The sequence below is a fragment of the Bogoriella caseilytica genome, assembly GCF_003752405.1.
Classification (GTDB): Bacteria; Actinomycetota; Actinomycetes; order Actinomycetales; family Actinomycetaceae; genus Allobogoriella; species Allobogoriella caseilytica.
The window spans coordinates 626,382-683,877 of the sequence record NZ_RKHK01000001.1 but is presented as its reverse complement, the minus strand read 5'-3'; the positions used below and the strand labels follow the sequence as shown (position 1 = coordinate 683,877).

At 69.8% G+C, this 57,496-nt stretch carries 50 protein-coding genes and 2 tRNA genes (2 of these 52 only partly in view); 36 read left to right on the top strand and 16 right to left on the bottom strand.

The annotated features are described in order from the left end of the window. Both EDD31_RS03115 and EDD31_RS03110 read left to right on the top strand, forming a co-directional pair. Positions 1-299 carry the final stretch of an MFS transporter gene (locus EDD31_RS03115; protein WP_170163167.1) on the top strand. Its footprint begins 964 nt before the window's first position, so only the last 299 of its 1,263 coding nucleotides appear in the window; its start codon lies off the left edge, out of view; the stop codon is at positions 297-299. Between the two features lie 39 nt (positions 300-338). After that, complete coding sequence (locus EDD31_RS03110; protein ID WP_123302868.1) at positions 339-947, top strand: helix-turn-helix domain-containing protein; 609 nt, start codon at positions 339-341, stop codon at positions 945-947. Between the two features lie 141 nt (positions 948-1,088). Here EDD31_RS03110 and EDD31_RS03105 read toward each other — a convergent pair whose 3' ends face one another. Next, complete coding sequence (locus EDD31_RS03105; RefSeq protein WP_170163166.1) at positions 1,089-1,931, bottom strand: SDR family NAD(P)-dependent oxidoreductase; 843 nt, start codon at positions 1,929-1,931, stop codon at positions 1,089-1,091. Between the two features lie 58 nt (positions 1,932-1,989). Continuing rightward, entirely contained in the window at positions 1,990-3,672 is a 1,683-nt protein-coding gene (locus tag EDD31_RS03100) for a dolichyl-phosphate-mannose--protein mannosyltransferase (RefSeq protein WP_211336039.1), read from the bottom strand. A 28-nt stretch (positions 3,673-3,700) separates the two neighbouring features. Here EDD31_RS03100 and rsmI point away from each other — a divergent pair, with 28 nt between their 5' ends. From rsmI to EDD31_RS03070, 6 genes are all read left to right on the top strand, one after another. Beyond that, the gene (rsmI, locus tag EDD31_RS03095) at positions 3,701-4,543 is read left to right on the top strand and encodes a 16S rRNA (cytidine(1402)-2'-O)-methyltransferase (protein WP_123302865.1); all 843 of its coding nucleotides are present in this window, start codon (positions 3,701-3,703) and stop codon (positions 4,541-4,543) included. A 139-nt stretch (positions 4,544-4,682) separates the two neighbouring features. Continuing rightward, complete coding sequence (locus EDD31_RS03090; RefSeq protein ID WP_123302864.1) at positions 4,683-5,753, top strand: FecCD family ABC transporter permease; 1,071 nt, start codon at positions 4,683-4,685, stop codon at positions 5,751-5,753. Then, positions 5,750-6,571, top strand: a complete 822-nt coding sequence (locus EDD31_RS03085) for an ABC transporter ATP-binding protein (RefSeq protein ID WP_123302863.1) — start codon at positions 5,750-5,752, stop codon at positions 6,569-6,571. The genes EDD31_RS03090 and EDD31_RS03085 overlap by 4 nt, the downstream gene beginning before the upstream one ends. 30 nt (positions 6,572-6,601) lie before the next feature. Next, the gene (locus EDD31_RS03080) at positions 6,602-7,663 is read left to right on the top strand and encodes an ABC transporter substrate-binding protein (RefSeq protein WP_123302862.1); all 1,062 of its coding nucleotides are present in this window, start codon (positions 6,602-6,604) and stop codon (positions 7,661-7,663) included. 37 nt (positions 7,664-7,700) lie between these two features. After that, positions 7,701-9,365: an ATP-binding cassette domain-containing protein gene (locus tag EDD31_RS03075; protein ID WP_148058851.1), complete on the top strand. Its 1,665-nt coding sequence runs from the start codon at positions 7,701-7,703 to the stop codon at positions 9,363-9,365. Further along, positions 9,362-11,248 (top strand): amino acid ABC transporter ATP-binding/permease protein, encoded by a 1,887-nt coding sequence (locus EDD31_RS03070; RefSeq protein WP_148058850.1) that lies wholly within the window; start codon positions 9,362-9,364, stop codon positions 11,246-11,248. The genes EDD31_RS03075 and EDD31_RS03070 overlap by 4 nt, the downstream gene beginning before the upstream one ends. Positions 11,249-11,261: 13 nt before the next feature. Here the strand turns inward: EDD31_RS03070 and EDD31_RS03065 are convergent, their stop codons facing one another. The 3 genes from EDD31_RS03065 to EDD31_RS03055 all read right to left on the bottom strand — a co-directional run bounded on the left by EDD31_RS03065 (position 11,262) and on the right by EDD31_RS03055 (position 13,404). Next, a complete protein-coding gene (locus EDD31_RS03065) occupies positions 11,262-11,645 on the bottom strand; it encodes a VOC family protein (protein WP_123305054.1) in 384 nt (127 codons plus the stop codon). A gap of 146 nt (positions 11,646-11,791) precedes the next feature. Then, positions 11,792-12,442: an isochorismatase family protein gene (locus tag EDD31_RS03060; RefSeq protein WP_123302859.1), complete on the bottom strand. Its 651-nt coding sequence runs from the start codon at positions 12,440-12,442 to the stop codon at positions 11,792-11,794. Positions 12,443-12,594: 152 nt separating this feature from the next. Continuing rightward, complete coding sequence (locus EDD31_RS03055; RefSeq protein WP_123302858.1) at positions 12,595-13,404, bottom strand: deoxyribonuclease IV; 810 nt, start codon at positions 13,402-13,404, stop codon at positions 12,595-12,597. Positions 13,405-13,443: 39 nt separating this feature from the next. Between EDD31_RS03055 and metG the strand changes: the two genes are divergently transcribed. The 5 genes from metG to EDD31_RS15050 all read left to right on the top strand — a co-directional run bounded on the left by metG (position 13,444) and on the right by EDD31_RS15050 (position 20,096). Continuing rightward, entirely contained in the window at positions 13,444-15,333 is a 1,890-nt protein-coding gene (gene metG / locus EDD31_RS03050) for a methionine--tRNA ligase (protein ID WP_123302857.1), read from the top strand. Next, entirely contained in the window at positions 15,334-16,311 is a 978-nt protein-coding gene (locus EDD31_RS03045; RefSeq protein WP_123302856.1) for a TatD family hydrolase, read from the top strand. Positions 16,312-16,410: 99 nt separating this feature from the next. Then, positions 16,411-17,367 (top strand): L-lactate dehydrogenase, encoded by a 957-nt coding sequence (locus EDD31_RS03040; protein ID WP_123302855.1) that lies wholly within the window; start codon positions 16,411-16,413, stop codon positions 17,365-17,367. Between the two features lie 130 nt (positions 17,368-17,497). Next, on the top strand, positions 17,498-18,730 hold the full coding sequence (locus EDD31_RS03035) for a resuscitation-promoting factor (RefSeq protein ID WP_123302854.1): 1,233 nt from the start codon (positions 17,498-17,500) through the stop codon (positions 18,728-18,730). Positions 18,731-18,851: 121 nt separating this feature from the next. Next, a complete protein-coding gene (locus tag EDD31_RS15050) occupies positions 18,852-20,096 on the top strand; it encodes a resuscitation-promoting factor (RefSeq protein WP_281270416.1) in 1,245 nt (414 codons plus the stop codon). Positions 20,097-20,198: 102 nt separating this feature from the next. Here the strand turns inward: EDD31_RS15050 and EDD31_RS03025 are convergent, their stop codons facing one another. The 5 genes from EDD31_RS03025 to EDD31_RS03005 all read right to left on the bottom strand — a co-directional run bounded on the left by EDD31_RS03025 (position 20,199) and on the right by EDD31_RS03005 (position 26,822). Continuing rightward, positions 20,199-22,010 (bottom strand): ABC-F family ATP-binding cassette domain-containing protein, encoded by a 1,812-nt coding sequence (locus EDD31_RS03025; RefSeq protein ID WP_123302853.1) that lies wholly within the window; start codon positions 22,008-22,010, stop codon positions 20,199-20,201. A 99-nt stretch (positions 22,011-22,109) separates the two neighbouring features. Then, positions 22,110-23,660 carry an alpha-L-fucosidase gene (locus tag EDD31_RS03020; RefSeq protein ID WP_123302852.1) on the bottom strand — a complete coding sequence of 517 codons (1,551 nt, stop codon included), beginning with the start codon at positions 23,658-23,660 and terminating at the stop codon, positions 22,110-22,112. A 45-nt stretch (positions 23,661-23,705) separates the two neighbouring features. After that, positions 23,706-24,629, bottom strand: a complete 924-nt coding sequence (locus EDD31_RS03015; RefSeq protein ID WP_245990810.1) for a carbohydrate ABC transporter permease — start codon at positions 24,627-24,629, stop codon at positions 23,706-23,708. Continuing rightward, positions 24,619-25,554: a carbohydrate ABC transporter permease gene (locus EDD31_RS03010; RefSeq protein ID WP_123302850.1), complete on the bottom strand. Its 936-nt coding sequence runs from the start codon at positions 25,552-25,554 to the stop codon at positions 24,619-24,621. The genes EDD31_RS03015 and EDD31_RS03010 overlap by 11 nt, the downstream gene beginning before the upstream one ends. Continuing rightward, the gene (locus EDD31_RS03005; protein WP_123302849.1) at positions 25,551-26,822 is read right to left on the bottom strand and encodes an ABC transporter substrate-binding protein; all 1,272 of its coding nucleotides are present in this window, start codon (positions 26,820-26,822) and stop codon (positions 25,551-25,553) included. The genes EDD31_RS03010 and EDD31_RS03005 overlap by 4 nt, the downstream gene beginning before the upstream one ends. Positions 26,823-26,928: 106 nt before the next feature. Here EDD31_RS03005 and EDD31_RS03000 point away from each other — a divergent pair, with 106 nt between their 5' ends. Next, on the top strand, positions 26,929-27,981 hold the full coding sequence (locus EDD31_RS03000; RefSeq protein ID WP_123302848.1) for a LacI family DNA-binding transcriptional regulator: 1,053 nt from the start codon (positions 26,929-26,931) through the stop codon (positions 27,979-27,981). Between the two features lies 1 nt (position 27,982). Here EDD31_RS03000 and EDD31_RS02995 read toward each other — a convergent pair whose 3' ends face one another. Together EDD31_RS02995 and EDD31_RS02990 are read right to left on the bottom strand one after the other, a co-directional pair. Continuing rightward, on the bottom strand, positions 27,983-28,390 hold the full coding sequence (locus EDD31_RS02995) for an RbsD/FucU family protein (RefSeq protein ID WP_123302847.1): 408 nt from the start codon (positions 28,388-28,390) through the stop codon (positions 27,983-27,985). Continuing rightward, entirely contained in the window at positions 28,384-29,469 is a 1,086-nt protein-coding gene (locus EDD31_RS02990; RefSeq protein ID WP_123302846.1) for an aldo/keto reductase, read from the bottom strand. Before EDD31_RS02990 ends, EDD31_RS02995 begins: the two co-directional genes overlap by 7 nt. Positions 29,470-29,588: 119 nt before the next feature. On the opposite strand from EDD31_RS02990, the gene EDD31_RS02985 reads away from it, so the two are divergent. From EDD31_RS02985 to EDD31_RS02960, 6 genes are all read left to right on the top strand, one after another. After that, positions 29,589-30,992 (top strand): glycoside hydrolase family 5 protein, encoded by a 1,404-nt coding sequence (locus EDD31_RS02985; RefSeq protein WP_123302845.1) that lies wholly within the window; start codon positions 29,589-29,591, stop codon positions 30,990-30,992. 101 nt (positions 30,993-31,093) lie between these two features. Further along, positions 31,094-32,083 (top strand): LacI family DNA-binding transcriptional regulator, encoded by a 990-nt coding sequence (locus EDD31_RS02980; protein ID WP_123302844.1) that lies wholly within the window; start codon positions 31,094-31,096, stop codon positions 32,081-32,083. 80 nt (positions 32,084-32,163) lie between these two features. Then, positions 32,164-33,762 carry a xylulokinase gene (locus tag EDD31_RS02975; RefSeq protein WP_123302843.1) on the top strand — a complete coding sequence of 533 codons (1,599 nt, stop codon included), beginning with the start codon at positions 32,164-32,166 and terminating at the stop codon, positions 33,760-33,762. Between the two features lie 23 nt (positions 33,763-33,785). Beyond that, positions 33,786-34,559, top strand: coding sequence for an L-ribulose-5-phosphate 4-epimerase (locus EDD31_RS02970; protein WP_123302842.1), 774 nt, complete (start codon positions 33,786-33,788; stop codon positions 34,557-34,559). Between the two features lie 2 nt (positions 34,560-34,561). Beyond that, positions 34,562-36,070 carry an L-arabinose isomerase gene (gene araA / locus EDD31_RS02965; RefSeq protein WP_123305050.1) on the top strand — a complete coding sequence of 503 codons (1,509 nt, stop codon included), beginning with the start codon at positions 34,562-34,564 and terminating at the stop codon, positions 36,068-36,070. Between the two features lie 42 nt (positions 36,071-36,112). After that, positions 36,113-37,657, top strand: a complete 1,545-nt coding sequence (locus tag EDD31_RS02960) for a TIGR01777 family oxidoreductase (RefSeq protein ID WP_123302841.1) — start codon at positions 36,113-36,115, stop codon at positions 37,655-37,657. Here the strand turns inward: EDD31_RS02960 and EDD31_RS02955 are convergent. Next, positions 37,654-39,156 carry a DHA2 family efflux MFS transporter permease subunit gene (locus EDD31_RS02955; protein ID WP_245990805.1) on the bottom strand — a complete coding sequence of 501 codons (1,503 nt, stop codon included), beginning with the start codon at positions 39,154-39,156 and terminating at the stop codon, positions 37,654-37,656. The genes EDD31_RS02960 and EDD31_RS02955 overlap by 4 nt on opposite strands. 138 nt (positions 39,157-39,294) lie before the next feature. Here EDD31_RS02955 and rsmA point away from each other — a divergent pair, with 138 nt between their 5' ends. After that, the gene (rsmA, locus tag EDD31_RS02950; protein WP_123302839.1) at positions 39,295-40,212 is read left to right on the top strand and encodes a 16S rRNA (adenine(1518)-N(6)/adenine(1519)-N(6))-dimethyltransferase RsmA; all 918 of its coding nucleotides are present in this window, start codon (positions 39,295-39,297) and stop codon (positions 40,210-40,212) included. Beyond that, positions 40,209-41,153 (top strand): 4-(cytidine 5'-diphospho)-2-C-methyl-D-erythritol kinase, encoded by a 945-nt coding sequence (locus EDD31_RS02945; protein WP_123302838.1) that lies wholly within the window; start codon positions 40,209-40,211, stop codon positions 41,151-41,153. Before rsmA ends, EDD31_RS02945 begins: the two co-directional genes overlap by 4 nt. A gap of 115 nt (positions 41,154-41,268) precedes the next feature. Here EDD31_RS02945 and EDD31_RS02940 read toward each other — a convergent pair whose 3' ends face one another. After that, the gene (locus EDD31_RS02940) at positions 41,269-41,760 is read right to left on the bottom strand and encodes a MarR family winged helix-turn-helix transcriptional regulator (protein ID WP_123302837.1); all 492 of its coding nucleotides are present in this window, start codon (positions 41,758-41,760) and stop codon (positions 41,269-41,271) included. 130 nt (positions 41,761-41,890) lie between these two features. Here EDD31_RS02940 and EDD31_RS02935 point away from each other — a divergent pair, with 130 nt between their 5' ends. The 13 genes from EDD31_RS02935 (at position 41,891) to EDD31_RS02875 (ending at position 54,628) form a co-directional block, all read left to right on the top strand. Further along, on the top strand, positions 41,891-42,490 hold the full coding sequence (locus EDD31_RS02935; RefSeq protein WP_123302836.1) for a TetR/AcrR family transcriptional regulator: 600 nt from the start codon (positions 41,891-41,893) through the stop codon (positions 42,488-42,490). A 20-nt stretch (positions 42,491-42,510) separates the two neighbouring features. Next, positions 42,511-42,585 (top strand) — tRNA-Gln (locus tag EDD31_RS02930). 103 nt (positions 42,586-42,688) lie between these two features. After that, positions 42,689-44,182 carry a bifunctional UDP-N-acetylglucosamine diphosphorylase/glucosamine-1-phosphate N-acetyltransferase GlmU gene (gene glmU / locus EDD31_RS02925; RefSeq protein WP_281270415.1) on the top strand — a complete coding sequence of 498 codons (1,494 nt, stop codon included), beginning with the start codon at positions 42,689-42,691 and terminating at the stop codon, positions 44,180-44,182. Next, the gene (locus tag EDD31_RS02920; RefSeq protein WP_123302835.1) at positions 44,179-45,156 is read left to right on the top strand and encodes a ribose-phosphate diphosphokinase; all 978 of its coding nucleotides are present in this window, start codon (positions 44,179-44,181) and stop codon (positions 45,154-45,156) included. Before glmU ends, EDD31_RS02920 begins: the two co-directional genes overlap by 4 nt. A gap of 258 nt (positions 45,157-45,414) precedes the next feature. Beyond that, entirely contained in the window at positions 45,415-46,035 is a 621-nt protein-coding gene (locus tag EDD31_RS02915; protein ID WP_123302834.1) for a 50S ribosomal protein L25/general stress protein Ctc, read from the top strand. Beyond that, positions 46,032-46,634, top strand: coding sequence for an aminoacyl-tRNA hydrolase (pth, locus tag EDD31_RS02910; RefSeq protein WP_123302833.1), 603 nt, complete (start codon positions 46,032-46,034; stop codon positions 46,632-46,634). The genes EDD31_RS02915 and pth overlap by 4 nt, the downstream gene beginning before the upstream one ends. A gap of 19 nt (positions 46,635-46,653) precedes the next feature. Further along, a complete protein-coding gene (gene mfd, locus EDD31_RS02905) occupies positions 46,654-50,280 on the top strand; it encodes a transcription-repair coupling factor (protein WP_123302832.1) in 3,627 nt (1,208 codons plus the stop codon). A gap of 67 nt (positions 50,281-50,347) precedes the next feature. Continuing rightward, complete coding sequence (locus tag EDD31_RS02900; protein WP_123302831.1) at positions 50,348-50,857, top strand: hypothetical protein; 510 nt, start codon at positions 50,348-50,350, stop codon at positions 50,855-50,857. 100 nt (positions 50,858-50,957) lie between these two features. Next, on the top strand, positions 50,958-52,232 hold the full coding sequence (gene eno, locus EDD31_RS02895) for a phosphopyruvate hydratase (RefSeq protein ID WP_123302830.1): 1,275 nt from the start codon (positions 50,958-50,960) through the stop codon (positions 52,230-52,232). 108 nt (positions 52,233-52,340) lie between these two features. After that, positions 52,341-52,961: an FtsB family cell division protein gene (locus EDD31_RS02890; RefSeq protein ID WP_170163165.1), complete on the top strand. Its 621-nt coding sequence runs from the start codon at positions 52,341-52,343 to the stop codon at positions 52,959-52,961. A gap of 1 nt (position 52,962) precedes the next feature. Next, positions 52,963-53,496 carry a DUF501 domain-containing protein gene (locus EDD31_RS02885; RefSeq protein WP_123302828.1) on the top strand — a complete coding sequence of 178 codons (534 nt, stop codon included), beginning with the start codon at positions 52,963-52,965 and terminating at the stop codon, positions 53,494-53,496. A 34-nt stretch (positions 53,497-53,530) separates the two neighbouring features. Then, positions 53,531-54,295 (top strand): LLM class F420-dependent oxidoreductase, encoded by a 765-nt coding sequence (locus EDD31_RS02880; protein WP_245990803.1) that lies wholly within the window; start codon positions 53,531-53,533, stop codon positions 54,293-54,295. Between the two features lie 9 nt (positions 54,296-54,304). Further along, positions 54,305-54,628 (top strand): hypothetical protein, encoded by a 324-nt coding sequence (locus EDD31_RS02875; RefSeq protein WP_123302826.1) that lies wholly within the window; start codon positions 54,305-54,307, stop codon positions 54,626-54,628. Positions 54,629-54,668: 40 nt separating this feature from the next. Here the strand turns inward: EDD31_RS02875 and EDD31_RS02870 are convergent. Both EDD31_RS02870 and EDD31_RS02865 read right to left on the bottom strand, forming a co-directional pair. Continuing rightward, positions 54,669-54,745 (bottom strand) — tRNA-Leu (locus EDD31_RS02870). Between the two features lie 49 nt (positions 54,746-54,794). Further along, positions 54,795-55,757 (bottom strand): Ppx/GppA phosphatase family protein, encoded by a 963-nt coding sequence (locus EDD31_RS02865; RefSeq protein WP_123302825.1) that lies wholly within the window; start codon positions 55,755-55,757, stop codon positions 54,795-54,797. A 228-nt stretch (positions 55,758-55,985) separates the two neighbouring features. On the opposite strand from EDD31_RS02865, the gene EDD31_RS02860 reads away from it, so the two are divergent. Beyond that, on the top strand, positions 55,986-57,496 hold the 5' portion of the coding sequence (locus EDD31_RS02860; RefSeq protein ID WP_123302824.1) for a DUF4040 family protein. It continues 1,375 nt past the right edge of the window; the window shows 1,511 of its 2,886 coding nt (coding positions 1-1,511); the start codon lies at positions 55,986-55,988; its stop codon lies off the right edge, out of view.

Here is a 57,496-nt window from a genome sequence, read left to right as displayed (position 1 = left end):
GTGCCGTTCCGAGCGTGAACGCTGCCGCCATCGGGTTTGTCATGGCCATCACTCCGACGCGACTGCAGGGGCGTGTGGGCTCGGCCGTGTCCATGCTGAGCCTGGCCACGACGCCGGCGGCGACTCTGCTCGCTGGGTGGGGCGTGGCCGAGTTCGGGATGCGTGCGACCGTGGGTGCGTTCGCAGCGAGCTTCGCGGTGGCGATCCTCCTGGCGATGGCCTCCCGAATCCGTTCGATACCGAAGCCTGAGGCCTGGGAACGTTACGGTGAACGTCACGCTGGCGATCTCCAGGACTGATCGCCGGACCGGATCGTCGAGGAGCGGGGGATTGCCGGGATGAACCATCGAGACGGCGCCGGCCCGGGCACGTCCGGCGGCGGAGCACACGCCCTCAGCTCCGCTGCCCTGAAGGCCCTGTCCCACCCCGTGCGACGTCGTCTCCTTGAACTGCTGGGCGCGGTGGAGGTCGCGCGCGTTTCCACACTCGCGGAACAAGTGGGGTCGGCACCGAACTCGGTGAGCTTTCACCTGCGTGCGTTGGAGAAGGCCGGTCTCGCCCGTCGCGTGCCCGGGCAGGGGGACCGGCGCGAGAGCTACTGGGAGGCCGTCCCTGGTCCGGCCTTCCTGGACCACAGCGGACCCGAGGTGGCGGGATTCCTGCACGTGCAGCACCAGGAGCAGGCCAGGCGGCTGGCTGAGGCCTTCCGCCAGGCCGAGGCTGTGCTCGAGGTTCCGCAGGATGAGCGTGCGGAGGCCCTCAAGGCCGAGTTCCTCGCCACGACCCTGACCCTCACGCACGACGAACTCACCGCACTGTTGGTCGAACTCGGCGAGGTCCTGACGCGCTTCGGGGAACAGGGCCGCAGGAAACCGGAGACAGGCCGGCGCACCTGGGACGTGAGTCTCTTCGCCGTCCGTGACTGGGATGGCACCTCGGCGCACTGAGTGTGCCGGCGGCCGCGCCCATGGCGGCAACGCCCCCGCCCACGGCGGCGACGTACGCGCCCGTAGAGGCAACGGGTTAGGAAACTGACTCTGAGCGCCAGTCTTCCTACCCGGTGAGGCTAGCGCCGCAGAACGCGCCGCCTACAACCGCCCCGTGAAGGTGTCCATCGAGGAGTAGACGCCGAGGCTGCGCGCCAGGGCGTCGAAGGCCGGGGCGGGCAAGAATGCCCGCGCGCCCCGGGCGATGTGCACCAACGATGGTGCGACCGTCTCGGCACGGCCGGCCAGCATCGCCTTCCAGCCGATCTCCACGGCTCGCTCCGGGCTCAGGTGCGGGGTGAGGCCGATGGAGGTGGTCCCGGCGAACATTCCGGTGTCCACGAAGCCAGGGTTGTAGGTCGTCACTGCGATGTGTGTGTGACCGGCCAGCATCAACTCGGTGCGCAGAGTGTCCGACCAGTGCGCCAGGGCAGCCTTCGACCCCGCGTACGCAGCGGCCCGCGGCACCGGCGTCAGCGCCGAAGCCGAAGCGACGTTCAGGATGCGCTTCTGGCGGGGTGCGTCGGCGATCATCGCGGGGAGCAGGCGCCCGCTGATCCGGATCGGTGCCACGGTGTTGACCGAGAGCGTGCGGATCGCCTCGTCGGGGTCCTGCTGCCACGCCATCGTGTTGGAGGAGACCATGCCGGCGTTGTTGATCAGGACATCCGGCGCCCGGCCGGCTTCCAGCAGATCCGCCACGAGGTCGTCAACGGCGAGGAAGTCGGCAAGGTCAGCCACTCCGATCTCCACCTCGACGGCGGGCTCGATGCTTCGCGCCTCGGCCGCGACCGACTCCAGGCTCTCGGCCTCGCGGCCCCACAGCACCAGCCGTGAGGCTCCCTCGGCTGCGGCCTGCAACGCGAACAGGCGGCCCATGCCGCGATTCGCGCCGGTGATCAGAACCTGGGCCCCCCGCACGCTTCGTGCTCGCTGTGCACTCATCCTTCGAGGGTAAAGGGCGAAGCCTCGCGCCGCCCTCCACACGGATTCAGCGTGCCCTTCAGATCCAGCTCGGCAACCACATGCGCCACTGCCAGGCCTCATACGCCATGGGTTCTCCGGTCCAGATCGGCCAGAAGAAGACGGCGGCGGCCACGCTCAGGGCCAGCACAGCCGCCAGGGGGGCATAACGCCAGCGGCCGCTTCCGCCGATCCGCGGCGACTCCCACCCCCGGGTGTGCTCCGGTGGCCCGAGCAGGCCCGTGAGCCAGCCGAGCGTGAAGGTGAGGGCCAAAACCACGTAGGGCACAAAAGCGACGGAATAGAAGTTGAAGACCGTCCGATCCGGGTAAGCGAGCCACGGCACGAACATGGCGGCATACCCGGCCACGATGGCCCAGGCCCGCCAGTCACGGCCCAGAGTGGCGAGGACCACCAGTGGCGGCAGTGCCGCGGCCGCGCACCACCACAGCACCGGGTTGCCGAGATTGACGATCGACTCCACGCACCGTTCAGCGCCACACTCCTGCGCTCTCGGGCCAAGATCGGGCCAGTAGAAGGAGACCGGCCGGTGCTGGACGAGCCACTGCAGGGGGTGGGACATGTAGGTGTGCTCGGAGTCCAGACCGGTATGGAACTCCCAGGTCGATCGGTGGTATTCCCACCAGGAGTTCACGGCGTCCGGCAGCCAGCTCCGCGGGACCTCCTCGCCGGCCTCACGCAGCTCGGCGGCCCACTGGCGGCGGCGCGCGCCCGGGCTGAGGAACCAGGAGGCCCAACCCGCCACATAGGTCAGCGCTGCGGTGGGCACCAGGGCCAGGAAGGCCGGTATCCCACCGCGCCAGACACTGGCGAGTAGCCACCTCGGCTCGCCCAGACTGCGGCGCGCTGAGGCGTCCCAGACGTAAGCCAGCACGCCGAAGACCGCTACCGCATAGATGCCCGACCACTTCACCGCGCAGGCCGCTCCGAGCGCAACTCCGGCGGCGATCAGCCACCATCTGACGCCGGCCCCTGCGGTGGGTGTCTCCCGCTGCACCTCGGCCCCCACGGCACCCTGATCCGCAGGCGCCGCTGCCTGCGCGTGGTGACGAGCCAGTGTGGCGCGGCTGGTCTCGCGATCACGCACCACGCACCACAGACCGAGCAGCACCAGCGTGGACAGGAAGACGTCCAGCAGGCCGGTGCGCGAGAGCGTGAGATGGACCCCGTCGAGTGCGAGCAGCAGCCCGGCGGTGCTCGCCAGGGCGATGGACCCGAAGAGTCGCAGCGCCAGGCGTGCGAGCAGTAGCACCGCCAGTGTGCCCGCCAACGCGGTGCTGAAGCGCCACCCCCATCCGTTGTCGTGGCCGAAGATCCGTAGGCCGACGGCGATCAGCCACTTGCCCAGGGGCGGATGCACCACATTGTCGGCTCGCTGAGTGAGGTCAGAGGTGTTCCCGGCGGAGAAGCGAGCGTCGATGTCAGCTCGGTCGTCGTCCTCTCCGCCCCAGCGCCCCTCGTAGCCCATGCTCAGCAGCGAGTAGGCCTGCTTGACGTAGTAGGTCTCGTCGAAGATCAGGCGGCCCGGATGGTCGAGCCGGACGAAGCGCAGCACACCGGCGAGCACGGCGATCGCGAGCGGGGCGATCCATCCCCACAGGCGCAGGGTTGGGCTGAGCCGCTCGCCGGCCGGGCGCAGCCCGAGCCGTGCGCGCAGCGTGTCCTCACGGGAGAGCGCCGTCTCCGGCAGGGCAGAGGTCACAGCGGCGAGCTTACGAGAGACTGAACCCATGTCCCATGACTCGCAGGGCTTGATCGTTCTGGCCGCCACGCCCATCGGTGACGTCGAGGACGCCCCGCCCCGCTTGCGTCGGTTGTTCCATGAGGCCGACGTCGTCGCCGCGGAGGACACCCGGCGGTTGCGGGCGCTCACCTCACGCATGGGGGTCGAGCTGACCGGACGCGTGCTCTCGTACCAGGAGCACAACGAGGCCCGCAGGGCCCCGGAACTGGTGGAGGAGGCCGCTGGCGGCGCCACGGTGCTGGTGGTCTCCGATGCGGGGATGCCCTCGGTCTCCGATCCGGGCTACCGGCTGGTCGCCGCCGCCGCTGAGGCCGGTGTGCAGGTGACTGTGCTGCCCGGGCCGTCGGCGGTGCTCACCGCGCTGGCGCTCTCCGGCCTGGCTACGGATCGCTTCTGCTTCGAGGGCTTCTTGCCGCGCCGGGCCGGTGAACGGGCTCGGGTACTGGCTGGGCTCGCCGAGGAGCGGCGCACCATGGTGTTCTTCGAGGCCCCGCACCGCCTGGCGGAGTCTCTCGGTGCGATGGCTGAGGCCTTCGACCCGGCCCGCCGGGCAGCGGTGTGCCGGGAGATGACCAAGACCTACGAGGAGGTCCGCAGGGAGGGCCTGGGTGAGCTGGCACGCTGGGCAGCAGAGGGTGTGCGCGGTGAGATCACCATCGTGGTCGCTGGCGCCGAGCCGGAGGCGGCGCGGGTGGAGGATCATGTGGCGGAGCTGCTGGAGCGCGTGGCGCAGGGCGAGCGCCTCAAGGATGCCGCTGCGGTCGTGGCGGCGAGCACCGGGCTGGGCAAGCGCGAGCTGTATCAGGCGGCGCTCGAGGCCAGGGAGTAGACAGAGGTCCTTCTCACGTCACACGCATTTCGCGCGGGCGGCCGGCTCAGGCAGACTGGACAAGAGCGATAATCATTCTCGCTTCAGGTTCTGATGTCGGCTGCTGACGAAGCGGCCACTGCCCGCTGGAGGACGGCGCATGCTGAAGGCCCAGGAGGTGCGGGTCTCTGCCCGGCTCCCAGGTCGGGCACGTACGGCCGTTTTTGCCGCAGCACTCGTCACCGTCGTGCTGCTGACGATCGTGATCTCCTCCTCCCTGGGGCCGGTTCGCACCCCGCCGGGAGCAGTGCTGGCTGCGGCTTTGGATCTCCTCGGCTGGCCGGTGACCTGGCCCGCTCCGCAGGCCGAGACCACGCACACCGCGCTGATCTCGACCGTGCGCCTGCCGCGTGCGCTCCTGGCGGCGCTGACCGGCGGTGCGCTGGCCTGCGCGGGCGCGGTGATGCAGGCGGTCTTCCGGAACCCCCTGGCCGAACCGGGAATCACTGGCGTCTCCTCCGGCGCCGCGGCCGCTGCGGTGCTGCTGCTGGTCACGGGAGTGGCGGCCACCTCGCCCTGGACTCTGCCGCTGGGAGCCTTCTGCGGGGCGCTCGCCGCCGTGACGCTCGTGCAGCTGATCGCCGGAGTGGCCCGGCCGGGCTCGGCGGCCACGCTGTTGCTGGTGGGAGTGGCGCTGAATGCGCTGCTCGGCGCGGTCATCGCCGCGGCCATCGCCAATGCCCCCGATTCTGCGGACGTGCAGCAGGCGATCTTCTGGCTGAACGGTGATCTGACGGCCACGATGTGGAGCGACGTGAGGCTGGCGGCGTTGCCAGTGCTGCTCGGCGTCCCGGTGCTGATGTGCTTCGCGCGCGAGCTCAATCTCATGGTGCTCTCGGAGGAGACCGCAGCAGCGACCGGGGTCTCCACTACGGCGGTGCGCCAGCTGGTGCTTGCCCTCGCAGCGCTGGTCACCGCCGCCACGGTGGCCGTGACCGGCGTGATCGCCTTCGTGGGCCTGGTGGTGCCGCACCTGGTCCGCCTGGTGCTCGGCCCCGATCACCGCCGGCTGCTGCCGGTCTCGGTCGCCGTAGGAGCGGTGTTCCTCTCCGTGGCCGATCTGGTGGCGCGCAGCCTGCTCAGCCCGGTGATCCTGCAGACCGGCGTGGTCACCGCTCTGGTGGGAGCACCGGTGCTGCTGGTCCTGGTGCTGCGGAGCGCGCCACGATGAACCCGGCGAGCCATGCGCGCACGGCAGGGGCCGCCCCGGTGCTCACTGCTGCGGGCCTCCGGGTCGCGCTCGGAGGCGTGCCGATCCTGCACGGCGTGGACCTCGAAGCCCGCGCCGGTGAAGTTCACGGTCTGATCGGGCCGAACGGTGCGGGGAAGTCGACGCTGTTGCGCGCTCTCGCGCACCTGGTGCGGCCCGGCGAGGGGGAGATCCAGCTCGATGGCGAGGTGGGCCTGAGCTCCCTTCGGGCCCGCGAGCGCGCCACTGTGGTGGGCTTCCTGCCCCAGGACACCGGCGTCGATCTGGACTTCACGGCCCGCGCGATCGTGGCCATGGGCCGGTACGCCCACCTGTCGCGGTGGAGTCAGCCCGGCGCTGCGGACGAGCAGATCGTGACGGCGTCCCTGGAGCGCGCCGGGGTGGCACACCTGGCCGAGCGCTCCGTACGAACTCTCTCGGGTGGGCAGCGCCAGCTGGTGATGCTGGCCAAGCAACTCGCCCAGGCCCCGCGTGCCTACCTGCTGGACGAGCCCGTCTCCGCCCTGGACCTCGCTCATCAGCTCGAGATCGTGGCTCTGATGTCCTCGCTCGCCGATGACGGAGCCGCCGTGGTGGCGGTGCTGCACGACATCACCCTCGCCGCGCGCGCCTGCGATCGCCTCACCGTGCTGCAGCACGGCCGGATCTATGCCACCGGCCCCCCGGACGACGTGCTCACCGTGACCATGCTCGCCGAGGTCTACGGCGTGCGCGCCCGGGTCGAGAACGGCCCGGAAGGCCTGACCGTCACTCCCCTCCAGCCCCTCCGACGCCCCTGAACGACCGACGTCTCCGACCGAAAGGCCATCATGAAGCTCAGCTCCCCTCTCCGTTCATCCTTCGGCGCAGCCGCATGCGCCGCCGCCGCGCTGGCGCTGGGAGCGTGCGGTACGACCGGCGACGCCACCGGCGAACCTCCCGCGGCGGAGGTGGATGGCGCTGAGGAGCCCGGAGAAAACGCCGCCGATCATCAGAGCGAGGGGGGAGCGGACGAGAGCGGGCAGTGGCCGCGCACCGTGACGATCTACGGCGACGAGCTCGAGCTGGAGTCCGAGCCACGGCGCATCCTGTCGATGTCGGTGGAGACCTCCGACATCGCGCTCGAGCTGGCCGGCCCCGACCGCATGGCGGCCATCGCGCCGGGTAGCGCGGAAGCGGGGCAGGGCAACGCCAGTGAGCTCGGCGCCCAGGTGGAGGAGACCCTCCCGGCCGGCGTCACTCCCGAGCCGGAGCAGCTGCTCTCCTGGAGCCCGGATCTCGTGCTGATGACCGGGCGCCACGACAACGAACTCGACGCCGCCGAGGTCTTGCGTTCGGCAGGAGTGCCTACGGTGGTCTTCGACAGTGCGGACTTCTCCGACCCCGCCGCCACTGCGGACATGGTGCGGATCTTCGGGGAACTGCTCGGGGCCGAGGAGGAGGCGCGGGACCGCGCCGAAGCCCTGGAACAACAGATCGCCGCCGTCGAGGAGAGCATCGCCGATGCCCAGCAGGGGCCCCGTGCCATGGGGTTGATGGCCCGGGGGCCCCAGCTCATGGCTGTCGGCCAGGGAATGACCTTGTCCACGCTCATCGAGCAGGCTGGAGGAGAGTCCGTGGCCGCCGAAATGTCTTGGCGTGGCGGGGTGAACCTTGATCCGGAAGTGCTCATCGCTGCGGACCCGGAGGTGATCATCATCGAGGACTTCCGCGGCGCGGGACGGGGACCGTTCGAGGAGATCCTGAACTCCGCCGCGGTCTCCGAGGTTCCGGCGATCGCCGAGGGGCGGGTCTACACCGTCTCGGATCTGCTGGTCTCCGGCTCGGCCGGCCTCGCTATCGGCGACGGGCTCGAGGAGGTTGCCCGTATTCTCCATCCAGAGCAGTTCTGAGCAGAGTCGGAGGAGCATGCGCGAGGTCCTAGGTGACATGCCCCGAAGGGCATGGCTCGGCGTCGCGCTCTCCTGGCTGCGCACCCTGTCACTGGCGGTGGTCTTCCTCGCCGTGGGCGCGGCCGTCGACGTGGTCGGTCTCGGCTACCGGCAGGGCAGTCTCGGCCTGAGCACCCCCCTGCTGGCGGCCGAGGTGGCCGCAGCGCTGGCGGTGGCATGCACCGCGTGGGCCGCGGCCGAACCGCCGCGACTGCAGGGCGCCGAGGAGCAGTCCTGGCGCGCTCGCGGGATCCGCAGCGCACTCTCCCGCGACGCGGCACCCGGCCGGGCGACCGGCGGTGAGGTCTACCAGCTCACCCGTGCCGTGGAGGCCGTGGCCGCCTACCGCGCCGAGTTCATCGGACCGTCGCTGGCCGCCTTCACGGCGCCGACCCTGGTGCTGGTGGTCGTGGCGATCGCTGTTGACCCACTGATCGCCGGCCTCCTGACGGCGCTGGTGGTGCTCGTGCCAGTGGTCTCCGGCTTCTTCATCCGGCTCTTCCGCGCACGCAATGCCCGCTACCGGCGGCTGTCCGCCCAGGCGTCGGCTCGCTTCGCCGAGATGCTGCGCACCCTCGGTTCCCTCGTGCTGATGGGCGCCAGCGACCGCGGCCGCGCCGTCGTCGCCCAGGCAGCGGCCGACCTGCGCCAGGAAGCAGTGGCCCTGCTGCGCCGCTCGCAGCTTGTCATCCTCGTCAACGATGCCCTGTTCTCCCTGGTGATGGTCACCGCCGCGGCGGTGCTCGCGCTGTGGCGCCTCGACGCCGGTGCCCTCAGTGGGGGCGCAGCCCTGTCCGTGGTGCTGCTGGCCACTTTGCTGAACGAGCCCATCGACAAGCTCGGCCGTTCCTTCTACATCGGCCTCGGTGGGCGTGCTCAGCAGTCCGGGCTGCAGCGCCTGGTGGCCGGCGCCCCCGCCCGGATACCGGTGCCGGCCCGGCCGGCAGACACCGCCGACCTCACGGTGCGTGGATTGGCCGTGACGCGCGGCGGTTCCACGGTGTTGCGCGACGTCGACCTGCACCTTCCCGCCGGGTCGGTGCTCGCCGTCGTCGGGCCCTCGGGGGCCGGGAAGTCGAGCTTCGCCGCCGCGATGGCCGGGCTGCTGCCGGCCGAGGGAGAGATCGAGCTGGACGGCGCCCCGGCCGGCCGGGCGGAGCTGCAGGCCGCCTCCGTACTGGTCGCCCAGAGCCCCTTCCTCGTCAGCGGCACCATCGCGGAGAACCTGCGGCTGGCGAAGCCTGAGGCCACCACCGACGAGCTCTGGGACGCGCTGCGCCTGGCGCGTCTCGAGGCCGAGGTCGCCGCGATGCCCAGCGGGCTGGACACCGCGGTGGGGGAGTCCGGCAGCGCGCTCTCCGGTGGGCAGGTGCGCCGCGTGGCGATCGCCCGCGCCGTACTCTCGGGTGCGCCGCTGCTGGTGCTGGACGAGCCCACGGCCGATCTGGACCGGCACACGGAGAACCTGGTCACCGAGATGCTGCAGGAGCTGGCCGGCCAGCGCACCCTCATCCTCATCGCCCACCGCCTGGCCACGACGGCCTGGGCCGATCAAGTGCTGGTCCTGGAGGAGGGCCGCGCGGTGGCACTGGGCACCCCGCAGGAGCTCACCGAGGGCGAGGGCTACTACGCCGTGGCCACCGACGGGGAGGGGGAGTGGTGATCGCTCATCTCCTGCGCCTGGCCCGCGCCGCCGCCGGCCTGCTCCTCGCCTCCACCGCAGCGCGGACCCTCTCCCTGCTGTGCGGCGCCGCCTTGCTGGCGGTGCCCGCCTGGGCGGTCGGTGCGCGCATCGACGTCGTCGCTGAGCCGGATGGCTTGCCAGGACTGGGTGGACCGGTCCCCGGGCTGGGCCTGGTGGTGGCGCTGATGGTCACGCTCGCCGCAGTGAAGGCCGTATCGCGCTACGGCGAGCAGATTCTCGGACATGTCGCGGCCTTCCGGCTGCTCGAGGCCCTGCGTGTGCGACTCTACGACCGGCTCGTGCCGCTGGCGCCGGCGATCAACGAACAGGGCTCAGGCCGCCTGCTCGCTGCCGCTACGCGCGATGTCGACCGGGTGGAGGTCTTCTTCGCGCACACCCTCGCCCCGATCGTCACCGCCGTACTGCTGCCCCTCGTGGCCGTCGGCGTGGCTGCCGTGGTGGCCGGCCCAGCGCCGGCGATCGTCCTGGCCATGGCCTACCTGCTCGGGGCCCTGCTGCTGATCGTGGTGGGCCGCAGCTCGGCGGGTGCCCGGGAGCGACGTCTGGTGGGCTTGCGCGGCCGGATGACCCAGGAGATCAGCGACAACGTCCGGGGACTGGGGGAACTGACCACCCTTGGTGCTGGTGAACAGCGTGCCGCCCGGATCGACCGTCTCGGCACCCAGATCGCCGAGGCACGCGCGGCGCAGGCCAGGCCGCTCGCGGTGCGCGCCGGGGTGCAGGCAGGATGGCAGCTCGCCGCGATCCTCCTGTTGCTCGCTGTGGGTTTGCCCTTGGTCAACGACCTCGAGATCTCCATGGCCGCACTGCTGGTGGCGGTGGCCCTTGTTCCGGGCATCGCCCCGGCGCTCGCCTCGGTGGAGGCCTTCGCCATCTCCCTGCCGGCGGCCCTGGCCAGTGCGCGCAACCTCCGCGACCTCGAGGAGCAGGAACCCGCGGTCGCTGATCCGGCAGACTCAGAACATCTCGGCGCGGTGCGCGGCGACGTGCACTTCGAACGCCTCCGCTTCCGCTATCCCGGGCCCGGTGGGACTGGCCGGGTCGGTCAGCCCGCTGGAGCCGGTGGGTCCGGTAGGCCCGCGGGAGCAGGGCCCGGCCACGGATCGGCGAGCAAGGCGGCGGGCGACGGCCAGACGGGCCGGGCGGTGCTGCGGGGTCTCGATCTCGACGTCGAGACCGGCTCCGTGGTGGCCGTGGTCGGCGCCTCAGGGTCGGGCAAGTCCACTCTCGCGCGACTGCTCGCCCGGGTCTGGGATGTCGAGGGCGGAGCGGTCTGGCTCGACGGTATCGACATCCGGCGCGTTCCGTTGGCGGAGCTGCGCCAGGCGGTGACCGTGGTGGATCAACGAGCGGTGCTGCTCGCCGGGACCCTGCGGGAGAACCTCCTCCTGGTCCGCCCGGGGGCAGAGGATTCCGAGCTGGTGGCGGCCTGCGAGACGGCCTGCCTGGATCTCGCCTCATTCCCGGAGGGCCTCGACACCGTGCTGGGTGAGGAGGGGGAGCGGCTCTCCGGCGGTCAGGCCCAGCGTCTGGCGCTCGCGCGCGGGTATCTGCGCGGTGCACCGGTGCTCGTGCTCGACGAGGTCACCTCCTACCAGGACCCGCTCACTCAGCGCGAGATGTTGCGCCGACTGGTCGAGTTCCGTGCCGGTCGAAGCGCCGATGGCGGACCGACGCCGCTGAGTGCGCCGCGCACGGTCATCCTCATCGCCCACCGCGGTGCCGTGCTGCAGTACGTCGACCGGGTGCACGTGCTCGAGGAGGGCCGAGTGGTCGAAGCCGGCGCTCCCGCGGAACTCGGGGCACGGGAAGGCGCCTTCGCGCGACTCATGGGGCGGTGAGCGAGGCGCCTGCCTAGTGGCCCTCGTGCTCCGCGATGCAGAAGAGGTTGCCCTCGGGATCGGCGAGGGTGCTCCACCGCACGCCCGGGTACTCGTCGAGGACCTCCCAGCGGAAGGTGGCGCCGAGGTCCACGGCGCGGGACGCCTCCGCCGTCCTGGAGCCGTCCGGTACGAAGAGGTCGGGGTGGGAGATCTGGCGCTCCGGGCGCGGCCCGGTCAGCGGCTGGATGAGGAGGCCCGGCTCGCCCGGGCGGTTGCCAGGCAGGAAGGCCGCGCCGTCCCCGACCTGCGCCTCGCGGTGCAGCAACGCACCCCAGAAACCGGCCAGTGCGGGCGGGTCGGCCGCCTCCATGGCGATGGTGCCGATACTGATACGCGGTGCTGCATCCTCGACCATGCCCTCACGGTAGAGCACGGCGCTGACGCCTCACTGGGCTCTGAGCCTGACCTACATCGCCGACCCTCTGTGCGGTCGGGCGACGATGTCCCGGTCGATGCTCCCACACCTGCATTGCGGCAGGGTGCCCTGTCCTGTCCCCGCCCTTACTCCGGCTCCGGCCCCAGGTCGGAGATGGCTTGCTCGACGCCGGCGGCGGTCATCTCGTCGCGGGCCTGGGCGCCGAGCTCCTGGCTGACCGGGACCGTCAGGTCGCTCAGCACCCGCGTGGGCCAGCCGAGCCGGTGCGCGTCCAGGGCGGTGTCCTTCACGCAGTGCGACTCCACGAGCCCGACCACGTCGACGGCCGTGATTCCGGCCTCGCGCAGGATCGCCTCGAGTGAGCGGCCCTGCTCATCGGTGCCCTCAAAGCCCGAGTAGGCGGCGTCGTACTGGCCCTTCTTCACCTGCGCGTCGAAGCTCAAGCCGCCCAGCGCCGGATGCAGCTCGGCTTCCTCACTGCCGGCCACGCCGTGCGGGGGCCAGGAGTCGACGAAGTCCGGCTCCTCGGAGAAGTGCGCCCCCGGGTCGATATGCCAGTCCTGGGTGGTGACCACCAGGTCATAGAGCTCACGTCGCTCCGCCACATAACGCCCGACGCGCACGGCGACGTCGTTCGCGCCGGGCGAGGGGAGAGCGCCTCCCTCACAGAAGGTGGGCTGGACGTCGACGACGATCAGGGCGCGGCCGGTGCGGGGCGGCTCTGCGCCGGGCTGCTCGTCCGGGCCGGGCTGGCCGATGGTGTCCGTGGTGCTCATCAGAACCTCCTGAAGTGGTCGATGCTCCGCACATTCTCCCGCACGATCTGGCCCCGGCGCCCGTCGCGCCACCTAACCGCGAGCGCGCCAGTCACTGGCGCCTAGAAACCGCCGTGGAGCCCACGCGGGTAACTGGCGCGCTCGGCGAACCCTCAGCCGGCCAGCGCGCGCCGGACCCACTCGACGTCGGCTGCCTGGTCCTCGGCCTCGCCCGGGGTCTCCACCACCACGGGAGCTGCGGCTTCGCGGATCACGGTCGCCAGGTCCTCCGGGTCGATGGTGCCGGCGCCGAGGTTGGCGTGCCGGTCCGCACCGGAGTCGAAGGTGTCCCGTGAGTCATTGGCGTGCACGAGATCGATCCGGCCGGTGATGGCGCGGATGCGATCGGCGAGCCCGGGCAGTTCCTCGCCGCCGGCGAAGGCGTGGCAGGTGTCCAGGCAGAACCCGACCTCGCTGCCGCCGTCGGCGGACCGGACCGCCTCCCAGAGCCGCTCGATCTTCTCCACCCCGCGGGCCATGGCCTGGCTACCGCCGGCGGTGTTCTCGATGAGGATCGGCACCTCGCCCTCGAGCTGGTCCACGGCCTTGCGCCAGTTGTCGAAGCCGGCCTCGATCGGATCATCCTTGGGCACGTGCCCGCCGTGCACGATCACCCCGGCCGCGCCGATCTCGGCGGCGATGTCCACCTGCTGCTGCAGCATGCGCCGGCTGGGTACCCGCACGCGGTTGTTCGTGGTCGCCACATTGATCAGGTACGGGGCATGGATGTAGAGCCGCACCCCCGCTTCCTCGGCGGCAGCCTTGAGCGCCGCCGCGCCGCCCGGAGTGGTGACCTGCGGCTTCTTCCAGCTCTTGGGATCACCCACGAAGATCTGGGCGGCGTCAGCGCCGCGCTGGAGGGCTTCGGCGATCGGGTCCTCGGAGCTGCGCACGTGCGCGCCCACTGGGATGGGGATGGTCATGGACCGAGCCTAACCGGGCCCCCGATTAGGCTGGCGTCCATGACGCGCATCCTCTCTGCTCTGGCCTGGCCATATGCCAACGGGCCACGCCACATCGGCCACGTGGCCGGCTTCGGTGTGCCCGCGGACGTCTTCTCCCGCTACATGCGCATGTCTGGGCACGAGGTGCTCATGGTGTCGGGCACGGACGAGCACGGCACCCCGATCCTGGTGGCCGCCGATGCGGCAGGCGTGACGCCCCGCGAACTCGCCGATGAGAACAATCGGTTGATCGTCGAAGACCTCGCCGCACTCGGCTTGAGCTACGACCTCTTCACCCGCACCACCACCCGCAACCACCACGCGGTGGTCCAGGACATGTTCCGTACGGTGCAGGAGAACGGTTACCTGGTGGAGCAGACCACCCTGGGCGCGGTCAGTCCGTCCACCGGGCGCACCCTGCCGGACCGTTACATCGAGGGCACCTGCCCCATCTGCAAGACCCCCGGTGCGCGGGGCGATCAGTGCGATGCCTGCGGGAACCAGCTCGACCCCACAGATCTGATCGAGCCGCGCTCGAAGATCAACGGGGAGACGCCGAAGTTCGTGGAAACCACCCACTGGTTCCTCGACCTGCCCGCCCTGGCCGAGGAGCTCGGCTCATGGCTCGATGAACGCGAGGCCACCGGGAGCTGGCGGCCGAACGTCATCCGTTTCTCCAAGCACATCCTGGACGAGATCCGGCCCCGCGCCATCACGCGCGACATCGACTGGGGTATCCCGGTGCCCGGCTGGGAGGATCAGCCCACCAAGCGGCTCTACGTGTGGTTCGACGCCGTGATCGGCTACCTCTCCGCGTCCATCGAGTGGGCCCGGCGCTCCGGGGATCCCGAGGCCTGGCGCAGGTGGTGGAACGTACCCGCGGACCCGGCCGAGGAGCGGGCGCTCTCGTACTACTTCATGGGCAAGGACAACATCGTTTTCCACTCCCAGATCTGGCCGGCCGAGCTGCTCGCGCAGAACGGTGAAGGTTCCCGCGGTGGCGAGGCTGGCCCCTTGGGCCACCTGACGCTGCCCACCGAGGTGGTCTCGAGCGAGTTCCTCACCATGGAGGGCAAGAAGTTCTCCTCTTCGCGTGGCGTCGTCATCTACGTGCGCGATGTGCTGGCCCGCTATCAGGTGGACGCCCTGCGGTACTTCATCTGCGCCGCCGGCCCGGAGAATCAGGACGCCGACTTCACCTGGGCGGAGTTCGTGCGCCGTACCAACGGTGAGCTGGTGGCCGGGTGGGGCAACCTGGTCAACCGCACAGCCTCGATGATCGCGAAGAACTTCGGCGAGATCCCGGCTGCCGGTGAGCTCGAGCCCATCGACAGCGAGCTGCTCGAGGCCGTCCGGCGCGGCTTCGCCGACGTCGGGGCGCTGATCTCCCGTCACCGGCTACGTGCCGCCATCGGTGAGCTGATGCGCCTGGTGGGGGAGGCCAATACCTACGTCACCCGCACCGAGCCCTTCCGGCTGAAGTCCGAGGAGCAGCGCCCGCGCCTGGGCACGATCTTGCACGTGCTCGCGCAGGCGGTCAGCGACCTCAACCTCATGATGGCTCCCTTCCTGCCGCACTCCGCCAACACCGTGGACGCCGTGCTCGGCGGGACCGGCCAGGTGGCGCCGCTGCCGCGGATCGAGGAGGCTGAGGATCTCGACGGCGGCCCCGGCTACCCGATCATCACCGGCGAGTACCACCACGGCGAGGGCGCTTTCCCGCGCTGGGAGTCTGCCCCGGTTCCGGTGGGCCGGGCCGTGGCCAAGCCGAAGCCGGTCTTCACCAAGCTCGACGAGTCCATCGTGGAAAAGGAACTCGCACGCCTGGGGGTGGATCCGCAGGTCGCGGCCGCCGAGGCTGCCGATATCGACGGGCCCGGCGCCGAGGCCAGCGGGGGAGAGGCCTGAGTGGGCGGGGGGAAGTCCAAGAAGAAGGGCTGGCCCGACCTCCCTGAGCCGCTGCCGGCTCCGGTCACCGACAATCACACCCACCTGCCGCTGATCGACGAGAGCGGCCGGCCGCTCGACGAGGACGACGTCGCCCTGCCCCCGGGGGAAGCGCCGTTGAGCACCGCGCAGCAGATCGACCTGGCGCGCTCGGTGGGTGTCACCCGGCTGCTCTCGGTGGGCTGCGACGTGCCCTCGTTGCGCGGCACAGTGGCCCTCGCCCGCGCGCACCCCGAGATCGCGGCGGCGGTGGCCATCCATCCCAATGAGGCACCCCTGCACGCCGGGGTGCGGGAGATGGCGCCCGACGGCCTGGACCCGGCGCAACGCGCGCATCACGAGGTTCCTCTGGAACAAGCCATCGCGCAGGTGGCCGAGCTGGCCCGGGATCCCCGGGTGGTGGCGGTGGGTGAGACCGGCCTGGACTACTTCCGCACCGGCGAGCGCGGGCGGGTCCACCAGATCGACGCCTTCCGCCAGCACATCGCCCTGGCCAAGGAGTTGGGCAAGCCCCTGCAGATTCACGACCGCGACGCACACCACGACGTCGTGGAGATCCTGCTGGCCGACGGTGCCCCCGAGCGCACGGTGTTTCACTGCTACTCCGGCGACGCCGAGATGGCGACGATCCTCGCCGAGCAGGGCTGGTACGCCTCGATCGCCGGGCCGGTGACCTTCGGGAAGAACGAGGCCGGCCGTGAAGCCCTGCGGGCCCTGCCCCGGGACCTCGTGCTGGTGGAGACCGATGCGCCGTACCTCACCCCGGCCCCCTATCGGGGCCGGCCGAATGCCTCCTACGTGATGCCGCTGACGGTGCGGGCGATCGCGGAGCAATGGGCGATGGCGGAGGGGGAACAGGCCGGCGGGAGCGGGCCGGGCATCGCAGAAACGTGCCGGATTCTGGCAGCGAACACCGAGGCCGTGTACGGCACCTGGTGAGCCGCGGGGTGCCTGGCCGCGCGTCTGCCGGCGCTCGGCCCCGCATTCCGCACACGGGAAGAACTGGACGGCGCTCTGCTGAGCGTCGAGCATGGGGCCATGGCTGTCATCGAGAACTCGAAACTCGCGATCGTCGGGGCGGGCGCCGTCGGTACCTCCCTGGCCTACGCGGCGCTTCTGCGTGGAACGGCGCGGGAGGTGTCGCTGTACGACATCAACCGCGAGAAGGTGAATGCGGAGATCCTCGACCTCGCCCATGGCACCGCTTTCACGGGAGCTTCGCGCATCCGCGGCGGGAGTGACCTTGATGTGGTGAACGGCGCGAACGTCGTGGTGATCACCGCCGGTGCGAAGCAGCACCCCGGGCAGTCGCGTCTCGATCTCGCAGGCGACAATGTGGAGATTCTGCGCAACCTCATGCCGGCGCTCGTCGAACGGGCCCCCGAGGCGGTCTTCATGCTCGTGACGAACCCGTGCGACGTGCTGACCGTCGCAGCGCAGCGCTTCGGCGAATTGCCGCCGAACCGTGTCCTCTCGTCGGGCACGGTGCTCGACACCTCGCGCCTGCGCTGGCTGATCGCGGAACGCGCCGGGGTGGCGACCTCCAGCGTCCACGCCATGATCGTCGGAGAGCACGGCGACTCCGAGTTCGCGCTCTGGTCGCAGGCGCGTATCGGCCCCATCCCGATCGGTGAGTGGCCGGTTGCGGACGGCGTGCCGTTCGCGCGGCCCGAGCTCGATCGCATCGCCGACGACGTCGTCCATGCCGCGTACCGGGTCATCGCGGGCAAGGGGGCGACGAACTATGCGATCGGCGTCTCCGGCGCACGCATCGTAGAAGCCATCCTGCGCGACGAGCACGCCATCCTGCCGGTGAGCTCGATCCTCGACGGCTACCGCGGCGTGTCGGGTGTGGCGCTCTCGGTGCCGACGGTCGTTGACTCCTCCGGCGTCTCGGAGGTGCTTGAGGTGCCGTTCGACGAGGAAGAATCGGAGCGATTCCGCGCGTCGGCCGTGGTCGTGCGGCGCACGATCGAGTCGCTCGGGCTGGACTGAGTCGAACCGATCGGCGGCGCCCTGTGGCGGACAGCACGGGCCCCATTCCCTCTGGGGGTTCCCATGAAGGTCACGAATCGGTTACGGTCGGCGGGTTCGGTCTTCCCTCCAGACAGGACTTGATACCTCCGTGGAACCTTTCACTACGCCCGGCTCCTCCACCGGGCAGGCCCCAGGCGAGCTGCCCTCGCGCCGTGCGCGGCGGCAGAGCGAGCGTGAGGCCCCCCGTCGCCGCGGCCTCGCGGCCCTCGGGCTCCCCACCGCCGCAGTGACCTTCCTGCGTGCCGGAGTGGCGGGTGCGGCCGTGCTCAGCGTGGGCGCCGTGACGCTCGCTCAGTCCGACGTGACCTCCGACGTTCTCGGCGCACCGGCCGGGATCGCCTCGACCTCGCTGGCGAGCCTGGACCACGTGCGCACCTCGGGTGCCGAGCAGCGCGGAGAGAGCTTCCGCACCGCGCTGGAGGCGCCGGAAGTACAGTCCGGCGGCCAGTTCACCGTGGAGGTCGACGGCGAGAGCATCGAGATCGACACTGAGGTGGAGACCCTCGCTGAGGCGCTCCTCGAAGCCGGCATCGTGGTGGCCCAGCACGACGTCGTGACCGCATCCATGCGCGGATCGGTTCCCCAGGGTGCGGTGGTGCAGATTCACCGCAGCGCCTCGGACCTGGAGTTCGAGGAAGAGACCATCTCGTGCGACGCCGTCGAAGAAGAGGACCCCGACCTGCCGCGCGGTGAGACCCGCGTGGAGACCGAGGGGCGCGACGGCACCATCACCACCACGTACCGGGTGCGCGAGACCGGCGACGAGCGCTCCCGTGAGCAGCTCTCGGCCGTCACCCAGGACTGTGTCCCCGAGGTGACCCGGGTGGGCACCCAGGCGCCCGCGCCCGTGGTGGCCCAATCCTCACCGGAGACCTCCTCCTCGCTGGAGGCTCCCGCTGGTTCCAGTTCGGCTCCCGCCACGGCCGGGGAGGATGCTGCCACTGACGCCGGTGAGGCTCCCGCCAGCCAGCCCAGCGCTCCGGCCGCGACCGTGCCGTCGAACCTCTCCGGAAACCGCGCCCTCGGCGCCCAACTGGCCGCGAACCGCGGCTGGACCGGTGAGCAGTGGACGTGCCTGGAACGTCTGTGGACCCGGGAGTCCGGCTGGAACCATCAGGCCGCCAACCCGATCAGCTCGGCTCGCGGCATACCGCAGGCCATGATGTCCGTGCACTTCCCCGACTGGCCCCATGGCCCGAACGCGCAGAACTACTTGAACAACCCCGGGGTTCAGATCGAATGGGGTCTGAACTACATCGCCGGGCGATACGGCTCACCCTGTGGCGCCTGGGGAGTCTTCCAGCGCCAAGGGCACTACTGAGCTCACCGAGAGGCCAGCCTCCCCGCTGGCCACTCCGCCTGGGCCGCACCGAGTCCGTGACTCGGCCGGCGCCGTCCTACGGGCGTGCCGCGAGCCCGTGACCCCCTGAGGAAAGACAGCTATGAACCAGCCTGAGAACACCCCTGCCACCGAGGCCGCAGCACCGGCCACCCCCCACAAGCGACGCCGGTGGATGCTGTGGACCGCAGCAGCCCTGGTGCCAGTCTTCGGCGTCTCCGGTGCGGTGGCCGCCCAAGCGCACAAGACCGTGGAGATCGACGTCGACGGCGAGATCACCGAGGTGAGCACCTGGAGTGGTTCGGTGACCAGCCTGCTCGAGAAGGAGGGTATCGAGCTTGGCCCGCACGACGAGATCACCCCCGCGCTCGGTTCCTCGCTGAGCAGCGGCGACGCGGTGGTGGTGCGTTACGCACAGCAGCACCCCGTGATCCTCGAGGGTGAGGAGGAGCAGGTCTGGACGACTGCCTCGAGCATCACTGATCTGCTGAACGAACTCTCGCGTGCCGGCCACGAGCCGGTCGTCCCGGTGACGCTCACCGAGGACGGCGACCTCGAGACCGAGGTCGACCTGCCGCTGGTCGACGGCGGCGGAGCGGTGGTCATCGCGGCCGACGGCGAGCGTGACCGCCACGAGCTCGAGGACGAGGCGGAGGTCGTCGATGCCCTGGAGGTCGCTGAGATCGAACTCGGTGAGCACGACGAGCTGGAGCTGACCGCCGAGGCCGATGCCGCGGCCGGCGCCGCGATCCTGGCCATCACCCGCGTCGAGCACGGCCAGGAGACCGAGACCGAGGAGATCGAGTTCGAGGTGGTCCGCCAGGCCGACTCCTCCCTCTACGAAGGCACCGAGCGGGTCACCGTCGACGGTCAGGTCGGCGAGCGGACCCGCACCTTCGAGACGGTGACGGTCGACGGTGAGGAGGTCGAGCGGGAGCTCGTCTCCGAAGAGGTCACCACCGAGCCCGTTGACCGCGTGATCACCTACGGCACCGCGGAGCGTCCGGCACCTGAGCCCGAGCCGGCTCCTGCCCCTGCGCCCGCCCCCCAGCCGGCCTCCTCGCCCTCCAGTGGCAGCTCCTCGGGTGGTGACTCCGGTGGCTCCGCCCCGGCCGGGGTCTGGGCCCAGCTCGCGCAGTGCGAATCCGGGGGGAACCCGAGCACCAACACCGGCAACGGCTACTACGGCATGTATCAGTTCGCCCTGCCCACCTGGCAGTCCGTCGGCGGCACCGGACTGCCGAGCGAGGCCTCCGCGGCAGAACAGACCCAGCGCGCCCAGATCCTGCAACAGCGCGCCGGCTGGGGCCAATGGCCCGCCTGCGCGCGCAGCCTCGGCCTGCTCTGACGGTGGGGTGAGCTGGGCCCGCGCGTTCGGCCACCTCGATGACTTCGTTGCCGATCTCGCCCCTATCAGGGCAGATTCGGCAACGAAGTCGTCCCGGCCGGTCTAGCCGAGGATCTCGGTCACTTCCAGCCAGCGTTCTTCCAACTCGGCTTCCTCCTCGTCCAGGGCTCGCAGCTCGGCGGTGAGTTCGGCGAGACCGGTGTAGTCGCCCTGGTCGTGGGCGGCCATCCGGTCGTGCACCTTCTTCCTCCGTGCGGCGAACTTGCCGAGCTTGCGCTCAATGCCGGCGAGCTCCTTCCGAGCCGCGTGCAGCTCGGCGCCGCTGGGCGCCTCGGGATCCTCCCCGGAACCGGCCCCGGCAGATCCTCCGGCAGGCTCCCCAGCACCGGTGGGCCCCGTCCCGATCGCACCCTGCGCGGCGCGCAGCCCGAGGTACTCGTCCACCCCGCCGGGCAGGTGCCGCAGCCGGCCATCCAGCACCGCGTACTGCTGATCCGTGACGCGCTCAAGCAGGTACCGGTCGTGCGAGACCACGATGAGTGTGCCCGGCCAGGAGTCGAGCAGATCCTCCATGGCGGCGAGCATGTCGGTGTCGAGGTCGTTCGTGGGCTCGTCCAGGATCAGCACGTTCGGCTCGTCCAGGAGCACCATCAGCAGCTGCAGCCGCCGGCGCTGGCCGCCGGAGAGGTCGGAGACCCGGGTGGAGAGCTGATCACGGGCGAAGCCCAGCCGCTCCAGCAACTGCGCCGGGGTGAGCTCCTTGCCGTCGATCTCGAAGCTCGCCTTGGAGCGGGCCAGCACCTCGCGCACCCGGTCACCGGCGATCTCCGCGAGCTGGGAGAACTGCTGGTCCAGCACCGCCAGTCGCACGGTCTTGCCCCGTTTGACCCGGCCGGAGCTCGGCGTCAGTGTTCCGGAGATGACATTGAGCAGGGTGGACTTCCCAGCACCGTTCGCCCCGAGGAGGCCGGTGCGTTCGCCCGGCGCCAGGCGCCAGGTGATGTCGCGAATGACCGTGTGATCTCCGTAGCCGGCCGAGACCTCGAGCAGGTCCACGACGTCCTTGCCCAGGCGTGCCACCGCCGTGGAGGTGAGCTGGACGGTGTCGCGCGGGGGCGGCACGTCCTGGATGAGTTGGGTCGCCGCGTCGATACGGAACTTGGGCTTGCTGGTCCGGGCCGGTGCGCCGCGGCGCAACCACGCCAGCTCCTTCTTCATCAGGTTCTGCCGCTTGGCCTCGGCGGTAGCGGCTTGGCGGTCGCGCTCCACCCGCTGCAGGACGTAGGCGGCGTATCCGCCCTCGAAGGGCTCCACCAGGCCGTCGTGCACCTCCCAGGTGGCGGTGCACACCTCGTCGAGGAACCAACGGTCGTGCGTGACCACCAGCACCGCACCGGAACCGCGCGTCCACCGGCGCTTGAGGTGGCCGGCCAGCCAGGCGATGCCCTCGACGTCCAGATGGTTGGTGGGCTCATCGAGGATGACGATGTCCCACTCGCCGACCAGCACCTGGGCCAGTGCGACGCGCCGGCGCTGTCCTCCGGACAGGGCCGAGACGGGGGAATGCCAATCGAGGTCGGAGACCAGGCCGGCCAAGATGTCGCGCACGCGCGGATCGGCGGCCCATTCGTACTCCGGACGGTCGCCCACGATCGCCTGCGCCACGCTGGCTGCTGGATCGAGACCATCGGACTGGTGCAGCATGCCCAGGCGCACTCCGCCACGGCGGGTCACCCGGCCGGCGTCGGGCTCGGACGTGCCGGCGAGGAGGCGCAGCAGGGTGGACTTGCCGTCGCCATTGCGGCCGACCACGCCGATCCGGTCGCCCTCGTCGACGCCGAGCGTGACGGATTCGAGGAGGACCCGGTCCGGGAGTGCGAGGTGCAGGCCTTCGGCCCCGAGGAGATGTGCCACCTGACGAGGGTAGGGAATCCGAGCCGCCGCTGGGGACCGGGTCCAGGGCGATCCGGCGGCGCGTGAGCCCACACGGCCCTCGCGCGGCGGCGCGGGGGATCAGATGCCGATGCCGTGGAAGAAGTCGATCCGCCGGTGGGGCTCCTCGGGGGCCAGCTCGATACGGATCACGGGGCCACCCGCGGTGGGCGGGAGCTCCTCGGGCAGCACCACCTCAAGCGCGTCGTCGGTGACGGTCCAGATGAGCTCGCCGCGGAACCCCAGCACCCGGACATCGGTGATGGGCCGCTCCAGCAATCCACTGCTGCGGCCGAAACTGCGCACGCGCAGGCGGTCGGCATGCACGGGAGTGAGCGCGATCGCGTAGACGTAGTCGTGCCCCACCTCGGTCATGGCCGTGAATCGGTAGTCCCCGACGCCGTAGCTGGCCGCCGCACCATCGGAGTGCGGGCCGGCCGGTGTGCGCGTAGGCCCCTCGGCGTGGATCCGCCACGGGCTGGAGCCGTAGATGCTCTCGCCATTGACGGCCAGCCAATCGCCGATCGCCTCCAGGAGGCCGGCCTCCTCCTCCGCGATCGTGCCATCGGCCTTGGGCCCGATGTTCAGCAGGAAGTTCCCGTTCTTGGACACCGCATCGGCGAGCTCGGCAAGGAGATCAGCGGCGCTCTTGTAGTCGTGGTCCGGCACCCAGCACCAGGAACTGCGTGAGACCGAGGTGTCGTTCTGCCAGATCTCCGGTGAGGTGGTGGCCAGCGAACCGCGCTCGAGGTCGGGAACGACGCTGCCCGGCCGGAACGCCTCCCACTTGGCGTTGATGACCACCTCGCGCCCCCATTGCGCGGCGCGGTTGTAGTAGTAGGCGGCCAGGCGCCGCAGGTAGGGCTCGAAGGACGGTTCTTCGATGCCGGTGTCGAAGTACAGCAGCTGAGGCCGGTAGGTGTCGATGATCTCCACCGTGCGCAGCAGCCAGTCCTCGAGGAAGCGTTCGGTCGGCGTGACTTCCTTGCGCAGGGCCGGGCCGTAGAGATCGAGGAAGTCCGGGTCGCGCACATCGGAGTCGAAGGCGAGACCGGGGTTCATGTAGAACCAGTGCTCGGCCCGGTGTGAGGAGGCCCCGCTAACGAGCCAGGCCTCATCGAGGGCGGTCAGGAGTTCGCCGAACACATCGCGCCTCGGCCCGATGTTCCCGGTGTGCCAGCGGGAACGGGCAGTCTCGTACATGGCGAAGCCATCGTGGTGTTCGGCCACCGGCACCACGTACTGCGCACCGGCTCGCCGGAAGAGCCCCGCCCACTGTGCGGGGTCGAAGTGTTCCATCGTCAGATGCGGGAGGAAGTCCTTGTAGCCGAAAGACCGGTGCGGGCCGTAGGTGGTCCGATGGTGCTCGAAGGCCGCTGTGCCCTGCTGGTACATCGTGCGCGGGTACCACTCGTTCCCGAAGGCGGGCACGGAGATAGCGCCCCAGTGGATGAAGATCCCGAAGCGCGCATCCCGGTACCACTGCGGTGGCTGGTACCGGGTCAGTGAGTCCCACGTGGCGTCATACGGGCCGCGGGCGATCACCTCATCGACGGCGTGGAGCGCAGCGGAGTTATCTGAGACGTCGACGGCCGGTGGGAGTCCTGCCGGGTCCAGCGGGCTCAGTGACATGGTGTCCTTCCGATTCGTGGTGCCAAGGATGGCGGGACCTCCGGTTCATCGTCCACCGAAGGCTCCGGCGCCGATCGCGGCGACCAGCTGTCGCTGTGCCACGATGACCAGGACGATGACGGGGATCAGCGTGAGCACGCAGGCCGCCATCAGCAGCTCCCACTGGGTGCCGGTCTGTGTGGTGAAACCGGCCAGCCCCAAGGGCAGGGTCCACTTGTCCATCGAGTTCAGGATGATGAGCGGCCACAGGAAGCTGTTCCAGCTACCGAGGAAGGTGAAGACAGCCAGGACCGCGAGGGCCGGTCGCACCAGCGGCACGATGATCGTGGTCAGGATCCGCGGAGTCGAAGCCCCGTCGATCCTGGCTGCGTCCTCGATCTCGCCGGGGATCTGCAGCATGAACTGACGCAGCAGGAAGGCGCCGAAAGCGCCGAAGAGCGAGGGCAGGATCAGCGCCGTCCAGGTATCCAACAGGTTGACTGCATTGAAGCCGAGGAACAGGGGAACGACAGCGATCTCCATCGGCAGCGTGAGGGTGAGCACGAAGAGCACGAAGAGACCATGACGGCCCCGGAACCGCAGCCGTGAGAAGGCGTAGGCGGTGCAGGTCGCAATGGCGAGGGTGAGCACGGTGGTGACCGCCGCGACTCCCACACTGTTCGCCAAGAGCCGGCCGAATCCGATCTCGGTCCACGCAGCGGCGAAGTTCGACCACAAGATTTCTGATCCGAAGGGCCGTAGTCCGCTGGAGAACACCTCGTTGCCGGGCTTGAGTGCCGTCAGGAAAGTCCAGATGATCGGCATCATGAAGATCAGCGCCACCAGCCAGGCGAGAGCGCTACTGAGGATCCACCCGCGCCGGGAGCGGCGCCGGCCGGGATGTGGCGCGGCTCGAGTACCGCGAGATTCGTCGGCTGGCGGCAGAGGTCCGGAGCCGGTGGTCGGGAGCATGGAAGCGTTAGCCGTCATAGTGCACCCACTTCTTCTGGCCCCAGACCTGGATGAGGGTCACGGTGGCGATGATCAGGAAGAGAGCTGCGCTGATCGCCGAGGCGTAGCCCAACTGGTTGTAAGAGAAGGCGGTCCGGTACAGGTACAGCATGATCGTGGTGGTGCTGTCGCCCGGGCCGCCGCCGGTGATGATGTAGGACTGCGCGAAGGTCTGCCACGCGCCGATCACCGTCATGACGGTGGCGAAGAAGAGCGCTGGGCTGGTCAGCGGGATTGTGATCGACCAGAGCCGGCGCAGCGCACCGGCCCCGTCGATGCGCGAGGCGGAGATGACATCGGGGTTCACCGAGTCCAGTCCGGCGCCGATGATGATCATGTTGTAACCGAAGGTCTGCCAGACCGAGACGAGGATGATCGCTGCCAGCGCCCACCGGCCCTCGCTCAGCCACGGGATGGCGCCCAGGCCCACGGCATCGAGCACGGAGTTGAACAGGCCATCTCGCTGCAGCAGCATCCGGAAGACCGCAGCGTTGGCCACCATCGGTGAGAGCGCCGGGATCAGGAAGATCACCCGGAGCCAGGACCGGCCCGCGAGCCGGGTGCGCAGCCACAGCGCCATCGCCGTCGAGAGCGCGATGTTCAGTGGAACGAAGATCAGCACGAACAGGGTGGTCACCACCACGCTGTTCAGGAACTGCCGATCGCCGACCATCCGGGAGAAGTTGTCCAGGCCGACCGGTGTCAGTCCGCCGAGCAGGGTGGCGTCGAAGAAGCCCAGGACGAGGGAGGCGACCATCGGGGTCACGACGAAGACCACGAGGCCCACGAGCCCTGGCAGCACGAAGATCCATCCCCACCCCTGCCAGCCGGTGGACCCGCGCAGCGCCCTCCGGTGCCCCGGGCCCGCAGTCGTGCGCGAGCCCAGGGCTGCTCCGGTGGTCATGATTGATCGTCGTCTGCGGCGATCAACTGGAGGACGTCCTCGACCGAGCTCCTCCCCGCATACGCCTCGACGATGTACTGGCTGAATCCGGTGTTCAACTCATTGATGTTGTGCGGGATCTCTGAGGCCACGCCGTTGGTGGTGACCTCGCGAACCACCTCGACGATCTCCTCGGCCTCGTCAGCGCCCCACGCCTCGAGCGCGGCCTCCCGCGAGGGGACGTTGCCGCGCGTGCGGCCGACCTCCTCTTGAGCCTCGAGGCTGGTCATCGCAGCGATGGCGTTCATCGCGGCCTCCTGGTCGCTGCAGTTCTGTGTCACCGCGAAGCCGGTTCCCGCGATCGCGCCCCGCGCCACACCGTCATCACTGGGGATGGAGGTGATGCCGAGGTTCTCCTCACCGATCTGGTCCTGCTGGTGCTGCAGGTCCCAGGTGCCGTTCATCATCATCGCGGCCTGACCGTTGCTGAAGGCATCGATGTGGGGGAAAGTGCCACCGGCATCCGCTTCGAGCGGCCGGGCCACCTCGTGCTCAGTGGCCAGATCGATCTTGAACTGGATGCGCTCGATCAAGTTCTCGTCGGTGAGGTCACCGACGCCGTCCTGGACCCAGTCTGCTTCGCCATTGGCGGCCATCCAGTAGGTGGGGTGGAAGAGGCCAGGGCCGATGGCATAGCCGTACTGGCCATCGCCCGTCAGAGCCTCGGCAGCCTCGAGGAACTCCTCGGTCGTCCAGCCCAGGGTCGGTTCAGGCACGCCGGCCTCCTCGAACATCCCGCGGTTGTAGAAGATCAGATTTGGCTCGGCGCCGTAGGGGATCGCGTAGACCTCACCATCGACGCTCAGCTGCTCGAGCATCGCCTCGTTGTACTCGTTCAGGTCCAGCCCCACATCAGCGGCAAGATCCTCGAGAGGCTCCAGACCTTCGATGTACGGGCTGACCTGACCGTTCTGCAAGGTCACGATGCACGGCGCATTGGACCCCTGGAGCACCGTGGGCAGTGCGGTGTAGTAGTTCCCGATCGCCGGGCCGGAGAAGCTCACGTCGACGGATGAGTCCGCCTGATTGCCCGCCTCGACGTAAGCACCCCACTGTTCGCGGTCGGCGTCGCCGCCGACCCAGGTGTGCATGATGACGGTCTCACCGTCCATGCCGGAGCCGGCGGATCCTCCGTTGCATGCGGTGAGCGCCGCGAGGCTGATGGCAGCGGCAGTGGCCACGTGCGCGGTGCATTTCCGTGGACGCCGCTGGTCGGATGCTGAGTCCATAACTCCTCCTTGAGTCGTGGCGCCGTAGAGCTGGACGCCGTGGGCGAAACGTTACGCTCTACTGCTCCGAGACGCTAGAGTAGGCGGCGGGGGTAGTCAACATGTCGTGGACCATTTCGGCGTCACGCGGGCATGGGTGCCGGGTGACAGGGAGATCATGGCCAGCTACAAGGACATTCAGCGAGAGACCGGATTGTCGCTGGCGACCATCTCGAAATACTTCAACGGCAAGACCGTGCTCGAACGGAACCGGACGGCGATCGAACTGGCCGCGCAGACGCTCGACTACCGGCCGAACGACATCGCACGGAGCTTGAGGAGGCGGAGGTCCAGCACCGTGGGAGTGCTGCTCCCAGCCCTGAACAACGACTTCCACCTCACCATCGTGGCGAGCGTGGAAGAGACCCTGCGGGCTGCGGGCTACAGCGTGATCGTGGCGACGAGTGTGGAGTCCGACGGACGTGCCGTGGAGCTCATGCTGCGGCGGATGGTCGAGGGCATCATCACCGTGCCGACTCCCTCCGATGTGGCGGCGCTTCGCGACGTGCGTGGCCGGCTGCCCATCGTCGTCGTGGACTGGGAGGCGCCCGAGCTGCATACCGATGGGGTCTTCCTCGACAACGTGGCGGCCGGCCGCATGGCTGGGCGGCATCTGCTCGATCATGGGCACACGAGGATTGCTCTGCTGGGCGGAGAGCGCTCGGTCTCGACCATGCGTCAGCGCCGGCAGGGCTTCCTGTCGGCCCTGAGCGAGGTGGGAGTGTGCCTACCGGAGGAGTTCGACGGTGCTGAACCGCTGGTCGTCTCTGCCGGACGAGAGGCCATGGCGCGCATGCTGGGGGCACCCACGCGGCCCACGGCGGTCTTCTGCGCCAATTACGAGTTGACCGTGGGCGCGGTCATCGCGATCAATGAGTCCGGGTTGCGCATCGGGAGGGAGATCTCCCTGGTCGGTTTCGACGGAGTCGACCTCGCCAAGGTCACGGTGCCCCCGATGACCCTCATCGCGCAGCCGACCGCGGCCATCGGCCGAGGTGCTGCCGAGATCCTCCTCCAGCGATTGGCGGCCGAGCCGTCTGACGAGGCGGCGCCGCAACTGACACGGCTGGCCCCGCAGTTCGTTGCGGGCGGATCCGTGCTGCGGCTGGACGACCCCTGAGTCAGCGCATGCCGATGGTGATCACCACGTTGCCGTAGGGTCGGGTGTCACCGGTCTGAATCACCACCCCGACCTCGCGAGATTTCGCCAGGTCGTAGAACGCGAATCGTCCGAGGTGGTCGACCGGCACCCCGGCGCCGAGGAGGCCCCGGAGCTCGGCTTGCACCGGCGCCGGGTCCCGTGCCTCCATCATGACCGCACTCTCCGGGTTCACGGCGCTGAGGATGGGGCGGAGCACTGCTGTGGTGGTGAGCAAGTCCGGTGCGAGGTTCAGATGGATCAACCGGGCTTGCGGGGAGGTCATGGCGAGCGAGGGAAAATTGCCGTCGGCGATGAGAATCCGGTCGCCGTGGCCCGCGCTCGCCAAGGCCGCGATGAGCGGGGGGTGGGTCAGGTCGTACTTCAGCATGGGCGCTTCCGGGCTTCTTGAGCAGACGCCGAGCGCGGTGAGGCATGTTCGAGGATCGAGCCGTAGCCGTTCCACCCGGGAATGGTCCCGTCGACGTCCCAGAGGTCGAGCCAAGAGGTGGCGCCCGGCCAGAGGAAGACCTGGCCCTTGATCAACCGGCTGTTGCGATCGGTGGATCGCAGGGCCTCAAGCTCCGCCGGGGTCAGAGGGTCGGTCAGCACCGCTGCCAGATTGGCCTCGAGCTGGCGGGGCTTCACGGAGAAGGGGATCGGGATCTGCCCGCGCGCAACCGCCCACTTCAGGCAGATCAGCGCCGGGTGGACCTGGTGGTCCTGCGCGATGCGAGCTACGACCGGATCGTCGATGTCGACGACGTCCTCGGAACTTCGGTCTCGCGCGGGTCGCGAGGGGGAGCCGAGGGGCGAGTAACCGATGGGTTGGATCCCGTGGTCCAGGCAGAATCGGAAGAGCTCGGGCTGCTGGAAAGAGGGATGGAGCTCCATCTCATTGAGTTCGGGCCGGATCTTGGCGTCACGCAGCACGAGTTCCAGCTTCGGGATCGTCATGTTCGAGGTGCCGAGATGCCGGATGAGGCCCTGGTCGACCAAGGCCTCCAGGGCGGACCACAAGTCCATGAACCGCTCATGCTCGTAGGGGCGCGCTTGCGGATCGCGGTCGTCACCGTCCGCGCCGGGTGGGTGGTGGTTCGGGAACGGCCAGTGCGGGAAGACGGCATCGAGGTGGTCCACACGGAGATCGCGCAGCGACCTCTCCACGGAGGCGACGGCGTCCGCCGGCCGGTGGGCGTCGTTCCACACCTTCGACATCACGAAGAAGTCCTCGCGTGGCGCGACCTGGTCGAAGGCCGCTTCCAGCACGGCGCCGATCTCTGCCTCATTGCCGTAGACGGCGGCGCAATCGATGAGTCGGTAGCCAGCCTCGATGGCTCCCGCCGTGGCTGCGGAGACCTCTGCCGATCCGTAGCGGTCCGAGCCGAAGGTCCCCAGTCCGATGATCGGGATGTGAGCCCCCGAGGCGAGTTGGCGGCTGGGGTGCTGAACGGCTGTCCCTGAGGTCATGCGTTCCCCCTTCACAGAATGAAACGTTTCGCTTAACGTAGGAGGCGAAGGTGACCACGTCAAGCGGGTGGGCCGGTAGGACGCCGCCGCTTCGCCCCTCAGCCCGAAGGAGTGCTGACATGCCGGAATGGATCTCTGTCGACGGTGCGCGTCTGGTGAACCAATCAGGGGAGACGGTGGTGCTGACAGGCTTCGGCCTGGGCGGCTGGCTGAACATGGAGAACTTCATTACCGGCTATCCCTCGACGGAGACCTTGCAGCGTCAGGCGTTACGGTCCGCACTCGGGGAGGAGGGGTACACCCGCTTCTTCGACACCTTCGAGAAGGGGTTCTTCAGCGACGCCGACGCTGCGTACCTGAGCTCGCTCGGGTGCAACTCGGTCCGGCTGCCCGTGAACTACCGGCACCTCGAGGACGACATGGCGCCTTTCGAGATCAAAGAAAAAGGGCTGCGACTGCTCGATGAGGCGGTCTCGGTATGCCGGCGCAACAATCTCTGGGTCATTCTGGACCTCCACGCCCTTCCTGGAGCCCAGAACCAACACTGGCACTCCGATAACCCCACGCACTGGGACACGTTCTGGGATCACCGGCACTTCCAGGATCGGGTGGTCCACCTCTGGGAAGTCCTCGCCGATCGTTACAAGGATGAGCCAACGGTGGCTGGCTACAACCCGATGAACGAACCGGCCGACCGCACCGGAGAGCGTCTGGCCCCCTACTACGCTCGCCTCGAAAAGGCCATCCGCGCGGTCGACCCGCGGCATGTGCTCTTCCTGGACGGTAATACCTACTCGACGGATTTCTCGATGTTCGACGAGCCGATGGCCAACACCGTCTACACCGCCCACGACTACGCCCGTCCGGGCATGATCCCCGAAGCCCGGTACCCCGGCGAGACCGAGGGGCGCTGGTTCGACTCCGAGGCTCTGCGCGGGGTGTTCGACCGACGCACTGAGTTCCAGCGGCGCACGGGAACACCGATCTGGGTGGGGGAGTTCGGTCCGCAGTACACCGGTGTGCCCGATATCGATGCCGAGCGACTGGCGCTCCTGGAAGACCAGCTGCAGGTGTACCGGGAGGCGGGCGCGAGCTGGAGTCTGTGGACCTACAAGGATCTCGGATTGCAGGGCGTCCAGGTCGCCTCACCGCAAAGCCGGTACGTGCAGCGCATCGCCCCGATGCTCCAGGCAAAAGCGCGGCTGGGTGTGGACCAGTGGGGCAGCTCCGATGCAGGCGTGCGTCACCTCATGGAACCTCTCACGGAACTGTTCGCCGCCGAGTTCCCGCACTTCGATCCCTACCCGTGGGGTCCCGAGCGCTGGTTGGATCAGGTCTTCCGCTCCATCCTGCTCGCCGAGCCGCTGCTGGCGGAATTCGAGGAGCTCTTCCGAGGGATGTCGCCCCAGGACGCCGCGGAACACGCCGCGAGCTGGGAGTTCGCCAGCACCCAGGAACGCACCGCTCTGGCCGATCTGCTGCGTGAGCACCACGGCGTCGGCGTGCGAGCCGCCGGGTCCTGATCGGGGCGCGGAGCGAGAGTGAGCCCCACTACACTCTCCGTAGAGCCGCTGCACCGAGGAGCCCCGTGAGAACTCAGGTCACCCCGTCCGGTGCGCCGTCAATGTCTGACGTCGCGGCCAGAGCCGGAGTCTCACACCAGACTGTCTCGCGCGTGCTCAACAACCCTGAGTTGGTGCGCCCGGAAACTCGGGCTCGGGTGGAGAAGGCGATCGCCGCGCTGGGCTATCGGCGCAACATGTCCGCACGCGCCCTGCGCACCCGGCGGACCGGCCTGATCGGCGTGGTCAGCCCCGGCGATGCGCTCTTCGGTCCCACGCGGGTGACGATCGCCATCGAGGAGGCCGCCCGCGAAGCGGGCTATGCCACGGTGCTCACCGTGGTCAGGGGTTCCGATGCGGCGACCGCTGAACAGGTCATGAGCTTCTTCCTCGGTCACCACGTGGAGGGCATCATCGTGATCGCCCCGATCGCGGAGATGGCCCGTACCGCCCAGCGCATGGTGGGTCAGCTTCCCATGGTGCTCGTCGGCGCTGGACCGGAGCCCGGCGTGGCCGTGCAGTCGGTCCGGGTGGACCAGCGCCAGGGAGCGCGCGAGGCCGCCCGGCACCTGATCGATCTGGGTCACCGGCGCATGGTGCACCTGGCCGGTCCCGCGGAGTGGTTCGATGCGCGCGAACGCGGAGCCGGTTGGCGCGAGGAGCTCCTGGCTGCGGGCCTGGAGCCACGACTGGTCGACGTCGCTGGCTGGGGAGCGGCGGACGGGCATGCCGCCACGCAGCGCCTACTGGCTGAGGCGGAGCCACCCACGGCGATCTTCGCGGCCAACGACTACGTGGCATTGGGCGCTGTGCGGGCCTGCCAGGAAGCCGGTTGGACGGTGCCGGGCGAGGTGTCGGTGGCGGGGTTCGACGACGTCGATGCGGCCGGATTCTTCGGACCGGCGCTGACCACTGTGCGCCAGCCCTTCACCGAGCTGGGTGATCAGGCGATCCGGGCGCTGTTGCAGGCGTTCGGTGAGTTGCCGGGCGCCTCGGTGACCGTGGCGCCCTCACTGGTGCTGCGATCCTCGACCAGCTCGCCCGCCGCTTGAACTGCATAGGTGTGATCGTTAACATCAACGATGGAAGCGCCGGGTCACCGCCCGGCTCGCCAGGCGAAGGAGCCAAGAGCATGTCTCCGCAGGAACAGAGCGCAGCGGCCATCCGCGAGGGCCGCACCGCCATCGGGATCGAGCTGGGATCCACCCGCATCAAGGCCTGCCTGATCGACGAGGACCACCAGGTGCTCGCCACTGGCGGAAGCGAGTGGGAGAACAGCTACCTCGACAAGGTGTGGACCTACTCCCTCGACGAGGTCTGGTCAGGCGTGCAGGCCGCTTGTGCCGCACTGCTCGGCGATGCCGAGGAGCGTCACGGGGTGCGGCCCACGACGGCCGGGGCGCTCGGCGTCTCAGCGATGATGCACGGCTACCTCGCCTTCGACGCTGCCGGTGACCAGCTGGTGCCCTTCCGCACGTGGCGCAACACCAGCACCGGCGCGGCGGCCGAGCAGCTCACCGAGCTCTTCGGCCAGAACATCCCGCTGCGCTGGTCGATTGCGCACCTGTACCAGGCCGTCCTGGACGGCGAGGCGCATGTGCCGCAGGTTGATTTCCTCACCACGCTCGCGGGCTACGTGCACTGGCGCCTCACGGGGGAGAAGGTCCTCGGTGTCGGTGACGCCTCAGGCATGTTTCCCATCCAGGATGGCGCCTACCACGCGGACATGCTCGCCGACTTCGACACGCTCGCGGCCCAGGCTGCGACTCGCCCGACCCGGCCGCTGGCCGAGCTTCTCCCGCGCGTTCTCGACGCCGGCGCCGAAGCCGGCTCACTGACCGCCGAAGGTGCGGCCGCACTGGACCCGACCGGCACGCTGCAGCCCGGCATCCCGCTGTGCCCGCCCGAGGGCGACGCCGGTACCGGCATGGTGGCCACCAACTCGGTGGCCCCGCGCACCGGCAACGTCAGCGCCGGCACCTCGATCTTCGCCATGGTGGTGCTCGAAGGCCCCCTGAAGCGGGTGCATCACGAGATCGATCTCGTCACCACCCCAGCCGGTGATCCGGTGGCCATGGTGCACTGCAACAACGGCGCCAGCGAACTCGGTGCCTGGGCTGAGCTTCTCGGCCAGTTCGCTGCGGCGCTCGGCAGCCCGGCCGAGCCGGGCGAAGTCTACGCCGCCCTGCTCGGCGCAGCGCTCGAAGGTGATGCCGATGGCGGCGGCCTGCTCGCCTACAACTACCTCGCCGGAGAGCCGATCACCGGGGTGAACGAGGGGCGTCCGATGGTGGTGCGCACCCCGGGAAGCCGGCTGAGCCTGGCCAACTTCGCCCGCACCCAGGTCTACGGCATCTTCGGCACCCTCTCCCTGGGTATGCGGGTGCTGGATGCCGAGGGCGTCCGACTCGAGGCGATGTTTGCCCATGGCGGGCTCTTCCGCACCGCTGGAGTCGCGCAGCGCCTGCTCGCCGCCGCGCTGGGCGCGCCGGTGGCCGTGGGCGACACGGCCGCCGAGGGGGGCGCGTGGGGCATGGCCGTGCTGGCCGCCTACCGGCGTCATGGCGAGGGGTCGTCCCTGAGCGAGTACCTGAGCGAGCGCGTTTTCGCCGAAGCCGCGCTCCAGGTCGTCGAGCCCGACGCCGAGGACGTGGCCGGCTACTCCACGTGGCTCGAGACCTACGCCGCCGGCGTGGACATCCAGCGCACCGCCGTGGAGACCCTGCGCTGAGCGCAGCAGGAACTGGAGGAACGATGCTCACACTCACCGACCTGCCCGAGGCGCTGCGCCAGCATGTGGCAGCCACCCGCGAGCGCGTCGCCGCACTGCATGCCGAGCTGCCACGCAACGAACTGGTGGTCTGGACCGCGGGCAACGTCTCCGAACGGGTTCCGGGCACCGAGGAGGCCGGCCTGCCCGGTCTGTTCGTCATCAAGCCGTCCGGGGTCTCGTACGACGATCTGGCCGCCGAGGTGATGGTGGTCTGCACCCTGGACGGCGAGAAGATCGACGACGGCACCCCGGCCCGGCTGCAGCCGTCCTCGGACACCGCGGCGCACGCCTACGTCTACCGGCACATGGAGCACGTCGGCGGTGTGGTCCACACTCACTCCACCTACGCCACCGCCTGGGCTGCGCGCCATGAAGCGATCCCGTGCGTGCTGACGATGATGGCGGATGAGTTCGGCGGGGACATCCCCGTCGGCCCCTTCGCCCTCATCGGCGACGACTCCATCGGCCGCGGCATCGTGGACACCCTGCGCGAGTCGCGCTCGCCGGCGGTGCTCATGGCTCAACACGGCCCCTTCACCATCGGCAAGGACGCCCGCGCCGCGGTCAAGGCCGCGGTGATGTGCGAGGAGGTGGCACGCACGGTGCACGTGGCGCGTCAGCTCGGCGAGGTGCAGCGCATCGAACAGGCCCATATTGATTCCCTCTACGCCCGCTACCAGAACGTCTACGGCCAGGGCGGCAAGCAGCCTGAGCAGCAGCAGGATCCCCACCACGGCGAGGAGGCCGGTTCATGACCATGCAGGACCCGTACGCAGGCAAGACGATCTGGTTCCTCACCGGCTCCCAGCACCTCTACGGCGAGGAGACGCTGCGCCAGGTCGCGGAACAGTCCCAGCAGGTGGCTCGCACCCTCGCCGACGGCGCCGAGATACCAGCCGAGGTGGTCTGGAAACCGGTGCTCACCGACCGTGATGCGATCCGCCGCGCGGCCCTGGAGGCCAACGCCGACGAGAACTGCCTGGGCGTGATCGTCTGGATGCACACCTTCTCCCCGGCCAAGATGTGGATCCTCGGGCTGGAAGCGCTGGACAAGCCGCTGCTGCACTTCCACACCCAGGCCAATGTCGCTCTGCCGTGGGCGGAGATCGACATGGACTTCATGAACCTCAACCAGGCTGCGCACGGCGACCGCGAGTTCGGTTACATCGCCACCCGCACCGGGCAGCGCCGCAAGAACGTGGTCGGCCACGCCAGTGACCCGCGCGTGCGCAGCAAGGTGGGCGCCTGGGTGCGCGCTGCCGCCGGCCGGGATGCCCTGACGAACCTCAAGCTGGCCCGTTTCGGCGACAACATGCGCAACGTGGCCGTCACCGAGGGGGACAAGACCGAGGCGGAGATCCGTCTGGGCGTCTCGGTCAACACCTGGGGCGTGAACGACCTCGCCGAGCGGGTTGCGGCAGTCAGCGACGCCGAGATCGACCAGCTACTGGCCGAGTACGACGAGACCTACGACGTGGTGCCCGAGCTGCGTGCAGGCGGCGACCGCCGCGACTCCCTGGCCTACAGCGCGCGCCTCGAAGCCGGTCTGCGCTCCTTCCTGGAGGAGGGCGGCTTCGAGGCCTTCACCACCAATTTCGAGGACCTCGGCGCCCTGCGCCAGCTCCCCGGCATGTCCGTGCAGCGCCTGATGGCCCAGGGCTACGGCTTCGGCGCCGAGGGCGACTGGAAGACCGCGCTGCTGGTGCGGGCCGCGAAGGTCATGGGCCACGGCCTGCCGGGCGGTGCGTCCCTCATGGAGGACTACACCTACGAGATGACGCCGGGCCAGGAGAAGATCCTCGGCGCGCACATGCTGGAGATCTGCCCCTCCCTGACCACCAGCACCCCGAAGGTGGAGATCCATCCGCTGGGCATCGGAGGCCGCGAGGACCCGGTCCGTCTCGTCTTCGACGCCGATCCGGGCGAAGGCGTGGTGGTGGCCATGTCCGACCTGCGGGAGCGCTTCCGGCTGACGGCCAACGTGGTCGACCTGGTGCCGCCGGACGCGCCGCTGCCGAACCTGCCGGTGGCGCGCGCGGTGTGGGAGCCTCGCCCGGGCTTCGCCACCTCGGCCGAGTGCTGGCTGACCGCAGGAGCGGCCCACCACACGGTACTGAGCACCGCGGCCGGCCTGGAAGCCTTCGCCGATCTCGCTGAGATGACCGAGGTGGAGTTGGCGGTTATCGACGAGGGCACCACCACCCGCGGTTTTGCCCAGGAACTGCGGTGGAATGCCGCGTACCATCGCTTGGCACAGGGGCTCTGAGGCCCCCGCTCTACGGAGACTCCGCGCGAGGGAAGAGGTCTGATGCCCATCTACCGGAAGGTCACCGACCTCCCCTTCGCCCGCGAGGACGTCACCGCATGGCTGGCTCGCCCCGGAGCCCTCACGCGGCTCTTCCCGCCCTTCGCCGGGAGGGTGGTCGCTGAACCGGACGGCATCGACGTCGGCGCCCAGGCACGCCTGAAGGTCTTCCCGCCCGGGCGCTTCGGCCTGGGCGTGACTTCGGCTTACGGCCTGGCGCGCACGCTCCTGCCACTGCCCGTTCCGGGGTTCCTCGCCCCCGAGGTGGCGTGGCTGGCGCGCCACAGCGCCTACGAGCCCGGCGAGGTCATGGCCGATGAGGCGGTCTCTGGGCCCTTCTCCTTCTGGCTGCACTCCCGGGAGTTCACCGACGCCACCGAGGATGCCGGTGGTGCGGCGGACCCAGCGAGTGGGCCCGCCTCCCGGATGGTCGACCATGTGGAGTACGAACTCCCGCGGCTGGCTCGCCCCGCGGAGCCACAGCTCGAGTCGGTGATGACTGCGGAGTTCGTGCGCCAGTTCGGCTTCCGGGAGCGCCAGCTCCTCGGCGATCTCACCTTCCACCGTGCGCACGGCCGGCTGCCCAGCCAGCTCCGGGCTGAGGGAGGCGGCGACCAGAGAACGCCGACCGTGGCCGTCACGGGGGCTTCAGGCATGATCGGTACTCAGGTGTGTGCCCTGCTCGGCGGCGCCGGCTGCCGGGTCATCCGCCTGGTGCGCCGCCCCGCGCGCGGCCCCGGGGAGATCTCGTGGGACCCCTACGCGGGCGAGCTCGACGTCGAGGCGCTCCGCGACGTCGATGTCGTCGTGAACTTGGCCGGGCACCCGCTCGCCGGGCGCTTCACCGTCCAGCACAAGCGCGCGGTGATCTCCTCCCGGGTGCTCGGCACCCGGCTCCTGGCAACACGGCTGGCCGAGCTGGCCGGCGACGGCCGCCAGCGCGCCTTGATCAACGGATCGGCGATCGGGTTCTACGGAGCCGCCCCGGATGCCCAGCACCCGCAGAGCGCGGATGGCCGCCTGCGCGAGTCCGATCCCCGCGGTGAGGGCTTCCTCGCCGAGGTCTGCGCGGCCTGGGAGTCCGAGACCCGGCCCGCCTCGCAGGCCGGGGTGCGCGTGGCGATGCCGCGGGTGGGCATCGTGCAAAGCCCGTCCGGCGGTGCCCTCCAGCAGCTCCTGCCGCTCATGGTCGCCGGTGTGGGCGGTCCGCTGGGCAGCACGCAGACGCAGAGCTGGATCTCACTGGACGACGTGGCCGGACTGATCGCCCACCTGGTGCTGGACGCCGACGCCGACGGGCCGGTCAATGCGGTGGCCCCGGAGCCGGTCACGGCCCGGGAGCATGCGCGAACCCTCGGCCAGGTGCTGCATCGCCCGACCGCGATCCCGGTACCGGCCCTCGGCCCGCAGGCTCTGCTCGGGCGAGAGGGGAGCCGGGAGATCGTCCAGGCCGATCAGGACGTCTCTGCGGAGCGCGCCGAGGAGCTCGGCTACGACTTCCGCCACCGCACCCTTGAGACGGCGCTGCGCCACATGCTGGGGTACTAGCGCCCAGCCGGAGCGGAGGTGTTCTCGCCCACGGGCGCCGGCACCTCCTCGCCCAGGGGGGCGGGTTTGCGCAGGCGCAGGGCCAGCAGGCCGCAGATCAGCAGCACCCCGGCGCCGACCATGAAGGCCAGGCCGGCGCCGCCGGCCAGGGCCTCCGCAGCTGAGGCGCCACCATCGAGCAGCGTGGTCTCGCGCAGAGTCAGCACCGCCACGAATCCGGCGACCCCGGCCGCGCCGACGAGCTGCTGCATGGTCGAGACGGTCGCCGAGCCGTGGGAGTACAGCGCAGGCGGCAGGGAGCCGAGCGCCGTGGTCATCAGCGGTGTGAAGAGCAGCGCCAGCGCCAGGGAGAGCAGGAGATGCCCGCCGAGGGCAGCGGCCCAGTGGGAGCCCGGCCCGAGAGTGGACAGTGCCAGGAAGGCCGCGATGGCGAGCACCACTCCGGGAAGCACAAGCGGGCGGGGCCCGACCCTGTCGTAGATGCGGCCGACCAGCGGGCCGAGCAGGCCCATGGCCAGGCCACCAGGCGCGAGCACGGCGCCGGAGGCCACGGGGGTCATGCCCATGGAGTTCTGCAGCACCAGCGGCAGTAGGACGATCACGCCGAAGAGCGCGATCATGCCCACGGCCATCACCGACAGCGCCACGGTGAACTGGCCGGTGCCGAAGACACGCACATCCATCAGCACCCGAGGGGTGCCGGCCAGGCGGAGCTGGCGCCAGACGAAGAGCGCGATGAAAACCACGCCCACCGCGACCGCGACCCCCGGCGGAAGGGGAGGCTCGGCGCCGTCGAGTTCGGCGGCCTCACCGAGTGAGGCCAAGCCGTAGACCAGCCCACCGAAGCCCAGGGCCGCCAGGGGTGGGGACAGCGGGTCCAGGCGCACGGGCTTGCGCACTGTGACGTCGCGGATCTTCCACACCCCTACGCTCAGGGCGATAGCGGCGATCGGCAGCACGGTCCAGAACACGCCACGCCAGCCGAAGGCCGAGGTCAGCGCGCCGGAGACGGCTGGGCCCATGGCCGGGGCCGCCGAGATCACCAGCGAGACGGTGCCCATGAACTGGCCGCGGCGCCCGGGCGGCACCAGGGACATCACCGTGGTCATCAGCAGCGGCATCATCACCGCGGTCCCGCTGGCCTGCACCACCCGGCCGGCCAGCAGCAACCCGAAGGTCGGTGCCAGCGCCGCGGAGAGCGTGCCCACGGTGAACAGGGTCATGGCCATCGTGAAGGTGCGCCTGGTGCCGAGCCGTTGCAGGAGGAAGCCGCTCATCGGGATGACGATCGCCATCGTCAGCATGAAGGCGGTGGTCAGCCACTGCCCGCGGCTCGGTCCGATGCCGAGGTCCTCCATGATCGGGGCCAGGGCCACGCCCATGGTGGTCTCGTTCAGGATCACCACGAAGGCCGAGACGATCAGCAGGGCAACGACGGTGAGATGCTCGCGGGGCAAGCGGTCCGGCGCGGCCGGAGCGGTGTCAGAGGCGCTAGCCACTGTAGTTCTCCTCAATGGGCGCAGCAGAGCGCCAACGGTGATGCGGGTGTCTCGGGTGTGACTTTTCGTGGCGGCGCTGCGCACGTCAAGACTTTAACGGCGAACCATCGGTACCTATTCCCAGTACCCTCGGCTCTCATGACCTCAGCATCTCCGGGCCTGCTCGGCGCCTCCGATGTGCGCCGGCTGGCCGACACCCTCGGGGTGCGACCGACCAAGACCCTCGGCCAGAACTTCGTTCACGACGCCGGCACGGTGCGCCGGATCGCGCGCGTCGGTGGTGTCCAGGCCGGTGAGACGGTGCTGGAGGTGGGGCCAGGGCTGGGATCCCTGACGCTGGCGCTGCTGGAGACCGGCGCGCGGGTGATCGCCGTGGAGATCGATCCGGTGCTCGCTGCGGCTCTGCCGGGCACGGTCTCCGATCGCATGCCTGAAGCCGCCGATCGCCTGGTGGTGCTGGAGGCCGATGCCATGACGGTGACCGGCCCGGATTCGCTGCCGGCCTTTCCCAGTGCCGGTGAGGGCGCCGAAAGGACAGCGCCCTCCCGGCTGGTAGCCAACCTGCCGTACAACGTGGCCGTGCCGGTGCTGCTCACCCTGCTCCGGGCGCTGCCCTCCCTCCGGGAGGTGCTGGTCATGGTCCAACTCGAGGTGGCCGAACGCATCGCGGCCCCACCGGGCAGCCGCACCTATGGCGTGCCCTCGGTCAAGAGCGCCTGGTACGCCCAGGCCAGCCTCGCCGGCACCATCGGACGCGCGGTGTTCTGGCCGATGCCGAACGTGGACTCCGCCCTGGTGCGCCTGGTGCGCCGCGACCCGCCGTCGACGACCGCCAGCCGCGAAGAGGTCTTCGCCGTCATCGATGCCGCCTTCGCCCAGCGGCGCAAGACGCTGCGGGCTGCGCTGAGCGGATGGGCTGGTTCCGCGCCGCGCGCCGAGCAGGCGCTACGCGCCGCCGGCGTGGATCCCTCCTTGCGCGGGGAACGACTGGATGTCACCGACTTCGCCCGTATCGCGAGGCACCTCCCCGCGGACTCTGACACCCTGGCGCCATGAGACTGGTCCGTGACGTGAGGGTGCGAGCGCCCGGCAAGATCAACCTCTCACTCACTGCCGGACCCCCGCGTGAGGATGGCTATCACCCTCTGGAGACGGTTTTCCAGGCGGTGTCGCTCTACGAGGAGGTGCTCGCCCGGCCCACCGGCGGTGAGATCGCGGTGGAGACCCGCGGGCGCGGGGCGGACCGAGTGCCGGATGATGAGACGAACCTGGCGGTGCGTGCCGCGCACCTCCTGCGGGAGCGCACCGGCGTCGACGGCGGAGTGCATCTGACCATCACCAAGCAGGTGCCGGTGGCCGGTGGCATGGCCGGGGGGTCGGCCGACGCTGCCGCGGCCCTGGTGGCCTGTGACGACCTGTGGGAGACAGGGCTGAGCCGGGCGGCACTGAGCGAGCTGGGCGCCGAGCTGGGTGCGGATGTGCCCTTCGCGCTGGCGGGCATGTCCGCCCTGGGCACCGACCGTGGCGATGTCCTCACCCCGGTGATGAGCCGCGGCACTTACCACTGGGTGCTGGCCGTCCAGGACTGGGGGCTGTCCACCCCCGAGGTCTTCGCGGAACTCGACGCGCTCCGCGGCGACGTCGCCGTTGCTGAGACCCAGGCCATCCCTCGCCGGGAGGGCAGCGCGGCCGGAGACGTCGTCGCCGCGCTGCTCTCCGCCGATCCGCTGGTGCTCGCCCGCGCCCTGCACAACGAACTCGAGGAGGCCGCCATCGGGCTGCGGCCCGAGCTCGCCGATGTGCTCGCGGCCGCCGACCGCGCTGGAGCACTGGCGGCGGTGCTCTCGGGCTCCGGACCGACCGTGGCGGCGCTCGCCCTCGACGCGCCCCACGCCGCCTCCGTGGCAGGGGTGATGCGCGGCGCCGAGGCGGCCGCAGACGTCCTGGTGGTCACCGGCCCCATGCCCGGGGCGCGCGCGGTGACTGCGGTCGGATAGCCCTCGCCCCACGCTCCGCTACGCCATCGTCACCCCTCGATCCGATGGTCGGGGTTCCTCAGCTGCGCTGCGCGCGGGTGCTCGTCCCTCGCCCCCACGCTCCGCTACGCCATCGTCACCCCTCGAAGCGCAGCAGGATCGTGCGCAGGGTGCCGCTGAGCTGTTCGGTCTCGCCCTCGCTGAGGCCGGTGAGCAGATCACGCTCGGACTCGAGCAGCTGCGACATGGCCGCATCCACCCGGGCCCGGCCCTCGTCGGTGAGGCGGACCTTGACCATGCGCCGGTCGCTGGTGCCGGCAGCCCGGACCACCAGTCCGTGCGCGACCATGCGGTCGATGCGGTTCGTCATGGTGCCTGAGGAGACCAGGGTCTCGGCGATGAGCCGCCCCGGCGTCAGCTCGTAGGGTGCGCCGGAGCGGCGCAGCGCGGAGAGGACGTCGAACTCCCAGCTCTCCACCCGGTGCTCGGCAAAGGCCCGGCGGCGAGTGAGGTCCAGGTGGCGGGCCAGGCGCGACACACGTGAGAAGACATGCAGGGGGACCGGTTCGAGGTCAGGGCGTTCGCGATGCCACGCCGCGACGATCCGGTCCACCTCATCCTGGCTCATTCCTGCAGATTACCTCTCGACGTCGAGAGAGCTGTGGTGCCGCGGAGCGCTCCGGGCGAGCTGTGGCGCAGCGAAGCGATCCGCCAGGCATGATGGTGGGGTGAGCCCCAAGGAGCGCCCGCGCACCCGGATGACGGGATCCCAGCGCCGTGAGCAGCTGATCGTGGTCTCGCGCGCACTTTTTGCCACCAAGGGCTTCGAGGGCACCTCGGTGGAGGAGATCGCCGCCCGAGCCAAGGTGTCCAAGCCCGTGGTCTACGAGCACTTCGGCGGCAAAGAAGGCGTGTACGCGGTGGTGGTGGACCGGGAGGTCCAGAAGCTCCTGGGCATGCTCACCGAGCAGCTTTCCTCGGGCGGGCACCCGCGCCGGATCGTCGAGCGGGCTGCGCTGGCTCTGCTGGACTACATCGAGGCCAACACCGACGGTTTCCGCATCCTGGTGCGCGATTCCCCGGTGGCCCAGGCCACGGGAACCTTCTCCTCAGTCATCGGCGACGTCGCCAGCCAGGTGGAGCATCTGCTGGCTGAGCAGTTCCGGCTGCGGCGGCTCGATCCCGCGGCAGCGCCCATGTACGCGCAGATGCTGGTGGGCTTGATCGCGCTGACCGGGCAGTGGTGGCTGGAGACGCGCCGTCCGGAGAAGGCCGAGGTCGCGGCACACATCGTGAACCTCACCTGGAACGGTCTGCGCGGGTTGGAAAAGGCTCCGCGTCTCGAGCCGGGGGACTGAGCGTCTACGCTGGTTCCCGATCCGCCCTGGTGTAATGGCAGCACGCAGGCTTTTGGTGCCTTGAGATCCGGGTTCGAATCCTGGGGGCGGAGCCAGTGACCTGAGCCAGCGGGCTCCCTCGTGCCCCTGGCAGCCAGTGCTGCACTCCTCACATCGGACGGTTCGAGTCAGAGGCGCCCGGCGAACTACAGTTGCCCCGTGCCCACTCAGCCCCCCGCCTCCCTCGCCGCTGCCGTCGTGCTGGCGGCCGGTGCCGGAACGCGGATGCGCTCGGCAACACCGAAGATGCTCCACCCCCTGGGCGGACGCACGCTGCTCGGCCACGCACTGACCGCGGCGAGCGCCACCGGCCCGGGCCGGCTGGCGGTGGTGGTCCGCCATCAGCGCGACCTGGTCGCGGCGCATGTCACGGAAATCGACCGAGCGGCCGAGCTCGTTGACCAGGACGAGATCCCGGGCACCGGCCGCGCCGTCCAGTGTGCGCTGGAGGCGCTCGATGCTCCCGAGCCGCTGGAGGGTCCGGTGCTGGTCATGGCGGGGGACGTTCCCCTGCTCGATGCCGGAATCCTGAGCGAACTCGCCGCAGCCCACGCCGCGGAGGGCAATGCCATCACCCTGCTGACCGCCACGCTGGAAGACGCCACGGGCTACGGTCGCGTGCTGCGCTCAGGCGGGCAGGTCACCGGCATCGTGGAAGAACGCGATGCCAGCGCCGAGCAGCGTGCCATCACGGAGATCAACACCTCCACCTATGTCTTCGACGCCGCCGTGCTCCGCTGGGCTCTGCGCCAGGTCGGCCGCGAGAACGCGCAGGGCGAGGTCTACCTCACCGATGTGATCGCCCTGGCCCACGCCGAGGGCCTAAGCGTGCGTGCCCTGCAGGTCGAGGATCCCTGGGCGGTCGAAGGTGTGAACGACCGGGTCCAGCTGGCCGCGCTCGGCGCGGAGCTCAACCGGCGCACCCTGGAAGGCTGGATGCGTGCGGGCGTGACCGTGGTTGATCCCGCGAGCACCTGGATCGACGTCACGGTCGAGCTCGCCGAGGACGTCACGCTGGCGCCGGGCACGCAGTTGCACGGAACCACCACGGTGGGCGCCGGAGCCTCCATCGGGCCGGACTCCACCTTGACCGACTGCGAGGTGGGGGAGCGGGCCGAAATCATCCGCACGCACGGCACCGGGGCGGTCATCGGCGCCGATGCCGTGGTGGGGCCCTTCGCCTACCTCCGCCCCGGCACCGCACTGGGGGTGGGCGGGAAGATCGGCACCTTCGTGGAGACCAAGAACGCCACGATCGGCGACGGCGCGAAGGTGCCCCATCTGTCCTACGTGGGCGACGCCGAGATCGGTGAGGGCACCAACATCGGTGCGGCCTCGGTCTTCGTCAACTACGACGGCGTGACCAAGCGCCGCACTCGGGTGGGCCGCCACGCCCGGACCGGCTCGGACAACATGTTCGTCGCACCGGTGACCGTCGGCGACGGTGCCTACACCGGTGCCGGCACCGTGATCCGCCAGGACGTCCCGCCCGGAGCGCTCGCCGTTCCCGAGTCCGGGCAGCGAAACATCCCGGGCTGGGTCCAGCGCAAACGACCCGGAACGCCGGCGGCCGAGGCCGCCTCCCACGCCCTGTCGCCGCAGAGTGACAGCACCACCACCGACGATGTCGACCGAGGAGCACACGAGCGATGACAGGCATCATCACCCAGGGCGAGAAGCGACTGGTTCTGGCCAGTGGCCGCGCCCACCCGCAGCTTGCCGCCGACGTAGCCACCGAGCTCGGCACCGAACTACTGCCCACCACCGCCTACGACTTCGCCAACGGCGAGATCTATGTGCGCTTCGCCGAATCGGTGCGCGGCACCGACGTCTTCGTGCTGCAGTCGCACACCTCACCGCTCAATCACTGGCTGATGGAACAGCTGCTGATGATCGATGCGCTCAAGCGCGGGTCTGCCAAGCGCATCACCGTGGTGGCGCCCTTCTTCCCCTATGCGCGCCAGGACAAGAAGCACCGGGGCCGCGAGCCGATCTCGGCCCGTCTGGTGGCCGATCTGCTCAAGACCGCCGGTGCGGACCGCCTGCTGAGCATCGACCTGCACGCCGCGCAGACCCAGGGTTTCTTCGATGGGCCCGTGGACCACCTGTGGGCCATGCCCATCCTCACGGACTACGTGCGCACACGCGTCGACCTGGCTTCGGCCGCCGTGGTCTCCCCGGATGCCGGGCGCATCCGGGTGGCCGAGCAATGGGCGGAGCGTCTCGGCGGGGTGCCGCTGGCCTTCGTGCACAAGACCCGGGACATCACCCGCCCCAACCAGGCCGTGGCCAACCGGGTGGTCGGAGACGTCGAGGGGCGCACCGCGATCCTGGTCGATGACCTCATCGACACCGGTGGCACCATCACCGAGGCGGTCAAGGTCTGCCTGGCCGCCGGAGCCTCCGACGTCATCGTCGCTGCCACGCACGGTGTGCTCTCCGATCCAGCCGCCAAGCGGCTCTCGGAGTCCGGTGCGCGCGAGGTGATCGTCACTGACACCCTGCCGATCGCCCCGGAGAAGAGCTTCCCCCAGCTCACCGTGCTCCCAATCGCCCCGTTGCTGGCTCGCGCGATCCGCGAGGTCTTCGACGACGGCTCGGTCACCTCCCTGTTCGAGGGCGTCTAGAGCACCAGCCGCATAGCGGGCCGCCGCGGGGTGCTGCGTGGCCTGACTCACCGGTTGCGAGTTCCCCGGGGCGGGCCTGCAGCGGTAGCATGGTCCGGTTGCCTCGGCGAGGGACGCCGGACGGGCCAGAAACTCATGGCTCTCACGGATCCGTGATCGACGCGGTGGTCTGCAGACCCTGCGCCCGATCGTGTGCCCGTACGCCGCCCCGCGCTGAGGCCACCGCCCAGAGAGCATCACGATCCGAGGAGACCAGACGTGGCTGACCAGACCACCTTGACCGCGAACGTCCGCACCGAGTTCGGCAAGGGCGCCGCGCGCCGCACCCGCCGCGCCGGCCTGATCCCCGCCGTGCTGTACGGCCACGGTGAACAGCCCCGCCACCTCGCGCTGCCGAGTCACCAGACCTTCCTGATCGTCAAGGACCACGCCAACGCCGTGATCACCCTGGACATCGAGGGCGACCAGCAGACCGCGCTGGTGAAGGACATCCAGCGCGACCCGGTCAAGCGGACCATCGAGCACCTCGACCTGCTCATCATCCGCAAGGGTGAGCGGGTCTCGGTCGAGATCCCGGTGCACGTGGAGGGCGAGTCCGCTCCCGGGACCATCCACCAGGTGGAGTCGCAGACCCTGCTCCTCAACGTCTCGGCTGTCTCCATCCCGGACTACATCAACGTCTCCATCGAAGGACTCGAGGATGGCGCCGTGCTGCGTGTCTCCGACCTCACCGCCCCGAAGGGTGCCGAGTTCGAGACCGACCCGGAAACCGCCGTCATCGTCGTCTCCACCCCGCGTGCCGAGGAAGAGGACGAAGACGCCGAGGACGCCGAGGAGACCGAAGCCGCTGAGGGCGGCGAGGAGTCCACGGAGGAGTGAGTTCGCCCTGGCTGATCGTCGGCCTGGGCAACCCCGGCCCGCGGTACGCGGGAACACGGCACAACGTGGGCCAGATGGTCCTCGATGTGGTCGCCTCCCGCGTGGAGGGGAACTTCGCCCGGCACAAGGCCGGCGGGCCGGGAGCTCAGATCCTGCCCGCGCGCCTGGGCACCCTGGCCGACGGGGTGCCGGGACCACGGGTGGTGCTGGCCAAGCCGGAGACCTTCATGAATGTCTCCGGCGGGCCGGTCAAAGCGCTGAGCGCGTTCTTCGACATCCCGTCTGAGCAGGTTCTCGTCGTGCATGACGAACTCGACCTCCCCCCGGAGACCCTGCGCCTCAAGCGCGGTGGCGGCGAAGGCGGCCACAATGGCCTGCGTTCGATCACCCAGGCGCTGGGCAGCAAGGACTACGTTCGTCTCCGGGTGGGTATCGGGCGCCCGCCGGGCCGCCAGGACCCGGCCGACTTCGTGCTCAGTGACTTCGCTGCGGTCGAACGGCCTGGTCTCGCTGTGACGGTGGAGGAAGCAGCAGACGCCGTCGAGGACGTGGTGCTCGAGGGCCTGGAGAAGGCGCAGCTGCACCTGCACACCTCGTGATCGCCGAGACTGAGGACTCATGAAGCTCACCGGACTGCTCCCGCTCCTGCACCGCGAGCCGGCGGTCACCGACGCCCTGCGTCTCACCGGTGAGCCGGGTTCGCCCCTCCCGGCGGAGGTCTCTCTCGGGGCGCCCAGCGGTGTCCGGCCACTGGTGGCCGCAGCCCTGGCGCAGCGCCGCCCGCTGGTGGTGGTCACCGCCACCGGCCGGGAGACCGACGACGCCGTCACCGCGCTGCGCGACGTGCTGCCTGCAGAACAGCAGGACTCGGTCGCCTCCTTCCCCGCCTGGGAGACGCTGCCGCACGAGCGGCTCTCGCCACGGTCGGACACGGTGGCGCGGCGCCTGGCGGTGCTGCGCCGGCTCACCCACCCCGGTGAGGCGGGCAGTCCCGGCGCACCCATCCGCATCCTGGTGATGCCGGTGCGCGCCCTGCTGCAGCCCATCGTGACCGGCCTGGGGGAGCTGGAGCCGGTGGCAGCTCGCGCGGGTGAACAGGTGCCGATGGAGCTGTTGGTCGAGCGACTCTCCGCCGCGGCCTACACGCGGGTGGACATGGTCACCCGGCGCGGCGAGTTCGCTGTCCGCGGTGGCATTCTCGATGTCTTTCCGCCGGTGGAGGACCATCCACTGCGTCTGGAGTTCTTCGGTGATGAGATCGAGGAGATCCGCTCCTTCGCGGTGGCCGACCAGCGATCGCTGGACACGGTCGAGCACCTCTGGGCCCCGCCCTGCCGAGAGCTGCTGCTGAGCTCTGCGGTGCGCTCACGGGCTCGCCTGCTCGCTGATGACCTGCCGGCTGCTCGTGACATGCTCGAGAAGCTCGCCGAGGGCATCGCGGTCGAGGGTATGGAGTCCCTGGCGCCGGTGCTGGCCGAGGGTATGCAGCCGGTGCTGGATCTGGTGCCCGAGCACTCCCTGCTGATCCTCTCCGACCCCGAGCGCATCCGGCGCCGCGCCGCCGATCTGGCCTCGACCACCGAGGAGTTTCTCTCCGCGGCCTGGGCCTCGGCCGGTGAGGGCGGCTCGGTGCCCTTGGACCTGTCCGCCGCTTCCTTCGCGGCCCTGCCCGAGGCGCGCGCGCTCGCGCTCGCCCGGGACATGGGCTGGTGGTCCTTCACTGCGCTGGCCGTGGACGCCGAACTCACCGAGCCGGAGGAGACGGCGCTGACGGTGCGGGCGCGCGACGTCGAACGCTACGGCGGCGACGTGGAGAAGGCGGTGCGCGATCTGGCTGAGCACGCCCGCGCGGGCTGGCGGATCGTGCTGACCACCGACGGCCCCGGTCAGGCGCGGCGGATGGCCGAACAGCTCGCCGAGGCCGATGTGCCGGCCCGGCTCCTGGATGCGGTCGACGCCGAACCCGAACCCGGAGTGGTCACGGTGACCACGGCGGTGGCGGGGCGGTCCTTCGTGGCCGAGGGACTACAGCTCGCGCTGGTGACCGCAGCCGACATCACCGGCCGGGCCGGGACCTCGACGCGCGACATGCGCCGCATGCCGTCCAAGCGGCGTAACGTGGTCGACCCGTTGGCCCTCAAGCCTGGCGATCACGTGGTGCACGAACAGCACGGCGTGGGTCGCTTCGTCGAGCTGGTCAAGCGCACGGTGGGCTCGGGCAGCAGTGCAACCAGTCGCGAGTACCTGGTCATCGAGTACGCCTCCTCCAAGCGCAACCAGCCGGGCGACCGGCTCTTCGTGCCCACCGACTCCTTGGACCAGGTCACCAAGTACACCGGGGGCGAATCACCCACGCTGTCGAAGATGGGTGGTTCCGACTGGGCCAAGACCAAGGCCAGTGCGCGCAAGGCCGTCCGCCAGATCGCCGGGGAGCTCATCCGGCTCTACGCCGCGCGCATGTCCGCCAAGGGGCACCCCTTCGGCCCGGACACGCCCTGGCAGCGTGAGCTCGAAGATGCCTTCCCGCACCAGGAGACCCCGGATCAGCAGATCACGATCGACGAGGTCAAGGCAGATATGGAGAAGGCGCATCCCATGGATCGCCTGATCTCCGGCGACGTGGGCTACGGAAAGACCGAGATTGCGGTCCGTGCGGCCTTCAAGGCTGTGCAGGACGGCAAGCAGGTGGCTGTCCTGGTACCGACCACCCTGCTCGTGCAGCAGCATCTCGACACCTTCTCCGAGCGCTACGCCGGCTTCCCGGTGAATGTGCGGGCGCTCTCGCGCTTCCAGAGCAACGCCCAGGCCAAGGCCGTCCGCGAAGGCGTGAGCGACGGGAGCGTGGACGTGGTGATCGGCACCCACCGCCTCATTACGGGAGAGGTTCACTTCAAGGACCTCGGCTTGGTGATCGTGGATGAGGAGCAGCGCTTCGGTGTCGAGCACAAGGAGACCCTGAAGCAGATGCGGACCGACGTCGACGTGCTGGCCATGTCGGCCACGCCGATCCCGCGCACGTTGGAGATGGCGATCACCGGCATCCGGGAGATGTCGACCCTGGCCACCCCACCCGAGGAACGCCATCCGGTCCTGACCTTCGTGGGCCAGTACGAGGAGCGCCAGGTGGCGGCTGCCATCCGCCGCGAGCTGCTGCGTGAGGGCCAGGTCTTCTATGTGCACAACCGGGTGCAGTCGATCTCCAAGGCCGCCGCTCACCTGCAGGAACTGGTGCCGGAGGCGCGAGTGGGCGTGGCCCACGGCCGGATGGGCGAACACCAGCTCGAGCGGGTCATCCAAGACTTCTGGAACAAGGAGTTCGACGTCCTGGTCTGCACCACGATCGTGGAGACCGGCCTCGACATCTCCAACGCCAACACCCTGATCGTCGAGCGGGCCGACCAGCTCGGCCTTTCCCAGGCCCACCAGCTGCGCGGCCGCGTGGGGCGCGGTCGTGAGCGTGCTTACGCCTACTTCCTGTACCCCCCGGAGAAGCCGCTGACCGAAACCGCCCACGACCGGCTCGCGACCATTGCCGCGCACACCGATCTCGGTTCCGGGATCCAGGTGGCGATGAAGGACCTGGAGATCCGCGGAGCCGGCAACCTTCTCGGCGGGGAGCAGTCCGGTCACATCGCCGGGGTGGGTTTCGACCTGTACGTGCGGATGGTCTCCGAGGCTGTCGCCGAGTTCCGCGGTGAGACGGATGCGGCCGCCGAGCGGCCCGAGGTCAAGGTGGAGCTCCCCATCGACGCGCACATCCCGCACGACTACATCGCCCATGAACGGCTGCGTCTGGAGGCGTACGCGAAGATCTCCGCGGCGGTCACCGAGGCAGACCGCGCCGGCCTGCGCGAGGAGCTCACCGACCGCTATGGCCCGATACCGGAGCCGATCGACCGGCTCTTCGCGGTGGCGAACCTGCGTGACCGTGCGCGGGAGGCGGGCCTGGCGGAGATCACCTCCCAAGGGAAGTACGTGCGCTTCTCACCGGTGGAACTTCCGGACTCCGCCCAGCTGCGGCTGAAGCGGCTCTATCCGCAGACCGTGCTCAAGCCCGCGATCCGCACCATCCTGGTGCCGCACCCGCTGACGGCGAAGCTCGGGGGCAAGCCGCTGACGGACGCCGCCCTGCTGGACTGGGCCGAGGGTCTCATCGGGGCGATCTTCACGTCCTCGGTCTCGGCGGCTGCCCAGGCCGCCGCCGGCCAGCAGGCCTCCGCCAGTTCGCAGACCGGCACCAGCTGAGCTCGCGAGAACCCCTAAGATGCTGCACAGCGCCCGCCATGCCACTCCCCGATCCCGGAGGTCCTCCGTGACTCACGCCCGTCGTGCCCTTGCCGCCACTGCCCTGGTTGCCGGCGCGGTTCTCGCCGGGTGTGCTGCGCCTCCCGGCACGGCGGCCATGGTGGAGGGAACCCGGATCAGCTCGGCCGAGGTCGATGCGGCCGCCCGTGAGTGGGCGATGGCCACCGGCGAACCGCTGTCGGTGTCACAAACCACACACCTACTCGTCACCGCCGAGTTGCTGCGCCCCATCGCCACCGAGGCCGGCGCGGTGTTCTCCGACTCCGAGCTCTCGGCCGCACTGGACCAGGTGGCTGCCAACCAGCCCGAGGGCGCGCCTGAGGAGTACTCCGCAGCCACTCTGGACCTCGCGCGTTTCGTGTTCCAGCAGCAGGCGCTGGCCGGTACCCCGGTGGGGGCGGAACTGACCGAGGCCTACGAGAGCGCCGACATCGAGATCAACCCGCGGTACGGCACCTTCGACCTCGCCACAGGCGAGGCGGCCCCGACCGACTTCCCCTGGCTGACCCAGGACTGACTGGCCAGGAGGCGGTCCGCCACGTACTACGGTTGAGTCGTATACCGAACCCCGGTCGGCTCACGTCCGAAGCAGCCGGCCATGACGTAAGGAGACCGCTGTGGCCAGCATCGAGGCAGTCGGCGCTCGTGAAATCCTCGACTCGCGTGGTAACCCCACCGTCGAGGTCGAAGTCCTCCTCGAGGACGGCACGATCGCCCGCGCCGCCGTCCCCTCCGGCGCCTCCACCGGCGCCTTCGAGGCCGTGGAGCGTCGCGACGGCGACAAGGGACGCTACCTGGGCAAGGGCGTGACGGAGGCAATCGACGCCGTCATCGACACCATCGGCCCGGAGTTGCTTGGCATCGACGCATCCGAGCAGCGCCTGGTTGACCAGGCGCTCATCGACCTGGACGGCACCCCCAACAAGGCCAAGCTCGGCGCGAACGCCATCCTGGGTGTGTCCCTCGCCGTCGCCAAGGGCGCTGCAGCCTCGGCCGACCTGCCGCTCTTCCGGTACGTAGGTGGCCCCAACGCCCACGTGCTGCCGGTGCCGATGATGAACATCCTCAACGGTGGCTCTCACGCCGACACCGACGTGGACATCCAGGAGTTCATGATCGCTCCGGTGGGCGCCAGCACCTTCAAGGAGGCGCTGCGCTGGGGCACCGAGACCTACCACGCTCTGAAGTCGGTGCTCAAGGCCCGCGGCCTGGCCACCGGCCTGGGCGATGAGGGTGGTTTCGCTCCCTCGCTGCCGTCCAACCGCGACGCGCTGGACCTCATTCTCGAGGCCATCGAGAAGGCCGGTTACAAGCCCGGCGAGGACATCGCGCTGGCGCTCGACGTCGCCTCCACGGAGTTCTTCTCCGAGGGCGCCTACCAGTTCGAGGGCAAGTCCATCGGTCCGGCGGAGCTGATCGCCTACTACGGCAAGCTGGTCGAGGACTACCCGCTGGTCTCCATCGAGGACCCGCTGTCCGAGGACGAGTGGGACTCCTGGAGCGAGCTGACCGCAGCGGTCGGGGCCCGCACGCAGATCGTGGGCGATGACCTCTTCGTCACCAACCCCGAGCGCCTGACCAAGGGCATCGAGACCAAGGCCGCGAACTCCCTGCTGGTCAAGCTCAATCAGATCGGTTCGCTCAGCGAGACCCTGGACGCCGTGGCGCTCGCGCAGCGCAACGGCTTCACTGCCATGGTCTCCCACCGTTCCGGTGAGACCGAGGACACCACCATCGCCGACCTCGCGGTGGCGGTGAACGCCGGCCAGATCAAGACCGGCGCCCCGGCACGCGGCGAACGCATCAACAAGTACAACCAGCTGCTGCGCATCGAGGAAGAGCTGGACGAGGCCGCGATCTACGCGGGCCGCTCGGCTTTCCCGCGCGCCTGATCGCTGGCCTGAGGCTGTGCCCGGCGGGGAGACCCGCCGGGCACAGCTGTGTGTGACACGCGCTTGCACCTGCCTGGCCCCGGGCCAGAGATGGGTGACGATGTGGGTATGAATGCCCGTCGTGCGCCCTCAGGCGCAGCCCGCTCGCCGGCGGGTTCGCGCCCCGGGAGGGCCGGGCGTCCGAAGAACTCCGGGCCGCCGCGCTCGCCGGGCGGTGGTGGCCGCCGCCAGCGCATGCGCGCAGCCTTCTCGAGGTCGGTGGCCTTCGGGCCCAGTGGTGAGGAACCACGCCCGGCGGTGAGCCTGCGGGCTCTGGCGCTGTTCGTGGTCTGCCTCGTCGCCTTCGCGATCATCGCGCCCACGCTGCGGTACGCGGTGGCCCAGCAGGAACAACTGCGCGCGGTGACCGCCAATGTGGAAGAGGCGGAGGCGCGCACGGCCGAGCTGGAACGCCGTCTGGAGCTGTGGCAGGACCCGGAGTACGTGCAGGCCCAGGCGCGCGACCGGCTCGGCTACGTGATGCCTGGGGAGACCGCCTACGTGGTGGTCGACCCCGAGGTCGCCACCGGTGAGCAGTCCGCGGCCGAGCGCGAGGCCGCCGAACGGGAAGCCCAGCACGCGGCGGCCACACCCTGGTACCTGCGCACGTGGGAAACCATGGAGATCGCCGGAGCATCGGCCACGGGCGAGGACGACCCGTCCGGCCTGATCCCGGCCGAGGAGGAGTGACGTGACCGCACCGGAACTCGCCATCGACAGCCCGGTGAGCGAGCGAGACCGCGACGTGCTGCGCGAGCAGCTCGGCCGCGTGCCGCGCGGGTTGGTCGCCGTGGCCGCCCGCGATGCCGACGGCGCACCCCTGGTGGTGCGCACCGCACCGCGACTGGATGACGGCACACCCTTCCCGACCTCGTACTACCTCACTCACCCGGTGCTGGTGAAGGCGGTGAGCACCCTGGAGGCCACCAAGGTCATGGAGGGCATGAACGCCCGGCTGGCGGAGGATGCCGAACTCGCCGAGCGATACGCCGCAGCGCACCAGGACTACCTGCGCCGTCGCGCTGAGCTCGCGTCGACGATGGGCCTGGACGTCCCGGAGATCGAGAGCGTCTCGGCCGGAGGGATGCCCTCACGGGTGAAGTGCCTGCATGCCCTGCTCGGTCACACCCTCGCGGTGGGGGAAGGGCTCAACCCCTTCGGGGACGAGACCCTGCAGCTCCTGCGCGAAGCCGGTTCCTGGGGCGCGAACGGCACGCAGCGATAGCCTGGGGACCTCAGCCGTCCCGCGAGAGGATCCCGTGAGCCAGGTCAAGATTGGCGTTCAGCTCCAGCCCCAGCACGCCGGCGAGTACGGCCTCATCCGCGATGCGGTGATGCGTTCCGAAGACGCCGGAGTGGACATCTGCTTCAACTGGGATCACTTCTTCCCGCTGAGCGGCAAGCCGGAGGGGTACCACTTCGAGTGCTGGACGATGCTCGCCGCGTGGGCGGAGCAGACCGGGCGCGTGGAGCTCGGCGCCCTGGTCAGCGGCGGGGGCTACCGGAACCCCGAGCTGCTCGCCGATATGGCGCGCACCGTCGACCACATCAGCGGCGGAAGGCTCATCCTCGGCATCGGCGCCGGGTGGTTCGAGCGGGACTACGAGGAGTACGGCTACGAGTTCGGCACTGCCGGATCTCGCCTGCGCCTGCTCGGGGAGTACCTGCCGCGCATCGAGAAGCGACTCGATGCGCTGAACCCGGCACCGGCCCACGAGATCCCGGTGCTCATCGGCGGTGGCGGAGAGCGCAAGACGCTGCGCTTGGTGGCCCGGCACGCGCACACCTGGCATGCCTTCGGTGACCTGGAGACGCTGCAGCATAAGTCCGAGGTGCTCGCCCGGCACTGCGCCGAGGTGGGCCGCGATCCCGGAGAGATCGCCCGGTCGACCTCCTGGCCGGGAGCGGAACACGCCCAGGGCTTCGTCGACGCGGGCTTCACGCTCTTCACCGTCGGCACCTCCGGCCCGGACTACGACCTGGACGAGGTCCAGGACGCCCTCGCCTGGCGAGACGCGCAGTAGGGAGAGGCCATGGGGGCTACCGCAGGTGGGGAAGCCGCGCGCGTGGAGCGGCGCTGGGGCTGGGGCTCACTCGCGCCGGTGCTCGTAGCCGGCGGACTCTTCGTCGCGCTGTTCCGCATCGACAACGTGCCGGTGGCGGAGCGGATCGGCGAGGCCATCGGTCTTCCCGCGCTCGTGCTCGTCGTGGTCGGGCTCGCACTGGCCATCGGCGGATGGCTGCTGGGCTGGAGCTATCGCGGGCGCCACCGGCTCGCCACGCTCGCGGTCTGGCTCCCGATGCCGTTGGTGGCCCTCGTGCTGCTGGTGCTCCTCATGACGGCTTTCGGCAGTTGAGGGCTGCGCGGCAGTTGAGGGACAGTCCCTGGCGCCTCAATGGTCCCCCCGGCGGGACTCGAACCCGCACTGCGCCGATTTTAAGTCGGCTGCCTCTGCCAATTGGGCTACGAGGGGTAGGGCCCAGTATCGCGCGCCCGCGGCCACCGCGGCGCAGGCACCCAGTTCACGCCAGCGACAGTGCCAGGCCGTCGAGGATGTCGTGCTCGGAGGTCACCACGGAGCTCAGGCTGGCCCCGGTGGCGCGCACATCCGCGTCCACCCGGCCCACGATCTCCGACCAGATGAGCGCGCCGGCACCGATCACATCCACCCGCCCGGGGTGCATGAAGCCCATGGCAGCCCGTTCCGCGCGGGTGGCGGCGAGCAGGTCCGCACAGGAGGCACGCACCTGATCGGGGGTGAGCTGAGCGCCGTCGATCGCCTCGGGATGGTAGGTCGGCAGGCGGAGGGCGTGAGCGGTGACCGTGGTGATGGTCCCCGCCACCCCCACCAGGGTGCGGGGGCGGCTCAGGGGCACCACCTCGGCGGCCTCGTCGATGCGGGCACGCACCTCGGCGCGTGCGGCGTCGAGCTCCACGCCGGTGGGCACCTCAGCGCTCAGCAAGCGTTCGGTGAGCCGCACGGAGCCCACGTCCACGGACACCGCGGCGTCCGGTGAGGTGCCGCCGACCACGAACTCTGTGGAACCGCCACCGATGTCGACCACCATCACCGGTCCGGGGTGTGGCTCGGGCGCCCGAGCCAGGGAGGAGACCGCTCCGGCGAAGCTGAGCGCTGCCTCCTCGTCCCCGGTGATGACCTCGGGCTCGACCCCCAGCACGGAGACGACGTCGGAGATGAAGTCCTCACGATTCTGCGCATCGCGGGTGGCGGAGGTGGCGCCGAAGCGGATCCGTTCCACGCCGAGCTCGGCGCAGAGCCGGGCGTAGTCCCGCAGCGCGGCACCGGTGCGCTCCAGGGCCTCGGGTGCGAATCGCCCGGTGCGGTCCACGCCCTGGCCCAGGCGCACCACCTCCATCCGTCGCTCCACATCGCGCAGCATGGGCGCGCCCGGGCCCTCGTGGAGGTCGGCGATCAGGAGCCGGATGGAGTTGGTGCCGCAGTCGATGGCTGCTACTCGAATCACGGCGCCTACCTTAGGGCGTGCGGCCCGGCGATGTGCCGCTAGCCGCAGAATGGCTGCGCCGTCGGGCTGTCTCCGGTGTCCCGGTCACCGGCTCGATTCCGCGCGTATGGGCGCGGTCGGATACAGTCTCCTCTTGGTGTGCCGGGAAGTCTGGTCGGCAATGGGGCGGCGGTATGTCCGGCCTCCACGTTTCCTGACCCTTTGCCGTCCTGACAGGAGAGCCCCTAGGTGAGCCTGACCCTCATCCTGCTGCTCGCGCTGGCCATCGTGGCGATTGCGCCGGTGCTCGGCGCCCGCATGGGCCGCGCCGCCGGATGGCCGCTGGCTGCTGCCATGGGTGGCCTCACCGCGCTCATCGCCTTCCAGTACCCCGGGGCTGACGCCGTCACCGAGTCACTGGCCTGGCTCCCCACGCTCGGCGTGGACCTCTCCCTACGCCTGGATGGGCTCTCCTTCCTCTTCGCGCTGGTCGTCACCGGCATTGGTGCGGTGGTGATGATCTTCTCCTCGCACTACCTCTATGCGGGCGGACGGGAATCGGCCTTTTACACGTTGATGACCTTCTTCGCCGCAGCGATGCTGCTGCTGGTGCTGGCCGACGACATTGTGGTGATGTTCGTGGCCTGGGAGTTCACCACGCTGTGCTCCTATCTGCTGATCGTGCGGTCCGGGCCCAAGGCCCCGCCGCCCGCCACCCGCACGCTGTTGGTGACCGTCGCCGGTGGTCTGGCCCTGCTCGCCGCCGTGTGCCTGATGTGGGCCACCACCGGCACCACCGTGCTCTCCGAGGTGCTCGCTCACGAGGCCTGGACCACCAACGGTGCCTTCGCCGCCGCGGTGGCCGTGCTCATCGCGGTGGCGGCGATGACGAAGTCGGCGCAGTTCCCCTTCCACGCCTGGCTGCCCGACGCCATGGTCGCCCCGGCCCCGGTGAGCGCCTACCTGCACGCCGCCGCCATGGTCAAGGCCGGCATCTACCTCCTGATGCGCTTTGCCGACGCAGCCTCGAACTCCCCGGCATGGTCGGCGCTGTTGATCAGCGTCGGTCTGCTCACGGCCTTCATCGGTGCGCTCTTCGCCCTGCAGCGCACTGACCTCAAGGAACTGCTCGCCTACTCCACCGTCTCCCAGCTGGGACTGCTGGTGGCCACGATCGGCGTCGGAACGCCCGGCGCGATGCTCGCGGCCACGTTGCACGTGCTCGCCCACGCCCTGTTCAAGTCGGCGGCCTTCATGCACGTGGGCTACGTGGAGAAGCGATTCGGCTCCCGGGATATCCGTGATCTGCACGGCCTCTGGCGGGCCTCGCGGTGGGAGTCCTCGATGATCGTGCTGGCCGCCGCCTCGATGGCCGGGATCATCCCGATGCTCGGCTTCATCTCCAAGGAACTCGTGCTCGACTCGATGGCCGGTGAGGGCACCACGATCGAGTGGTTCACCGTCATCGCCGCCACGCTCGGCGCGGTCCTGACCGTGGCCTACTCGGCGCGCATGGTGGTCACCACCCTGCCCGGGAAGCCCAAGGAGGCATTGAAGCCCTGGCGCGATCTCTCCGGCGCCTCGGTGGCCATCTCGATCTCCGCGATCGCCGGCACCGTCCTGGGCGTCGCCGTCTGGCTGATCGACGATCTCATCCGCCCGGCCGCCGCGGTGACCGCGCAGGTACCGATCGACGACGTCGACCACCTGTACCTGTGGCACGGCGTCAACGAGGCGCTCGTGCTCTCGATCCTCGCCAT

Bases quoted from the DNA above. Each gene is read 5' to 3' on its own strand.
- EDD31_RS02970 (WP_123302842.1), top strand. From the start codon at position 33,786: ATGCTCACACTCACCGACCTGCCCGAGGCGCTGCGCCAGCATGTGGCA.
- EDD31_RS03010 (WP_123302850.1), bottom strand. From the start codon at position 25,554: ATGACCACCGGAGCAGCCCTGGGCTCGCGCACGACTGCGGGCCCGGGG.
- EDD31_RS03040 (WP_123302855.1), top strand. From the start codon at position 16,411: ATGGCTGTCATCGAGAACTCGAAACTCGCGATCGTCGGGGCGGGCGCC.
- araA (WP_123305050.1), top strand. From the start codon at position 34,562: ATGCAGGACCCGTACGCAGGCAAGACGATCTGGTTCCTCACCGGCTCC.
- EDD31_RS02940 (WP_123302837.1), bottom strand. From the start codon at position 41,760: ATGAGCCAGGATGAGGTGGACCGGATCGTCGCGGCGTGGCATCGCGAA.
- rsmI (WP_123302865.1), top strand. From the start codon at position 3,701: ATGTCCCATGACTCGCAGGGCTTGATCGTTCTGGCCGCCACGCCCATC.
- metG (WP_123302857.1), top strand. From the start codon at position 13,444: ATGACGCGCATCCTCTCTGCTCTGGCCTGGCCATATGCCAACGGGCCA.
- EDD31_RS02975 (WP_123302843.1), top strand. From the start codon at position 32,164: ATGTCTCCGCAGGAACAGAGCGCAGCGGCCATCCGCGAGGGCCGCACC.
- EDD31_RS02990 (WP_123302846.1), bottom strand. From the start codon at position 29,469: ATGACCTCAGGGACAGCCGTTCAGCACCCCAGCCGCCAACTCGCCTCG.
- mfd (WP_123302832.1), top strand. From the start codon at position 46,654: ATGAAGCTCACCGGACTGCTCCCGCTCCTGCACCGCGAGCCGGCGGTC.
- EDD31_RS03105 (WP_170163166.1), bottom strand. From the start codon at position 1,931: ATGAGTGCACAGCGAGCACGAAGCGTGCGGGGGGCCCAGGTTCTGATC.
- EDD31_RS02875 (WP_123302826.1), top strand. From the start codon at position 54,305: ATGGGGGCTACCGCAGGTGGGGAAGCCGCGCGCGTGGAGCGGCGCTGG.
- EDD31_RS03110 (WP_123302868.1), top strand. From the start codon at position 339: ATGAACCATCGAGACGGCGCCGGCCCGGGCACGTCCGGCGGCGGAGCA.
- EDD31_RS03085 (WP_123302863.1), top strand. From the start codon at position 5,750: ATGAACCCGGCGAGCCATGCGCGCACGGCAGGGGCCGCCCCGGTGCTC.
- EDD31_RS02980 (WP_123302844.1), top strand. From the start codon at position 31,094: ATGTCTGACGTCGCGGCCAGAGCCGGAGTCTCACACCAGACTGTCTCG.
- EDD31_RS15050 (WP_281270416.1), top strand. From the start codon at position 18,852: ATGAACCAGCCTGAGAACACCCCTGCCACCGAGGCCGCAGCACCGGCC.
- EDD31_RS03020 (WP_123302852.1), bottom strand. From the start codon at position 23,660: ATGTCACTGAGCCCGCTGGACCCGGCAGGACTCCCACCGGCCGTCGAC.
- EDD31_RS02985 (WP_123302845.1), top strand. From the start codon at position 29,589: ATGCCGGAATGGATCTCTGTCGACGGTGCGCGTCTGGTGAACCAATCA.
- EDD31_RS02995 (WP_123302847.1), bottom strand. From the start codon at position 28,390: ATGCTGAAGTACGACCTGACCCACCCCCCGCTCATCGCGGCCTTGGCG.
- EDD31_RS02920 (WP_123302835.1), top strand. From the start codon at position 44,179: ATGACAGGCATCATCACCCAGGGCGAGAAGCGACTGGTTCTGGCCAGT.
- EDD31_RS03080 (WP_123302862.1), top strand. From the start codon at position 6,602: ATGAAGCTCAGCTCCCCTCTCCGTTCATCCTTCGGCGCAGCCGCATGC.
- EDD31_RS02890 (WP_170163165.1), top strand. From the start codon at position 52,341: ATGAATGCCCGTCGTGCGCCCTCAGGCGCAGCCCGCTCGCCGGCGGGT.
- EDD31_RS03005 (WP_123302849.1), bottom strand. From the start codon at position 26,822: ATGGACTCAGCATCCGACCAGCGGCGTCCACGGAAATGCACCGCGCAC.
- EDD31_RS03075 (WP_148058851.1), top strand. From the start codon at position 7,701: ATGCCCCGAAGGGCATGGCTCGGCGTCGCGCTCTCCTGGCTGCGCACC.
- EDD31_RS02945 (WP_123302838.1), top strand. From the start codon at position 40,209: ATGAGACTGGTCCGTGACGTGAGGGTGCGAGCGCCCGGCAAGATCAAC.
- EDD31_RS02960 (WP_123302841.1), top strand. From the start codon at position 36,113: ATGCCCATCTACCGGAAGGTCACCGACCTCCCCTTCGCCCGCGAGGAC.
- EDD31_RS03065 (WP_123305054.1), bottom strand. From the start codon at position 11,645: ATGGTCGAGGATGCAGCACCGCGTATCAGTATCGGCACCATCGCCATG.
- EDD31_RS03090 (WP_123302864.1), top strand. From the start codon at position 4,683: ATGCTGAAGGCCCAGGAGGTGCGGGTCTCTGCCCGGCTCCCAGGTCGG.
- EDD31_RS03060 (WP_123302859.1), bottom strand. From the start codon at position 12,442: ATGAGCACCACGGACACCATCGGCCAGCCCGGCCCGGACGAGCAGCCC.
- rsmA (WP_123302839.1), top strand. From the start codon at position 39,295: ATGACCTCAGCATCTCCGGGCCTGCTCGGCGCCTCCGATGTGCGCCGG.
- EDD31_RS03015 (WP_245990810.1), bottom strand. From the start codon at position 24,629: ATGACGGCTAACGCTTCCATGCTCCCGACCACCGGCTCCGGACCTCTG.
- EDD31_RS03055 (WP_123302858.1), bottom strand. From the start codon at position 13,404: ATGACCATCCCCATCCCAGTGGGCGCGCACGTGCGCAGCTCCGAGGAC.
- EDD31_RS02935 (WP_123302836.1), top strand. From the start codon at position 41,891: ATGACGGGATCCCAGCGCCGTGAGCAGCTGATCGTGGTCTCGCGCGCA.